This window comes from Pseudaeromonas sp. HNCC25DJ182, assembly GCF_055413365.1.
Window position 1 is genome coordinate 1 of sequence record NZ_JBVAYG010000004.1, and the last position, 57,452, is coordinate 57,452.

The following is a 57,452-nucleotide window of genomic DNA, read 5'->3' on the forward strand; positions in this document are numbered from 1 at the left end:
CGTGCATTGCACGGCCTTTTTGTTTTAGTGACCGGAGCTATTGCTTATTCATTAATGCTTTTGTGCAATTTGACCGCTGCTTGCGAGCTCTTGCGCAGACGGATGTTGAGCATCTCCACGGCCAGTGAGAATGCCATGGCAAAGTAGATGTAACCCTTCGGTATATGCAGATCGAAGCCTTCGGCGATCAAAGCCACACCGACCAGGATCAGGAAAGAGAGTGCCAGCATCTTGATGGTGGGGTGGTTGTCCACAAAATCACCAATGGCTTTGGCGGCAAACATCATGACACCGACAGCGATCATGATAGCCAACACCATCACAGGGACGTGGCTGGCCATGCCGACAGCCGTAATCACAGAGTCGAGGCTGAAGACGATATCCAGAATGGCGATCTGCACCAGCGTGGCCATGAATCCATGGGCTGCTCCTGTTTTAGCGCTGGACTCCTCTTCATCACCTTCCAGACTGCCATGGATTTCATGAGTACTCTTGGCCAGCAGAAATAGGCCCCCGATGATCAGGATCAGGTCCCGTCCGGATATGGCCTCGTCAAACATGCTGAACAGCGGCGAAGTCAGGCGCATGACCCATGCCAGCGAGAGCAGGAGCAGAACCCGAGTGACCATGGCGCCCGCCAGACCCAGTACACGAGCACGTTGTCGCTGGGCGGGGGGGAGCTTACCGACTAAAATTGAGATAAAAATAATGTTGTCGATACCGAGGACGATTTCGAGCAGGGTCAGCGTGGCCAGCGCCATCCAGGCGCTGGGATCCAATAACCATTCAAACATGAGCAGATCCTGTAGTGGTGGTATTTAACGGGCTGATGACATCGCATCCTAGAGCCCATAACAAAGATGCCAAGTCTACCAGTCTGGCTGAAGAGAACAACTGCCGTCAGGTGGCCGTTAGACGCAAAAAAATAATGCCGATAGGCGTTGGTAACTGGTAAAAAATGTATGACTGAGGCAGTATTTGCGCCTTCGGCCCGATTACCCTTCCGGCCGTGCTGATTCGCCTTATCCCTGGCGCTATACAAGTGATCGGAACCATGAACATATTTGAATTTGAACAGCTGTTGCTTGCGCAGATTGATAACTTGGTGGCCAATGGTTCTGATGATGAACTGTTTGCCAGCGGCTATCTGCGAGGTCATATTTCACTGGCGGTTGCCAACTGTGAAATGCATGGCCGGACTCATACCCGCGATGTGGAAATGAGCGTGTTGCGTGGATTGCAACAGGCCTGCCTCAATGGGGAATTGCAGGACGCAGATCAGAAGCTGGTTGAGGCGATGTGGCAACGTTTGTTGTCACAAGTTGCGCGCTGACCAAGCTTTCCTGACAAACAAAAAGCGGGCTTAAATGCCCGCTTTTTGTTTAGGCTGGAGTGGCCGTGAGTCGGGCGATGGCCTGATCGGTGACATCATAGATCAGAATGGCCAGATGCTGGATCTCGCCGGTGAAATCCGGCAACGGCATGATGGTGATGTTCTGATACATGTGTGTAGCGGTTCCCGTGATGGGGCGATAGTTGGAAAAATGAAACAGGAAGGGGCGCTGCTCCCAGCTGATAAATGCTTTATTGTTCAGGGTCTTGACCATATTCAATTTTCGTTCAAGCCAAACCCGGTCGAGTTCTGGGTAGAGCTCGAACAGATCCTTGTCTTTGACTTCATAGCTTAACCGGCTGCTATGACTCTCCATGAAGCCATTCCAGACCTGGATGCGATTGTCTGTATCCAGCACGACCAGTCCGACTTCAAGATTTTGGATGATATTCATCAACCAGTGAAACTCTCTGATTTCCATCGCTGTCGCCTCACATCAGATGCAGGATCTTGTTGTTCATGAATTGAATTGAATCTTCGGTGAAGAGCAGTAACAGATCACATTGCACCTGATGATCCCGGATCTTGTAGTTGATTTCGATGGCCAATGTTCGACGCCAGCGATGGCGGTTAGCCTGGATCAACTCTTCGATGGGCCTGTGCTGCCCGAGCACCACCGGGTGGCCCTGGCTGAAGGGTGTATCCAGCTGAGTGGCAAAACCGCGCAAAAAAGCGCCGATCAGCACGTTGGACATGTCCATCAATAGCTCTAATTCGACACTTTTGGTGACCGGGTTGGTATGTCCCATCAGTTTGGCTAGGTCGGTGAAGCTGGAGTCATGAAATAGAACCAGCGCTTCCCCCGCGATGCCTGCGCCGATAAAGCCCTGACATACCGCCGAGAGGGTGCCGGAGCCGGCGGCTGAATTCAGCGCCATATGCAATTCGCTGACTTCAAGGACATTGACGTTGGGGATCGGCAAGATCACGAAACCACCTAGCATACGAGCCAGCAGATTAGCCGCCTGACCCATGGCCACGTTCGCCAGCTCCTGATAGACATCCCGAGCCTCGACGGTGAGGTTGACGCCACCTTGGGTAGTGAGTTCGGTATGACCGGGCTGGTAGAGATCCAGTCGTAGCAACAGCGCCAGAATATCTTCGCCACTGCAAGGTTTTTTGATGAAATCCAGAGCCCCGAGCTCCAGCACCTGGCGACGGGCTTCGGGTTGAATATCGCCGGAAACGACAACCACTTTGGTGCGAACTTCTTGTTCCTTGAGCGCTTGCAGTACCTGATATCCATCCATGATGGGCATGGTCAGATCGAGGAAGACCAGATCGCCATGGCCGCTCAGGATTTGCTCCAGACCCTGCTGGCCATGTTCGGCAAAATGCAGGGTGACGGGCCAATCATTCGGTAGGGCGCGAGCCATTTGCTTGCGGGCAAATGCGGAGTCATCACAGATTAATACATTCAACGCCACTCTCCCGGCATGTTAGCAAGATGTTTCCAACAGAGTATAAGAGCTAGTTGGTGGAACGACTGTTTAAAGAATCTGCGGATCGTCATTCCACAGCGATTCTTTTTGCAAGCCTTGCTCTTGCTCACATTCGAAGGCGCTTGGGTGGATGGATGGCTTGCAGTACATTAGCGGTAGCTAAAGGAGATCCTATGACCATGAATAGTACTATCGAGTTGATCTGCCGCCATGCGTCGGTTCGCCACTTCACCGCACAGCCTATCGATCTGGAGCAACGCGAGGCCATACTGCAAGCTGCCCGAGCGGCTTCCAGCTCCAGCTTTTTGCAACTGGTATCGATCGTGCGCATGACGGACCCAGCCTTGCGACAACAGTTAGCACATCTGGCAGGCGAGCAAGCCTACGTTGCGACGGCTGCCGAGTTCTGGGTGTTTTGCGCCGATTTTCAGCGGAACTACCAGATTGCTCCAGACGCTAAACTTGGGTTTGCCGAACAGTTGTTGATGGGCTGTATCGATACCGGTTTGATGGCGCAAAACGCGTTGACGGCCGCTGAATCGTTGGGATTGGGTGGCGTCTTGATCGGCGGGTTGCGTAATCATCCCGTCGAGGTGACTGCTTTACTTGGATTGCCGCCCCACGTCATTCCTCTGTTTGGTCTATGCCTGGGGCATCCTGCCATCCCGAGCGAAATCAAACCCCGGTTACCGGTTTCCTTGATGTTCCATGAAAATCACTATCCGGTCGAACTGGATCGGGCGGCATTGGCTGAATACGATGCCACTATGCAACACTATTACGCCAGACGTAGTTCCCATGCCAAGCAGCAGAACTGGAGCGGACAAATTCGCGCCATTCTGGGTAAGGAGAGCCGTCCCTTCATGCTGGCGTATCTGCAAGGGCAAGGATTTATCACTCGCTAATTGCCACCGTTTGATCGCCTATTAGCTCTGTGATTGCTCTGACAGGGCGCGGGGTTTTTGCTATTCTGCCTCGCCTCTGTCTTGCGGGAGTTCTTCATGCGCCCTTTTTCCTGGCTATCGCTATTTCTGATTGCAATTTATTTTGTCTACGGCGCTTATGTGCCTTTTTGGTCCCTCTGGTTGGAATCAAAGGGGATCTCCGCGGAGCAGATCGGGCTGTTGATTGGCTTGGGTCTTGGCATCCGCTTTGCCGGTAACCTGCTGATTATGGGGCGGGCTAATCGTGCCACTTTATTGATCCCGACTTGTCGTTATCTGGCTGTTTTAAGCCTGCTCTGCTACCTGGGCTTTTACTGGGTCGATGGTTTCTGGGCTCTGTTGGCATTGATGCTGCTAGCAAACTTCATTTATCCCACCTTGCTACCGCTGAGCGAGGCACTGGCGGCGCGGATGATGCTGCAGGTCAAGCTGGATTACGGCAAGGTCAGACTGTGGGGCTCGGCGGCGTTTATCGTCGGGTCGACGCTGGTCGGTGCCTTGGTCCAGCATTACGGCGCTAGCTGGGTATTGCATGCCATGATCTTGGGCTTGCTGCTGCTGACCGGGTTAAGTTGGTTACCGATGACCCCGGCACCACAGGATGCGCCGTCTAGCGGCAACAAAATCGGCTTCCGCTCCTTGCTGACGGATAGGTCGTTTCTGATCTTTTTGTTGGTTGTCTCCTTGCTGCAGGGCAGTCATGCCGCGTACTACGGATTCAGTGCCTTGTACTGGAAAGCCCATGGTTATGCCGAAAATGTGATTGGTTACCTGTGGGCGCTGGGGGTCATGGCCGAGATCGGGATGTTTGCGCTCAGTCGCCGTCTGCTCAAAGGATTCAGTTATCAGCAACTGTTCTTCATCGGTGGGCTGGGGTGTGTGCTGCGTTGGACCTTATTGGCCAACACCACCGAATTGGCCTGGTTATTGGTCGCCCAGCTGCTGCATGCGGTGACCTTTTGCGTCAGCCACTTGGGTGCAATTCGATACATGACCCAGCAATTACCCGCCGAGCAGGTGATCCCGGCGCAGACGTTATATGCGGCATTTCCCGCCGGCGTCGTAATGGCTCTGTTGACGGCGGTAGCAGGTTTCGGCTACCAGCAGGTGCAAGGCGAGGTGTTCTGGTTAATGGCGATGCTGGTGGTGCCCGTGTTCTTTATCCGGGTGCCGAAGCGGTTCATGATCCAGGGCTGAGCACTGCGGAGATAAAAATTGGCCGCTTGCGGCGGCCAATGTTGAAAACTCAAGATGGCCACCCTCGGGTGGCCATTGGATTATTTGCTGTGTCGCTCGCGCAGACGGGTGACGACATCGGCCAGTTGCAGGCCTTCGTTTTGTAGCAAGACCGTCAGATGATAGAGCAGGTCCGCCGACTCGTTGATCAGCTCTTCCCGATCCTTCGCCATGGCGGCAAGTGCCACTTCCACACCTTCCTCGCCAACTTTCTGTGCGATGCGCTTAGTGCCCTTGGCGTACAGACGAGCTGTGTAGCTGGATTCCGGATCGGCACTCTTGCGAGCGGCCAGGATCTGCTCCAGCTCGGCGAGAAATCCGAGCGGTGGTAGCGGATGGCCATCGAAGCAGCTCACAGTTCCCTTATGACAGGTTGGGCCAATCGGCTCGGCGGCAATCAGCAGACAATCCTGATCACAATCTGTGGTGATAGCGCGCAGCTGCAAGAAATGGCCTGAACTCTCGCCTTTGGTCCACAACCGCTGTTTAGTGCGGCTGAAGAAGGTGACATGGCCGCTGGCCAGAGTTTGACTCAAGGCTTCAGCGTTGACAAACCCCTGCATCAGCACTTCACCACTGGCAACGTGTTGGACTATGACCGGCATCAGGCCGTCTACTTTGTTCCAGTCGAGGGTACTTGCATCAAATGGCACGGAATTAGTCACGGATCTGCACTCCTTGGTTACGCAGATAAGCTTTCAGCTCGGGGATAGGGATGATGCCCTTGTGGAACACAGAGGCCGCCAGAGCGCCATCCACATCGGCCTGCATGAAGGCATCGCGGAAATGCTCCATCTCGCCGGCGCCCCCCGAAGCAATCAATGGCACCCGGCACAGGCTGCGGATCAGTTTTAACTGTTCCAGATCATAGCCTTTACGCATGCCGTCCTGGTTCATCATATTCAGCACGATTTCACCGGCACCGCGCTTTTGTACCTCGGTCACCCATTCCGGGGTGGTCCACTGGGTGATGCGGGTGCGGCTCTCATCGCCGGTATACTGTTTGACCTGGTAGTGACCGGTGTCAGCATCGAAGTAGGAGTCAATCCCCACGACCACGCACTGTACACCGAAACGTTCAGCCAGCGCCGTGATGAGGTTGGGGTCTGCTAGTGCAGGGGAGTTGATAGATACTTTATCGGCTCCAAATTCCAGAATACGTCGTGCATCCTCGACACTCTTGATGCCGCCTGCGACGCAGAAGGGGATATCGATCACCTCGGCAACCCGGCTGACCCAACTCTTGTCGACCACCCGGGCATCGGAGGAGGCGGTGATATCATAAAACACCAGCTCGTCGGCACCCTCTTCGGCATAGCGTTTAGCCAGCGGGACTATATCACCCATCACCTCATGGTTGCGAAACTGTATCCCCTTGACGACGACGCCATCTTTCACGTCCAGGCAGGGAATTATGCGTCTTGCCAGCATGCGATAGCCTCCTCGGCAGTGAATTTGCCCTCCAGCAGGGAGCGCCCCAGGATCACCCCGCCGACGCCAGATCCCTTGAGCGCCTCGATATCGGCAATACCGCCGATGCCGCCGGACGCCTGGAAACTCACCTGCGGGTACTGTGCCGCCAGGGACTGATAGAGCGCGACATTGGACCCCTGCAGGGTGCCATCGCGGCTGATATCGGTGCACAGGACATGAGTGAGGCCGGCCGGTAAAAAGCGCTCGATCAGATCCTCGATGGTGACACCACTGTCTTGCTGCCAACCGGCTACCGCGATCTTGCGGCGGCCATCGGCGTCAATGTTGACATCCAGCGCCAGTACAATCTTGTCGGCCCCATATTTTGCCATCCAGCCCATCACCAGCTCGGGGCTCTTGACGGCAGTGGAGCCGACTACCACTCGATTGGCGCCAGCATCCAGCAGGTCTTTGACATCTTGCTCGCTACGGACACCACCGCCAATCTGCACGGGTGCACGGGTGTTTTTGAGCAACTCGCGGATCACCGTGAGCTGCCGCTGGGAGGCATCTTTAGCGCCATCCAGATCAACCAGATGCAGTTGGGTGGCGCCAGCCGCGACGTAGAGATCAAACCGCTCCTGAGCCGAGGCTGTGTATTCAGTTTTCTGGCCATAGTCGCCTTGATAGAGGCGCACCACCTTGCCGTTAATCAGATCAATTGCCGGAATAATCATGGCTACCTCTTAAAGCTCAAGGAAATTCTGGATCAAACGCGCGCCGCTCTTGCCGGAGCGCTCGGGATGGAACTGGGCTCCGAGGAAGTTATCCTTGCCCACCACAGCGGTAAAAGGCCCGCCATAGTTGCAAGTGGCCAGCGTCGCGGCTGTTACTTCCAGGGCATAGGAGTGCACAAAATAGAAGTAACTACCGCTGGGGATCCCCTTGAACAACGGATGAGAGCCATCGTGCTCGACCTGATTCCAGCCCATGTGCGGTAAGCGCAAATCGCCGACCTGCATTAGTTTGACCTTACCCGGCACGATCCCCAGACAATCGATATCGCTTTCGCCACCCATGTGCTCTTCCGAGGCCTGGGCCAGCATTTGCATTCCCAGACAGAAGCCGAGTAGCGGTTGCTTGGCATCGCGCACCAGCTCGACCAGGTCGCGCTCGTGCAGATTGTGCATGGCGGCGCGAGCCGTGCCGACACCGGGCAGGATCAGCTTGTCGGCGCTACGAATATCGGTGGCCTCCTTGCTGACCTTGGCGTTGACGCCCAGCCGTTCAATGGCCATTCGCACCGAGGAGAGGTTGGCGCAGCCAGTATCTATGATGATCAGTTTTTGCGGTGCCAGCATGATGTTACAAGACTCCCTTGCTGGAAGGCAGTTCGGTGCCCTCTACCCGGATAGCCTGCCGCAGGGCACGGCCAAAGCCTTTGAACAGCGCCTCGACCTGATGGTGGGTGTTGCCAGCACTCACCGACAGGTGCAGGGTGATCGCCATCGCATCGGAGAGAGAGCGGAAAAAATGTGGCACCATCTCGGTCGCCATTTCACCCACCATGTCACGGCCAAACTCGGCATCGCAACGGAACTGGAAGTAGGGACGACCGGAGAGATCCAGTGCGGCCGTGACTTCCTGCTCGACCAGTGACTCCGGGAAGGCGTCGACCCGGGCCTGGACTTCATCCATCGCCAGCACGAAACCGAAGCGGCCGATGCCACGCTTGTTGCCCAGAGCCTTCTTCAAGGCTTCGCCCAAGGCCAGACCGACATCCTCCACCGTGTGGTGATCGTCAATATGCAGATCACCCTTGACGGCCAGTTGCAGACGGAAACCGGCATGGGTCGCAATCTGATCCAGCATGTGATCGAAGAAGCCGATGCCGGTGCTGATTTGGTTGCCGCCGCTGTGGTCCAGATCGACGGTAGCCTGGATCTCGGTTTCCTTGGTGTTGCGGATCACGGTGGCGTTGCGGCCTTGGCCCAGTAGCCGATCCCGGATGTGATTCCAGTTACAACTCACTGGATTATATTGAATTCCAGTGATGCCCATGTTTTCGGCCAGTTGCACATCGGTGATGCGATCGCCGATCACGTAGCTGTTGGCGTGATCCAGCTTGCCGGCTTGTAACAGCGGTTTGACCAAGCCCAGTTTCGGCTTACGGCAGGTGCAATCCTCATGGGGAAAGTGCGGGCAGATCAGCACATCAGCCCAGTGCACGCCCTGGGATTCGAAGATGTGCATCATCAGATCCTGGGGCGGCTGGAAGTTCTCCAGCGGCAGGCTGGCAGTACCCAGACCATCCTGATTGGTGACCATGATGAGTTTGAAACCGGCGGCTTGCAGCTCGCGCAGCACCGGGATCACCATAGGCTCGAAGCGTAACTTGTCGAGACGGTCGACCTGCTTGTCGGTAATAGGCTCCTCAATCAGGGTGCCATCCCGGTCGATGAATAGAATGCGTTCCTTGTTCACCATCTTCTCCTTGCCGTTACAGGCTTTTTAGCACATCGAGCACGGCGGCCATTTCGGCTTCATCACCGATGGTGATGCGTACACTCTCTTCGAGCATGGGCTTGGTGCCAAAGTCCCGCAGTATGATCCCGGCATCGACCATGGCCTGGAACAACCGGGAGCCACTTTCGAAGCGCGCCAGCAGGAAGTTGCCGTGGTCATCGAAGACTTGTTTGACGCATGGTTGTTTGAGCAGTTCGGCCTTCAGTTCAGCCTTGAGACGGTTCAACCACAGCACCCGTTGGCGCATGGCGTCGAGTCCGCGATCCGACAATGCCTGGGCGGCAATCTGGGCTACCGGCTCCGGGATCGGGTAGGGTGCTATCACCTTGAGCAGCAAGCTGATCACTTCCGGATGGGCGATGGTAAAACCACAGCGCAGCCCGGCCAGGGCAAAGCCCTTGGACAAGGTTCGCGTGATCACCAGATTGGGATAGCTCTTGATCAAGTCAACCATAGTAAATTGCGGACAGAACTCGATATAGGCTTCATCCACCACCACGATACTCTTGCCGACGGTGGCATCGAGAATGGCCAACAGCTTATCCCGTTGCAGTACCGTGCCGGTCGGATTATTGGGTGAGCAGAAGAACAGCACCTTGATAGGCTTTCCCTGCTGCAGAGTATCGAGGATCGCGGTTACATCGGGTTGAAAATCAGGCAGCGGTGGCAGAGTCCGCATGCCGACGCCACAGGTCTCGGCGCTGATGCTGTACATGCCATAGGTCGGCGGGCAGAACAGGATCTCTTCTTGCCCCGGTTCACAGAAGGTGCGGATCAGCAGTTCAATCGCTTCATCCGAACCCCGGCTGATCAGCACCTGGTTTGGCTCGACGCCGGCATAGGCAGCATAGCGGCTCAATACTTCCGGTGGTTGGCATTCCGGATAGCGATTCAGGCGACTGCAATCGAGTTGGTACTCTTCACTCTTCGGAGATTCGTTGGCATTGAGGAAGATATGTCCTTTACCACCGATCCGACGAGCCGACAGGTAGGGGGTCAGATCCTGAACGCGCTGGCAGGCCAGCTGGGTCAGATAGGTTGGAGCTGGAGTTTGGGTCTTGGTGCTCATGCCTGTTGCTCCTGACGGATCACATCCATCCGAATGGTGACGGCGCGCTTGTGGGCGTCCAGGCCCTCGGCATCGGCCATGGTGGTGACGGTATTTGCCAAGCCTTGCAACCCTGTGGCGCTGAGCTCCTGTACCGTGTAACGGCGCTGGTAATCGGCCAAACCGAGACTCGAGGCCGTACGAGCATACCCGTAGGTTGGCAAGGTGTGGTTGGTACCACTGGCATAATCACCAACGGACTCCGGAGTCCAGGCTCCCAGGAAGATAGAGCCAGCGTTTTCCAGACGTCGCAAGAGTTGTCGTGGCTCCCGGGTCTGGACGATCAAATGCTCGGGCGCATAGTCATTGGAGATGATGCATGCTTGGGGCAAATCATCACAGATGATGGTCAAGCTGGAGGCCAGTGCCTTGCTGGCGATCCCGGCGCGGCTCAGTTGCTTGAGTTGCTGCTGCAATTGGATCTCCACCTGTTCTGCCAGGGTGACACTCGGGGTGACCAGGACGACTTGGGAATCCGGGCCATGCTCGGCCTGAGAGAGCAGATCGGCGGCGACAAACGCCGGATTGGCGGTCTCATCGGCAATGACCAGCACTTCGGAAGGACCAGCCGGCATATCGATGGCGGCCCCGCGAAAATCCATGCTGACCTGACGCTTGGCTTCCGTGACCCAGGCGTTGCCCGGGCCGAAGATTTTATCGACCTTGCTGACCGTATCTGTGCCATAGGCCATAGCGGCGATGGCCTGGGCTCCACCCATGGTGTAGATTTCGCTGACGCCACACAGGTGAGCGGCATAGACGATTTCATCGGCAATCGGCGGTGGTGAACAGAGCACCACTTTGCGGCAACCGGCGATCTTGGCCGGTATAGCCAGCATCAGGACTGTGCTGACCAGGGGGGCGCTGCCGCCGGGAACATATAGGCCGACCCGACTGATGGCGTGAGTGTGCAATTCACAGCGCACACCCGGCTGTGTATCCAGAGCCAGAGACACACTCTGTTGTGCCTCATGAAAGGTGGCAATGTTGCGATAGGCATGGCCGATGGCGTCTTTCATCGGCGGCGTCACCCGCTCGCAGGCCTCGGCAATAGCCGCGGCACTGAGCAGTATGTTGCCATCGACAACCCGGTCGAACGCGGCCGTGTACTCCTTGAGTGCCTTATCGCCTTCACAACGAATACGACAGATGATGTCGCTGACGGTGCTGCTGATATCATCGGCGCCACTCATGGCCGGACGCGTCAGCAGCTGACGCCGTTCGGCTGGGTTCAGATCATTCCAGTTCACAGTACGCATCGAACAGCCCCTTATTCCATCATCTTTTCAATCGGCAGAACCAGAATGGAGCTGGCACCGAGGGCCTTGATCTTCTCCATGGTTTCCCAGAACAAGGTTTCGCTAGAAACCACATGCAGGGCAACATGATTGGTATCACCAGCCAGATTCATGATGGTGGGGTTTTCGGCGCCCGGCAGCAGGGCGCTGATTTCAGCCAGCTTGTCTTTGGGCGCGTGCAGCATGATGTATTTGCTTTCACGGGCTTGCAGCATGCCTTGCAGACGCGGCATCAGCTTGTCGATGACAGCCTGTTTTTGCGCATCCAGGGAATCAGAAGCCTGGATCAGGGTCGCTTTGGAGCGATAGATCACCTGAACTTCTTTCAGACCATTGGCTTCGAGGGTGGCACCGGAGCTGACCAGATCGCAAATGGCATCAGCCAATCCGGCACGGGGGGCTACCTCGACCGAGCCTGTGAGCATGACGGGCTTGAATTTGATGCCCTGTTCATCAAAAAAGCGCTTGAGCAAGTTAGGGTAAGTGGTCGCGATACGAGCTCCAGCCAGACTGGCCGGGCCATCCCAGACCTGTTCCTGGGGGATCGCCAATGACAGCCGGCAGTCGCCATAATCCAGGCGTTTGAGCTCTTTATAGCCAACGGGCAGTCCCAGCGCCTGACGTTCCAGCATGGTCTCTTCGAGGACGTTCTCGCCGACGATGCCTAGGTCCACGACGCCATCCATCACCAGACCGGGAATATCGTCGTCGCGGACGCGCAGAATATCGATCGGCATATTTTCAACGTGGGCAATCAGGCGATCTTCGCGCAGATTGATCTTCAGACCACAACTCTTGAATAGGGCTTGGGAGTCCTGGCTCAGACGACCGGACTTTTGCATGGCAATGCGTAGACGTTTGGTTTCCATGTATTCCTTTCCTTCTTAAAACAAAAAACCCTCGGAGGTGGTGACCTTCCGAGGGTTTTGCAACTGTGCTCTGGGCCGCTGCTTTGTGGAAGTTCACCTTGTCAGTGTCTTCCAGCAGTCACCCTCCTGAAAGACTATTCCGGATGATGGTGGTGATGGTGATGAATAGTGATCAGAAGTTGACGAATCATAACGGCGATCCAGTTTCCTTGTTCGGCTGGAGCTTCAACATACCGACCCTGTTAAAAATTGCAAGAGGAGAGTGCAGCGGCTATCGGATTATTTGCGGCTTGTTCTGCTGGTTATTTTAAATATGGCAACATCACTACGGGTATACATGGAAATGGCGCTGAGAATAAACTGCATTCACCGCCAGTAGCAGTGAATAAGACTATTCATATTCCTGTGGTCGAGCATGGCTTCATTCTGAATCACGGGTGGAATACTCGTTGCTCCAGCGAGTCATCGGCGCAGAGTGCAATCCGATTTCGCCCCGCTCGCTTGGCCTGATAAAGTGCAGAGTCTGCGCGATGGATCAGTTGCTGCGACGAGTCGCCAGCCTGAAAGCCTGCAATACCGATACTCAGCCCGGTGCCGAGTGCTCGACCGACACCGTGATGGATCCGCTCCATCAGTTGGTGGGATTCCTGGAGTGTCCGGTCGCGGAATATCAGCAAGAATTCATCGCCTCCGTAGCGGCCAAAATGATCCTCGCTGCCCAACTGCTGGCGAATGAAGGCGCAGAGATCACGCAACAGCTGGTCGCCAGCTTGGTGGCCCTGACTATCATTGAGTTGTTTGAAATGATCGATATCAAACATGGCGACACTCAGGGTGTCTGCGGTGTGCCGGAGCTGTGCCATGGACTGCTCCAACTGCTCCAGTATCATCCGGCGATTGTAGATCTGGGTCAGACCATCATATTCCGCCTGAATTTGTAGTTGGGTCAGCAATCGCTGGCGGTCGGTGATATCGCGCAAGATCAGGGCATAACCGATGCAGCGTTGCTGGTTGCCGAGCACGTCATGACGCTGTATTTCAAACCAACGACCGGCCATGACCAGAGTCTGTGGCTCCTGTACGCTCAGAGAGCTGGTCAGTGATGCAAGCTCTATATGTAACTGCTGCAGCGAATCACCATAACTTTGTGTGGAGAGAGCGGGAAATAGTTGCCGGGCCATACGGTTGAAGTCCACCAGACGATGGTAGATATCCAGCACCAGAACCGCGTCCGAGATGTCATCGAATACCTGTCCCCGAGCGATCGGCGTCAAATCGACGAAGCTGTAGCGAAATAGTCCGTAAGCGTAGAGTGGGCCCGTGATCACAAAGCCAAACGGGCTCAGATCAATACCCATGGGGGCCGCGCCAGAGAGATAGATGAGGTAACTGAGCCAGGGGGTCAATGATCCCATCAGAATGACACCGGCCTGGCGGCGATAATAATCGGGTGCCGTATGCCAACTCCGGAAGAAAATCAGGCTGCTGAGCAGTAATGCCAAATTCAGGTACACCACATGTACATAGTACCAGGGACCAAAACCGAGCTGGGTGATGGTCATCTCCAGATGATGAGTGATGGCCATGTGGGCATAGAACAGTTGATGGCTATCATTACTGAAGTGCAGAGCCAGGGTCAGCGCAGAAATACCCAGCAATACGCCAAGCAGAACCAGGGGCGGGTGTCGATGCTGTCGATAACTCAGAGCGGTCGCCATGATGAGCGCCGGAATAAAGGCAATGCCCAGGTATTGCACCCGAAGCCAGTATTTGACCGTTGCCAGGGTGGCGGAGGCCAGCTCCATGCCGTAGCCAAAACTATAAAAACTGACGGCCAGCATCAGCCAACTGAACCAGTAGGCAACCGGATTTCGATGTTGACGGGCGGCCGAGACGCTTAAAACCAGGGTGATCAACGTCGAGACAAAGAGTAACCAGGAACAGGTCGCGAATTCGTTCATGAAACACCTACAGGTCTGTCTATGTCGTGATGCCGGATGAATGTTGCTCTGGAGGCGAGTCGGCCTGGAAGAGAGTGAGAAAAGGTATCATGTATCGCATTAATGACTCCAGTACGGATAGTTCCAGCCGATAATAGAAGTAGGCCCTCTGTTCCCTTTTGCTGGCGCATCGTTGAGGAGGCTGTATGGCTAATCAAGATTTGCTGTTTAGTATCCTTCCTCGGCCCCCGTTAGCACCGGGATCGGGCGACTTTCATCGCGATATCCCGGCCATTCAGAAAGAGCCGGTGACTCCGAAAACCGAAATCCATAAAGATCCGGCGGAGCATTCGCCGCAGGACGAATATCATCCCCGCCATCACCAGCCACCTGCTGAGGATGAGGTCGACGAAGAGGTGGATAACCCGGAAAAGCCAGCCAGTGACGCGCCTCCGGGAACTGGAAACGAACACGTTGATCTCTTTGTCTGATCCGGCTTGGTATTTCGCTTCGTCTTATCCAGACTTTTTCCTATAATCGCCGCCTCGTTTCTCGCTGGATAACACTGTGGGTCATCACTCGACTGTCTCTGACTATTTTGCTGCCGATGGCTTACTGGCGCGGACTCTTTCCGGATTTGCGCCTCGGACATCGCAACGTTTGATGGCGGAGGCGGTGGCAGACACCATTACCGGGGCCGGACAATTGATGGTGGAAGCGGGGACAGGGACCGGCAAGACGTTCGCCTACCTGGTTCCAGCGCTGGCCTCTGGCAAACGGGTCATCATCAGTACCGGATCCAAGGCGCTGCAAGAACAGTTGTATAACCGCGATCTGCCAACCTTGCTGGCGGCCATGGATTATAACCATCCCGTCGCGCTGCTGAAGGGACGAGCCAACTATCTGTGTTTGCATCGCCTGGATCAGCTGCTGGCGACCTCCCATCTGCAGGAGGCCGAAGTGTTGGCCGATCTGGTGCGCGTCAAAACGTACTCGATCAACGCCACCAGTGGGGATGTCGCCGAGATCCCCGAGTTGTTGGAACAAGCCCCCATACTGCCCTATGTCACCAGTACTAATGACAACTGCCTGGGCCGTGAATGTCCGCGTTATGACAACTGCTATTTAGTGCGTGCCCGCCGCAAAGCTATGGATGCCCAGTTAGTGGTGATCAATCACCACCTGTTTTTTGCGGATATGGTGGTCAAGAACACCGGCTTCGCCGAACTGATCCCCGATGCCGATGTTTATATTTTTGATGAGGCCCATCAATTACCGGATATCGCCAGCGGCTATTTCGGCGAGAGTTTGTCCAGTCGTCAGTTGCTGGATGTTGCGCATGAGATACTGTTAGCCCAGCGTGCCGAAGCCGCTGACATGGCCCAGTTGGCGCGTTCGGCCGATGCACTGGAGCTGGCCTGTCGCGAGCAGCGATTGGCGTTCGGCATCGAGCCATCACGGGGTAATTTGCGAGATTGGGTTGGTAATCCGCTGTTTGATCGAACCTTGCAACGTCTCAAGGATGCGCTACGTCTCTGCTACGATGTCCTTAAATTGGCATTAGGGCGGGGAGAACGGCTCGATCACTGTTTCGAGCGTCTGGTTGAGTATCAAGGCAAACTTGAACGACTGTTGCAGACCGAACAATCCGGTGCTGCCTACTGGTTTGATACCACTCGCATCCATTTTTCTTTCAATGTGACGCCATTGTCGATTGCTGACCGCTTCAATAGCGAAGTGATGCGCGCCGGTTGCAGCTGGGTGTTCACCTCGGCCACCTTGACGGTGGGGCATGAGTTTGGTCACTTCAGCCAGCAACTGGGGATCGCACAGGCGCGGCAACTGGTGCTGGACAGTCCCTTTGCCTATGCCGAGCAATCCTTGCTCTGTGTTCCTCGCGGCTTGCCGGATACCGGCTTTGCCCGTCGAGCCACCGAGCTAGCGCAGTTGCTGACGCCGGTGATCAACAAGGTGCCTGGCGGTGTGTTTTTCCTCTGTACCAGTTATCAGAGCATGCGGCAGATTGCCGAGGTGTTGCGCCGGGATGTTGGCCGCCTGGTGTTGCTGCAAGGGGAGGACAACAAGCAACGGTTGTTGTCCCAGTTTGTGGATAACGGCCGAGCCATCCTGGTGGCGACGGCCTCGTTCTGGGAAGGGGTGGATGTGCGCGGGGCAGCGCTGTCGTGCGTGATCATCGATAAACTTCCGTTCACCGCGCCGGATGAGCCCTTGTTGAAGGCGCGGATGGAAGATTGTCGCTTGCAGGGAGGAGATCCCTTTACCCAGTTACAACTTCCGGATGCGGTCATCACCTTGAAGCAGGGCGTCGGACGTTTGATCCGTGATTTTCAGGATCGAGGCGTTCTGGTGCTGTGTGACCCTCGTCTGGTCAATCGTCCCTATGGGGCGACATTTTTGCAAAGTCTTCCTCCCATGCCGCGTTGTCGGGATCTGGCCGCGATCAATCGCTTCTGGCACTACGGCAACGTCGCAGAGAATGGCTCCACGAGCAGCACTGATGCTGCTACCGATAGAGAATCAATGATATGACCAACATTCTGGTATTGGATACCGCGACCGAGGCTTGTTCAGCCGCACTCCTGCATGATGGACAGTCCAGCTTTCAGTATGAGTTAGCGCCACAGGCGCATACACGCAAGATCCTGCCCATGTGCAGCGAGTTGTTGCTGGAGGCCGGATTAGAACTGACGGCACTGGATGCCATCGCCTTTGGCCAGGGGCCAGGCTCCTTTACCGGCGTGCGGATCGGGATCGGCGTGGCGCAAGGCTTGGCATTTGGCGCCCAACGCCTCTTGATCGGGATCTCCAACCTGGCTGCTCTGGCGCAGGGTTGTTGGCGAAGACAAGAGGCTCGCTACGTGGTGGCAGCCATAGACGCGCGCATGGATGAGATCTATTTTGGCGCTTTTGTCGAACAACATGGGGTGATGATGCCATTGTGCGACGAAGAGGTCTTGGCCCCGGAAGTTGCACAGCAAAAAATCAAGGCCCTGCTGGAGCAAAAGCCCGGTCGCTGGTGGGCCTGTGGTACCGGCTTTGCAGCCTATCCGCAGCTACTCGATGCCGAACCAGAGCAGCTTGCACTGGATACGGAGCATTTACCCGATGCCCGGGACATGTTGCCGTTAGCTGTCGCTGCGTGGCAGGAAGGTAAAGGCTGTGCGCCTGAGTTGGCGACTCCCGTCTATCTTCGCGATAAAGTAACCTGGAAAAAATTGCCGGGTCGCGAATAATTAGGTGTAATACCCGGGTGCCTTGAGAGCAGTAGGCGGGAGTTGTCGATGAGCATTGGTGCGCTGGATACCAGTTTACAGCAACTAACTTCGGTTGGTCGGACGGCTGTTGCTCCGGCACGCCCGCCACAAGCTGACGAGGTGGATGAGCAAGCGGCTGGCCGCCAAAGTGCGGCGGGTATTGTCCGGCTTGATGAAGGTGCCGAGCAGGCTGCCGAGCGCCTGAGTTACGATCAACCCTCCGGTTGGCAGGGCAAGGCGACCTTTGCTTACCAGAGTGTGTCCCGCCAGGAAAAACGCGAGCAACTACAGCAAATGCTGCGCGTCGATCTCTACGCCTGATGGTGGCGATTTATGGGGTATCAATGATGCCGTTTCCTGCTGTCAGTCGCGTTGTCCGTCCTAAGAGATTCGTTGCCTTGGCGGTCATCTTCGTCTCTGCCTGTTCTTCGGTGCCGGAGAAGTTAGCTTATCAACCGGAATCTGCCCTGATCGATTATCCGCAAGCGTTGGCTGAGCCAGCAGCGTATCTGGGCAAACCGGTGCGCTGGAGTGGTCTGATTGTCCAGACTCAGGTACAGAAGACAGACAGCGATATCGAAGTGGTTTACTTGCCCCTAAAGGCTAATGGTCAGCCGGTACAACAAGAAGACTCCCCTGGTCGGTTTATCATCCGTGTTCACGGCTTGCTGGATCCCGAGCTCTATGCCAAGGGACGGTCTATTTCTGTCGTGGGTGAGCTTGCGGCAAGTGCCGAAGGACACATTGGTCAGCAGAGCTATCGGTACCCGGTGGTTCAGGCGAAAGAACACCTGCTATGGCCCAAAGTCAAAGAGGTGGAAGTGCGCTACGTGCGCGATCCCTTCGATGGCTTCGGGCTGCATCCTATTCCCTGAGCGGCGTCTCTCGGTTTAACGGCTATCTAGCGGTTCAATAACAGCTCAATATCGGCAACCAAGGCTTCTGGGTCCGTCTGCGGCGCATAACGGCTGAACACTTGCCCCTCTTTATCCAGCAGGAATTTCGTGAAATTCCACTTGATGGCTTCGATACCTAGAAGTCCCGGCTTCTGCTGCTTCAACCATTGATAGAGTGGGTGAGCGTTCGCGCTATTGACATCACATTTGGCCATGATGGGGAAGGTGACATCATAATTCAGAGTACAGAAGGCGCTGATTTCATCGGCCGAGCCCGGCTCCTGGTTGCCGAATTGATTGCACGGAAATCCCAAAATGAGCAACCGGTCGGTATAACGACGAGATAATGTTTCCAGACCTGCATACTGTTTTGTGAAGCCACACTGACTGGCAACATTCACAATCAACACCACCTTGCCGCGCAATTCTGCGCTGTCCAATAAGGTTCCATCGAGTTTAGCGAGTTGAAATTCATAGAATTTGCTCATCGGTTCTCCTTTTTATCCAGCAATGTCTCAAAAACAGTCCGTTATTACTTCTACTCTTTTAACCAGCAGTAACACAATGATGTTGTATTGGGGAGCTTAAACCTTGTCATGTCCACTGCTGGTTAAAAAATGCGCTAGCACAGGGTGTTTGAATTTCCCAGTTAAATTAACTCGAATTTAACGCAAAAATTACAATTCGAGAAAAGACTCACAAAAAATACAAGTTTAGTCGCCTATAGTGGCAGGGCGGAGATTGAGGCGTTATTTGTTGGCCCATCTCCTTTATTTTTGTCTGATTCTCAAGGGTTAAGGAAGCGCTATGTCAACAGCGGTCGTTGCTCAGCACTGGGCATTTGGCGTTTACATGTTGGCCGGCATCACGATTTGCCTGGTCATGATCGGATTGGCAGCATTGCTGGGTGGTAAAGCATACGGACGCGCCAAGAATAAACCGTTCGAATCTGGCGTGGACTCTGTTGGCTCGGCTCGTCTGCGTTTCTCCGCCAAGTTTTATCTGGTAGCCATGTTTTTCGTTATTTTCGACGTCGAGGCCCTCTATCTGTTCGCCTGGTCGGTTTCCGTGCGGGAAAGCGGTTGGGTCGGATTTGTAGAGGCCGCCATTTTTATCATCTTGCTGCTGGTGGGGCTGATTTATCTGTGGCGTATCGGAGCTCTGGACTGGGCTCCAGTGCGCTCCCGGCGCGCTGCAGTAACGGACCATTCACAACCGCCATCGGCCTGAGGTCATCCTATGAAGTATTCACTTACCCGAATTGATCCCGATGGTCAGCACGACCGCTACCCCCTGGAACAACCCCGAACCGTGGAGGATCCGTTAGCCGCTCAGGCCGAGCGTGGCATCCTGATGGGACGTGTCGAGGATGTGCTGCACGATGCCGTGAACTGGGGGCGTAAAAACTCGCTGTGGCCCTATAACTTCGGTATTTCTTGCTGTTATGTCGAGATGACTACCGCATTTACCGCGCCTCATGATGTGGCGCGTTTTGGTGCCGAAGTCATTCGGGCATCACCGCGCCAAGCCGATTTCATGGTGATCGCCGGGACCCCGTTCATCAAGATGGCGCCCGTAATCCAACGGCTGTACGAGCAAATGCTGGAGCCCAAATGGGTCATCTCCATGGGGGCCTGTGCCAATTCAGGTGGTATGTACGATATCTATTCTGTGGTTCAGGGGGTCGACAAGTTTCTGCCGGTGGACGTGTATATCCCGGGTTGTCCGCCGCGTCCTGAGGCCTTCTTGCAAGCCTTGATGTTATTGCAAGACTCGATTGGCAAGGAAAGACGCCCCTTATCCTGGGTGGTGGGGGATCAGGGGATCTATCGGCCGCAGATGGATTCTGAACGTGAGCGTAAACGGGGCGAACGAATCGCCGTGACGACTCTGCGTACTCCGGATGAGATTTAGGACGCTGCGATGAAACTGAGCAACCAATTTCCAGTGAATGCCAGCATGCAAGCTTGGCAGCCAAATGATCACATCAATAGTGAAGTGGTGATTGAGCTGCAAGCCCGGTTTGGCAGTGAGAGTTTTGTGGTGCAACCGACCCGTACCGGGATCCCGGTCGTATGGGTGCCTCGGGATAAAATTATTGAGGTACTCCGTTTTCTGCACACTCTGCCCCGGCCATTTGTCATGCTTTATGACTTGCATGGCATCGACGAGCGTCTGCGTACCCACCGCGACGGCTTGCCGCCGGCCGATTACACAGTCTTCTATCACCTGTTATCGATTGATCGGAACAGTGATGTGATGCTCAAGGTGCCGTTGCAAGAGCATGATCTGAAAATGCCGACTGCCACCGATATCTTTGCCAATGCCAACTGGTATGAGCGGGAAGTCTGGGATCTGTTCGGCATCCATTTTGATGGCCACCCCCACCTGACACGGATCATGATGCCCAAGAGCTGGCAGGGGCATCCGCTACGCAAGGATTATCCGGCCCGGGCGACCGAGTTTGATCCCTTCATGCTGGATATCGCCAAGCAGGATATGGAGCAGGAGTCGCTGCGCTTTAAACCCGAAGAGTGGGGGATGCGCCGCAGCAGCGAACATGAGGATTATATGTTCCTCAACTTGGGACCCAACCACCCCTCGGCACACGGCGCATTTCGGATTGTGCTGCAATTGGACGGTGAAGAGGTTCTCGATTGCGTACCTGATATCGGTTATCACCACCGAGGGGCGGAAAAGATGGGCGAGCGCCAGTCCTGGCACAGCTACATCCCCTTTACCGATCGGGTGGAGTATCTCGGTGGGGTCATGAACAATCTGCCCTATGTCTTGTCGGTCGAAAAGCTGGCCGGGATCGAGGTACCTGATCGGGTCAAATTTATCCGGGTGATGCTGGCGGAAATGTTCCGCATCAACAGTCACCTACTGTTTCTCGGGACTTATATCCAGGACGTCGGTGCCATGACGCCGGTGTTCTTCGCCTTCACCGATCGGCAGAAGATTTACACCATCATCGAGGCCATTACCGGGGCGCGCATGCACCCGGCCTGGTTCCGTATCGGTGGGGTGGCGCATGATTTGCCGAAAGGTTGGCAGAAGCTCATCAAAGACAATCTGCTCGACTGGCTGCCCAAGCGCTTGAATGAGTATGTCAAAGCCGCATTGCAAAACAGCATTCTAAAGGGGCGGACGATCGGTGTGGCGGCTTACACCACAGCTGAGGCTTTGAACTGGGGCGTGACCGGTGCTGGATTACGAGCGACCGGGCTGAATTTCGATTTACGAAAATGGCGGCCCTATTCCGGTTATGAGAATTTTGAGTTTGAGGTCCCGGTAGGGGTCAACGGCGATGCCTATGATAGAGCCATGGTTCGGGTTGAAGAGATCCGCCAGAGCCTGCGCATCATAGAGCAGTGCATGAATAACATGCCTGAGGGGCCGTTTAAGGCGGACCATCCCTTGACCACTCCGCCGCCGAAAGAGCGGACCCTGCAGCACATTGATACCCTGATCAATCACTTCCTCCAGGTTTCCTGGGGCCCGGTGATGCCTGCCGCCGAGTCATTCCAGATGATTGAGGCGACCAAGGGCGCCAATAGTTACTACCTCACCAGTGACGGTAGCACCATGAGCTACCGGACCCGGATCCGGACGCCCAGTTTTGCACATTTGCAGCAGATCCCGTCGGTGATCCGCGGCAGTATGGTTTCGGACTTGATTGTGTATCTGGGTAGTATCGATTTTGTCATGTCGGATGTGGACCGCTAATTATGACTCAGCATTGTCAGTGTCACTCACCTTCAGGGAAAGCAAGCCAATGTGGCAGCTCGACCACCCCTACAACGGATTTTGTTCTGAGCAACAGTGAACGCTCAGCGATTGAACATGAAATCCACCATTACGAAGATGCCCGGGCCGCGACCATAGAGGCACTTAAAATCGTGCAGAAAGAGCGGGGCTGGGTACCCGATGGTGCTATCCCGGCGATTGCCGCACAACTGGGTATTCCAGCCAGTGATGTCGAGGGCGTCGCTACCTTTTATAGCCAGATTTTCCGTCAGCCGGTGGGGCGGCACATCATCCGTTTATGCGACAGCGTGGTCTGTTTTATCACCGGTTATCAATCGGTCTTGCAGGCGTTGGAGAGTCAGCTGGGGATAGGGCTTGGGCAAACCACGCCGGATGGGCGTTTTACCCTGCTGCCGGTGTGTTGTCTGGGTAATTGCGACAAGGGGCCGACTCTGATGATTGATGACGATACCCATGCTTTTGGTCATGGTGAGCAGTTGTCGGCTGCGGATCTGGCTCTGTTACTGGAGGCCTATCCATGATTCTGACCGCAGAGAACCACCCACTGACCTGGCGTTTGCGCTCCGACGCGGCGCCGGTCTGGCTCGACGAATATAAAGCCAAGCAGGGCTATGCTGCTGTGGAGAAGGCCTATCGGGGGATGGCTCCCCAAGAGGTGACTCAGGTGGTGAAAGACGCCGGGTTACGGGGGCGCGGCGGCGCTGGTTTTCCGACCGGGGTGAAGTGGAGTTTGATGCCCATGGATCCCAAGTTTGACCGCAAATATCTGCTTTGCAATGCCGATGAAATGGAGCCGGGCACTTATAAAGATCGGCTCTTGATGGAGCAACTTCCTCATCAACTGATTGAAGGGATGATCCTGTCGGCTTGGGCCTTGCAAACCTATCGCGGCTACATCTTCTTGCGGGGCGAGTATGTGGTGGCAGCGGAACGCCTGCGTCAAGCTATTCGCGAGGCTGAAGCGGCCGGGTACCTGGGGAAGAATATACTGGGCTCCGGCTTCAGCTTCGAGCTGTTCGTGCACACCGGAGCGGGCCGCTATATCTGTGGCGAAGAAACCGCCCTCATCAGCTCACTGGAAGGTCGTCGCGCGAATCCAAGGGCCAAACCACCGTTTCCTGCGGTAGTCGGGGCCTGGGGCAAGCCGACCTGCGTTAATAACGTCGAGACCCTGAACAATATTCCTTGCATCGTGCTGAATGGTTCGGACTGGTACAAAGGATTGAACCAGGGCAAGAGCACCGATAACGGCACCAAGCTGATGGGCTTCTCCGGCCGGGTAAAACGTCCTGGTTTATGGGAGCTGCCATTTGGTACCACGGCGCGAGAAATCCTCGAGGATTATGCCGGTGGGATGGTGGATGGCTTGACCCTGAAGGCCTGGCAACCAGGTGGCGCCGGAACCGATTTTCTAACCGAACAACATCTGGATTTACCGATGGATTTTGATTCGATCGGTAAAGCGGGTAGTCGGTTGGGCACCGCGCTGGCAATGGCCGTGGATCACACCGTCAATATGGTGGCGCTGACCCGGAATCTGGAAGAGTTTTTTGCTCGCGAATCCTGTGGCTGGTGTACGCCTTGCCGGGACGGTCTGCCCTGGAGTGTGAAAATACTGCGCGCATTGGAGCGGGGCGAGGGCCAGCCGGGTGATATCGAAACCTTGGAACAGCTGTGCCGGGCTCTGGGGCCGGGCAAAACTTTCTGTGCCCACGCACCAGGTGCCGTGGAGCCACTGCAGAGTGCAATCAAGTATTTTCGCAGTGAGTTTGAGGCCGGAATATCGCCTACGTTTTCCGATAACAAGCATGCAATCGCAGGGATCCAGCCCAATTTGCTGCAACAGCGTTGGTAATGGGGATGTTTCTGGTCGGGTGATTGCATCCGGAATATTGAACAAGGAATCAAAGTTGCTATGGCCACGATTCATGTAGACGGCAAAGAATTTGAAGTGAATGGGGCAGATAACCTGTTACAGGCCTGCCTCTCGTTAGGATTGGATGTGCCTTATTTCTGCTGGCATCCGGCGTTGGGGAGTGTCGGTGCCTGTCGGCAATGTGCAGTCAAACAGTACCAGAATGCGGATGACAAGCGCGGACGCTTGGTCATGTCCTGCATGACCCCTGCAAGTGACGGCACTTATATCTCGATCGAAGACGAAGAGGCGATCGCCTTTCGTAAGGGGGTTGTCGAGTGGCTGATGACCAACCACCCCCACGATTGTCCGGTGTGCGAGGAGGGGGGCGCCTGTCATCTGCAAGATATGACGGTGATGGCCGGACAAAATAGTCGGCGTTATCGCTTCACCAAGCGTACCCATAGGAACCAGGATCTGGGTCCGTTTATATCCCACGAAATGAACCGCTGCATCGCCTGTTACCGCTGCGTGCGTTATTACAAGGATTATGCGGACGGTGGCGATCTGGGGGTCTATGGTGCCCATGATAATGTCTACTTTGGTCGCATCGAGGACGGGACCTTGCAGAGCGAGTTCTCGGGCAACCTGGTCGAAGTCTGCCCCACTGGTGTGTTCACCGACAAGACTCATTCCGAGCGTTTCAATCGCAAGTGGGACATGCAGTTTGCCCCCAGCATTTGTCAGCAATGCAGCATGGGCTGCAATATCAGTCCCGGCGAACGGTATGGTGAATTGCGTCGCATCGAAAACCGCTTCAATGGTGCTGTGAATCGCTACTTCCTGTGTGACCGGGGCCGGTTCGGTTACGGTTATGTCAATAATCCGGATCGTCCCAAACAGCCACTCTGGCGGGAAGGGAATACGGCGCAGAGCCGGATCAGCCTATCGGTCAATGGTGCACTGGATCGGGTTGCCGATGCCTTGCGCAGCAGCGAGCAGGTGATAGGCATCGGCTCCCCCCGCGCCAGCCTCGAGAGCAACTTCGCACTGCGGGAGCTGGTCGGGGAAGATAATTTCTACAGCGGCATCGAGTTGCGCGAGTGGGCTTGTCTGCATCGTCTGCAGCATATCCAGCGCGAAAGCGGGATACCGCTGGCAACCTTGCGCGAAGTGGAAGAGCACGATGCGGTGGTGATCCTCGGGGAAGATATTACCCAGACGGCTGCCCGGTTGGCTCTGGCTGTTCGCCAAGCGGTGAAGGGCAAAGCCCGGCAAATGGCGACCGAACTCAAGGTGGATACGTGGCAGGCGGCGGCGATCCAGACCATTGGTCAGAACGCCCGCCATCCATTGCTCATCACCAGCGTGGACGCGACACGGCTGGATGATGTGGCCGAGGTGACTTTCAGTGGTGCCTACGAGGATCAGGCGCGCATTGGTTTTGCTCTCGCTCATCTGCTGGACTCCTCGGCGCCGGCAGTTGCCGATCTTCGAGCTAGCGAACAAGTGGCCGCGCAAGCCATGTATGAACAATTGATCGCGGCCAAACGACCGCTCGTGATCGCTGGTACCAGCGCCGGTTCACTGCCGCTGCTGGATGCCGCCGCGAATGTTGCCAAGGCGCTACAACAACGCCAGCAAGCCGTTTCATTGTTCTTGGTGGCGCAAGAGGTGAACAGCATGGGTCTGGCGCTCCTCGGTGGTCAGCCGTTGGAGTCGGCCCTGAACCGCCTGCAAGAGCAGGCCGGTCGAACCGCCGTTGTAGTGTTGGAAAATGATCTCTACCGTCGAGCCAGCAAGGCCCGTGTCGATGCCGCGTTCGCTCAGGCAAGCAGTGTGGTGGTACTCGATCACCAGGATACAGCTACCGCCCAAGGAGCTGATTTTGTGCTGCCAGTCGCCAGCTTTGCCGAGGGCGACGGCACTGTGGTGAGTAGTGAGGGCCGCGTTCAGCGCTACTTCCAGGTCTATGATCCGGCCTACTATGACGACACCGTCAGTATCAAAGAGGGTTGGCGTTGGTTACGGGCTATTGCCGGAGTGCTCAGTCACCGTCACTTGGCCTGGAACCAGTTTGAAGACGTGACAACGGCATGCGCCGAGGCGATCCCGGCATTGAGCCCGATCATTCATGCCGCCCCCAATGCCCGTTTCCGGATCAAGGGACTGAAACTGGCACGGGAGCCTCATCGTTACAGTGGTCGCACCGCGATGCGGGCGGATATCGATGTGCATGAGCCGCGAGCCTCACAAGACCCTGATTCGCCATTTGCTTTCTCGATGGAAGGTTATTCCGGTACCCAGGAGCCATTCCAGCAAGTGCCTTTTGCCTGGGCTCCGGGTTGGAACTCACCGTCAGCCTGGAATAAATTTCAGGACGAGGTTGGTGGTCATCTGCGGGCTGGCGATCCTGGCTTGCGGTTATTCGAGGTCAGTGACACGCCAGTATGGAGTTATGCCTCTCATATTCCGGCTCCGTTTCAGTCTCACCCTACCGAGTTGTGTGTGGTGGATTGCCCGCAGCTATTCGGATCGGAAGAACTGTCACAGAAATCACCAGTTTTCCAGCAACGCATGGTGCCAGCGGCCGTGTATCTGAATCCGGATGATGCGGCCCGTTTGGCCGTCAATGCAGATACTCGGGTGCAATTCACATGGGAAGGCAGTCACTGGCGTCTGCCGGTGGTGCTGAGTGAGCGTCTGGCTCCAGGCTTATTGGGGCTGCCGCTGGGAGTAAGCGGTATTCCCACCGCTTTGCATCATCAGCAGATCCGTGATCTGCAGGAGGCCATTCTATGATTCTGTCGGATGCAACCTGGGACATCATCATTGCCGTGGCCAAAGCGCTGCTGATCCTGGTGGTGATGATAGGGGCCGGGGCCTTCATGAGTTTCATCGAACGCCGGCTGTTAGGGCTATGGCAAGATCGGTATGGACCAAACCGGGTCGGTCCCTTCGGTATTTTTCAGTTGGTCGCCGATATGCTGAAAATGTTCTTCAAGGAGGACTGGATCCCGCCATTTGCCGACCGACGCATCTTCATTCTGGCGCCGATCATTGCATTCACCGCGTTTTTGATGGCGTTTGTGATAGTCCCTATCACACCCACCTGGGGCATTGCCGATTTGAACATCGGTATCCTCTATTTCTTTGCCATTGCCGGTTTGGCGGTTTACGCCGTGCTGTTCGCCGGTTGGTCGAGCAATAACAAATACGCCTTGTTGGGTAGCCTGCGGGCCTCGGCCCAGACGCTGAGCTATGAGGTCTTTTTGGGGCTGTCCCTGATGGGGATCGTGATCCAGACCGGCACTTTCAATCTCCGGGAGATTGTCGAGGCCCAAGCGGATTTGTGGAACATCATTCCCCAGTTCTTTGGTTTTGCGACCTTCGTGATCGCCGGGATCGCGGTCACTCACCGTCATCCCTTTGACCAGCCGGAGGCGGAGCAAGAGCTGGCGGATGGTTATCACATTGAGTACGCCGGTATGAAATGGGGGCTGTTCTTTGTCGGTGAATACATCGGCATAGTACTGGTTTCCGCTATGTTGGTCAGCCTGTTCTTCGGCGGCTGGCAGGGGCCCTGGTTACCGCCGATTGTCTGGTTTGCGCTTAAAACCGGCTTTTTCATGATGTTTTTTATCCTGCTGCGCGCTTCGCTACCGCGTCCTCGCTTTGATCAGGTGATGGCGTTTGGCTGGAAGGTGTGTTTGCCGTTGACTTTGCTCAATATGCTGGCAACGGCTGCTTGGGTACTGATCCGTTCAAACTGAGGCTAGCTGTATGATTATCAATGAAATTATTAAAGGTGTTGGCACTCAGATCCGCAGTATCGCCATGATTTTTTCGCATTCCTGGCGGAAACGAGACACCCTGTGTTATCCGGAGGAGAGTGTCTATACAGCACCGCGTTACCGTGGGCGAATCGTGTTAACTCGGGATCCGGACGGTGATGAACGCTGCGTGGCGTGCAACTTATGTGCGGTTGCTTGTCCGGTCTCCTGCATCTCCTTGCAAAAATCCGAGCGGGAAGATGGCCGTTGGTATCCGGAGTTTTTCCGCATCAATTTTTCACGGTGCATTTTCTGTGGCATGTGTGAAGAGGCATGTCCCACCACCGCCATCCAGTTGACTCCTGATTTTGAGATGGGTGAGTACCGCCGGCAGGACCTGGTGTACGAGAAGGAGGATCTCTTGATCAGTGGGCCCGGCAAGTATCCCGATTACAACTTTTACCGGGTGAGTGGCATGGCCATAGCGGGTAAAGCCAAAGGCGAGGCCGAACACGAAGCCAAGCCGATTGATGTCAAAAGTCTGCTGCCCTGAGGAGTTCACCATGGAATTGGCTTTTTATGTCTCGGCACTGGTCGCCATAGTGGCGACCTTGCGGGTCATCAGTAACAGTAATCCGATGCATGCGTTACTGAATCTCATCATTTCACTGATCGCGGTGGCGATGATTTTTTTCTGTTTGGGAGCCGGTTTCGCTGGTGCCATGCAGGTCATCGTGTATGCCGGTGCCATCATGGTGCTGTTTGTGTTCGTGGTCATGATGCTCAACCTGGGTAGTGCCCAAGTCCAGGAAAAGCTGTGGCTAACACCGGGGAGTGTGGTCTTCCCGGCTGTGCTGGCGTTTATCCTGCTGATCTTTTTGGCTAATGCCATCTTCTCCACCACAGGTGGGGCGCTGGGGACTACAGATGTGACGGCCAAGGCAGTCGGTATCGCCCTGTTTGGTCCCTATGTCATTGCCGTGGAGCTGGCATCCATCCTGTTGCTGGCCGGTTTAGTCACTGCCTATCACCTGGGACGCGAAGATAAGCAGGGCGAAGTACTTTCCCATCGGGATGAAGGAGGTAAGCGATGAGTGGATTACCCATGGAGCATGGCCTGCTGGTCGCGGCCGTTCTTTTCTGCTTGGGACTGTGTGGCCTCATCATGCGGCGAAATCTGCTGTTTATCCTGATGAGCATTGAAATCATGATGAATGCTGCCGCATTGGCCTTCGTGGTGGCGGGGAGCCGCTGGGGACAGGCTGATGGGCAGATCATGTACATTCTGGTGATTTCACTGGCAGCGGCTGAGGCCAGTATCGGGTTGGCGCTATTGCTGATGCTGTATCGCCGTCATCACACACTGGATGTGGATATTGTGAGCGAGATGCGCGGATGATGAATCTACTGTTTCTAACCTGCTTGTTTCCTTTGCTCAGCGCACTGCTCCTGGCTTTTTCGGCGGGTCGCTGGAGTGAACAAAGAGCCGCTCTTATCGGGGTTGGCAGTATCGGCTTGTCCGCGCTGACTGCCTTGGTGGTAGGAGTGGATTTCCTCGGCTCTGTGCCGACGGGGGGCGTTTTCTCGCAAACTCTGTGGCAGTGGATGAGCATCGGCTCCTTCCAGCCAGCGTTGCGATTGCACCTGGATGGTTTGTCGCTGACCATGCTGGGTGTGGTCACCGGGGTCGGCTTTTTCATCCATCTGTTCGCTTCCTGGTATATGCGCGGTGAAGAAGGCTATTCACGCTTTTTCGCCTACACCAATCTCTTCATCGCCAGCATGTTGTTCCTGATCCTGGCCGATGACTTGCTGTTCGTGTACCTGGGCTGGGAAGGCGTCGGTCTGTGCAGCTACCTGCTGATCGGATTTTACTATAAGCATCCAGCCAATGGTGCAGCGGCACTCAAAGCCTTTATCGTGACTCGAGTGGGTGATGTCTTCCTGGCGATTGGCATGTTCATTCTGTATCGCGAATTGGGCACCTTGAACATTCAGGAGCTGGTGATCCGTGGTCAGCAGCTCTGGCAGGTCGGTGACCCGACAATCCGGCTGGCCTGTCTGATGCTGTTGGGGGGTGCCGTGGGTAAATCGGCGCAATTACCATTGCAGACCTGGCTGGCAGATGCCATGGCCGGTCCAACACCGGTGTCGGCGCTGATCCATGCTGCGACCATGGTGACCGCAGGTGTCTATCTGATTGCTCGCACCCATGGGCTGTTCTTGTTGGCACCGGATATCTTGCTGCTGGTCGCTATTGTTGGCGCTGTCACCTTGCTGCTTTCCGGTTTTGCCGCACTGGTGCAGACCGACATCAAGCGCATTCTGGCGTATTCCACGATGAGCCAGATCGGCTATATGTTTTTGGCGCTGGGCGTTGGGGCCTGGGATGGCGCTATTTTCCATCTGATGACCCACGCCTTCTTCAAGGCGTTATTGTTCCTCTCCGCAGGCTCCGTCATTGTGGCCTGTCACCATGAACAGAACATTTTCAAGATGGGTGGCCTGCGCCGTTCGTTACCTTTGGTCTATGCCTGCTTCCTGGTCGGGGGCTCCGCGCTTGCGGCATTACCGCTGGTGACCGCCGGCTTTTACAGTAAGGATGCCATTCTGTGGCAAGTGCAGGCTGCCGGTCAGCAGCCGTTGCTGATTGCCGGGCTGGTGGGGGCGTTGTTGACCTCGCTCTATACCTTCCGTCTGATTTTTATTGTTTTTCACGGCAAAGCGCACACCAGCGCTCACGCCGGTCAGGGCTTGTCGCACCATATTCCGCTTGTGGTGCTGATGACGCTTTCGACCGTGGTTGGGGCCTGGATTGTGCCTCCGTTGGCTGGTGTGTTACCCGATGGGCCAGGGGATCATCTCGAAGAGGGTAAGCATCTGCTGGAGTTCGTCTCGGCGGGTGTGGCGTTATCCGGTATTGCGCTGGCTGCTTGGTTGTTTCTCGGTGAGCGTAGATTCATCACCCGTGTTGCCAATTCGGCGCTGGGCCGTGGGCTTGGCAAACTTTGGTTTCACGCCTGGGGCTTTGACTGGCTCTATGATCGACTGTTTGTCCGACCTTACCTGTTCCTCGCCCGCGTCTTGGCTCGTGATCCCTGTGATCGGCTGATGGAGCTGCCGGGTGGGCTGGCACAATTGGGGAACAAACTGCTGGTGACAACCGTTACGGGTAAGCTGCGCTGGTATGCAGCCTCGATGGGCTTGGGGGCGCTGATGGTACTGGCGCTGTTGCTGTTGGTCTGAAGAGAGAGTACGGATCGTGACGCTATTATGGATACTTTTGACCCCGTTTGTAGGGGGATTACTCTGCTGGCAGACCGAGCGACAAGGCAGCCAATTGCCGCGCTGGATTGCGCTCCTGTCTATGTTAACCGTGTTACTGCTGAGCATAGGGCTCTGGTGGCAAGGGGATTTCTCGCTCAGTGCGCAAGGCGTTCCGGGGTGGACGGCCGAGTACCTGGTGCCCTGGATCCCGCGCTTTGGCATCAGCATTCATCTGGCTATCGATGGCTTGTCGCTGTTGATGGTGATGCTGACCGGCTTCCTCGGAGTGATGGCGGTGTTGTGCTCCTGGAGTGAAATCGCGCAACGGATTGGTTTCTTCCATCTCAATCTGCTGTGGATCCTGGGGGGGGTCATCGGCGTGTTCATGGCGATGGATCTGTTCCTGTTCTTCTTCTTCTGGGAGATGATGCTGGTGCCGATGTATTTCCTGATTGCGCTGTGGGGGCATGCCGCCTCCGATGGCCGCTCACGGATCAACGCCGCTACCAAGTTCTTCATCTATACCCAGGTCAGCGGTCTGATCATGCTGGTGGCGATCCTCGGGCTGGTGTTTGTTCACTATCAGGCAACCAATATCCTGACGTTTAGCTACGAAGAGCTACTCAATACCCCCATGTCGGCCGGGGTTGAATATGTGTTGATGCTCGGGTTCTTCATTGCTTTTGCCGTCAAGATGCCGGTGGTGCCATTACATGGCTGGTTGCCGGATGCCCACAGTCAGGCTCCGACTGCCGGTTCTGTGGATTTGGCTGGGATCTTGTTGAAGACCGCGGCCTATGGCTTGCTACGCTTCAGCTTGCCACTGTTTCCCCATGCCTCCGCCGAATTTGCACCGATTGCCATGTGGCTGGGTATTGGTGGCATTATCTATGGTGCAGTGCTGGCGTTTAGCCAGACCGATATCAAGCGCCTGATTGCCTACACCAGTATCTCGCATATGGGCTTTGTGTTGATTGCCATCTATGCCGGTACCGAGCTGGCGCTGCAGGGGGCAGTGATCCAGATGATCGCCCATGGCCTCTCGGCGGCGGCCCTGTTTATCCTGTGTGGTCAGCTGTATGAGCGTCTGCATACGCGAGATCTGCGGCAAATGGGTGGGCTGTGGGGACGCATTCGTTATCTCCCGGGCGTCATGCTGTTCTTCTCGGTCGCCTCGTTGGGGCTGCCCGGTACCGGTAACTTCGTGGGTGAGTTTCTCATTCTGATGGGCAGTTTCTCCCGTGTCCCGGTAGTGACCGTGGTGGCTACCACCGGACTGGTGCTGGCCTCCGTCTATTCTCTCATCATGTTGCAGCGTGCCTGCTTCGGGCCGAGTAAGAGCGATAGCCTGTTGTTGGCCATGCGCCCGCGGGAGCTGGGCATGATGTTGCTGCTGGCCGGGTTGTTGATCCTGTTGGGCTTGTACCCGCAGCCGGTGATCGATACCGCCAATGGAACCGTCGGAGCTGTGCAGCACTGGTTCGTCTCTCTTCCCGCCGTCAGTGAAGGAGTGCTTTGATGACGTTTTCCCTAGAACAATTGATGGCGGGTTTACCGCTGGCTCTGACTGCTGCAACTATGGTGGTGTTGATGCTGGCGATTGCCTGGCGTCGCAGCATTGATGTGGCCTTCTTTGTCACCATTGGTGGCCTGAATCTCGCGTTGCTTTCCCTGTTGCTGCTGGTGCGCTTACCTACCCAGGAGTTGACGCCGCTGTTGCGGCTGGATCATTACGCGATTTTTTACATGGCGCTGGTGCTGATTGCCTCACTGGCTAGCTGCACCTTCGCCCGTGCCTGGTTACGTCTCTACCCGGATAACCGCGAAGAGTTCTATTTACTGCTGCTGATTGCGACCTGCGGTGGTTTGGTCCTGGCGATGACCCAGCATCTCGCATCTTTGTTCATCGGTATCGAGCTCATCTCGCTGCCGATGTTTGGTCTGGTTGGTTACGCCTATCGCGAGCGGCGCTCACTGGAGGCCGGGGTCAAATACATGGTGCTGTCGGCGACGGCAACCGGATTCTTGCTGTTTGGCATGGCACTCTTGTATGCCCAGTCCGGCAGCTTGAGTTTTGCCCAATTGGGCACGGCACTGGCGGCCAGTCCCGAATTCCAGCCTCTGTTCCTGGCTGGGCTTGGCATGATGCTGGTGGGGTTTGCCTTCAAGTTGTCGATGGCGCCGTTTCATCTGTGGACTCCCGATGTGTATGAAGGCGCCCCCGCACCCGTGGCCTCTTTTCTGGCAACCGCCAGCAAGGTGGCCATCTTCTGTGCCTTGTTACGCTTTTATCTGGCCATACCGGCCGCTGAAGCCCAGATGATGCACCTTCTGCTCTCGGTGATCGCCATCCTGTCGATCCTGCTCGGTAACCTGCTGGCTTTGGTTCAGAGCAACATCAAACGGATGCTGGGTTACTCTTCAATTGCCCACTTTGGCTATCTGCTGGCGGTGGTGATCGCCAGCCGTCAGCAGCTGATCCCCCTAGAAGCCGCTGGCGTCTATCTGTTGATGTACCTGTTTACCAGCCTGGGAGCATTCGGGGTCGTGAGTCTGATGTCCAGCCCTTACCGGGGCAAAGATGCGGACTCCCTGCACAGTTACCGGGGCCTGTTCTGGCACCGACCTTACCTGACTGCGGTGTTGACGGTGATGATGTTGTCCTTGGCCGGTATCCCGACCACGTTAGGTTTTATCGGCAAGTTTTATATCATCGCTGTCGGCGTGACATCCGGTTTGTGGTGGGTGACGGCAGCGGTGATCCTGGGCTCTGGTCTGGGCTTGTTCTATTACCTGCGGGTAATGGTGACCCTGTACTTGCGTGAGCCTGGCATGCAGGCGCGGGATGCCGAGCGGGATTGGGCGCTGTCCGCCGGTGGAGTCGTGGTGCTGTTGTCTGCGTTGATCGTCTTGCTGTTGGGACTGTTTCCACAGCCGTTGCTGGAGTTGGTACAGCAGACCCAGCTGGTAACGCTGCAATAAAATCGGCTCACGCCGATCTTCGAAGGCTGCCTGTGGGCAGCCTTCTTATTTTCTACCCACCAAAAAACCAGTCTGACATCAGCAAAGCCGATCAGGGCCGTTCTTTCTGAATACAGGTGCGTTAGATGTGGTGCTAACCGGTTGGGCTGAGTAGATCAATCAACTGGGTTCGGGAATGAAGGAGCAGAGCGCCGGATATGTCCGTACAGTCGGCGACGAAAAAGGCCGCAATGCGGCCTTGTGTCGGAGTGGGCTGTTACCACTTACGTTTAGGTTGAAACAACACATCCAGATCGTCTTTTTTCTCGTTGAGTTGATCGAGCTCTTTCTGGTTGGCTTGCTCCAATTGTTCGGCCATTTCCCGCAGAGCCATCCGCATCTCTTCTTCACGAGTGATGAGCCAGGCATCTTTGTCGTGGATGGCGGCGAGGGTGGTGATCCCTTTGGTTAACATCTGCTTGGCACTACCGAATTGGCGTTGCACTCGGGCATCCAGTGCCCGCTGGATCAGGTTGGCGATGTTGATCTTCAGCAACAGGAGCTCGAGTCGACGATCTTCGGCAACAAAGGCTTGCGGATCGATCTTGCCCTTGTTTTGCTCAACCCGCATCACGGCCCGGATTTTCTTCACCAGTTGCAACATTTGCAAAGCCTGACGATCCGAATCCGGAGCGCGAAACGGACTCTCTTCGTTGGCCTGATAGTGCTCTTGTACATAGTTGATCTGTGCGGTGACATCCTGGATCCGTTGCCGCACAGAATTCAATGCCGGATTTGCTTGGGAGATGGCGCGCAGGGCATCCAGAATACGGTTTTGCAGCAACAGAACCAGTACTTTGGTATATGGCAGACGGCTGGCATTGAGCAGTAGCTCATCGGACTCATCAATGATGAGCTTTTGTTTGGTCATCAGGATCCGGCGATCGGTTTCTTGCTTCTGCTTGTATTGCTGCATGATGTTGTAAGCAATCACCAGGAACAACAGGGCCCCGATGGATAATAGCACCAGTGTTAATACCATAGTGGTTCCGGACCTCTCCTGGTCATCTCGAGCTCTAATCTGTTGATACTACTATAACTCAGTTGGGTGAACGAGTGACACAGGGCAAAGACTGTACTTTGAGCGCTATCGCAAGCTCGGAGGGCCACCGCCAGAGGGATGCGGGCGGTCATTGGTGTGCCATTGAGGAAAACAGAGATATTCATCTAATATTTGTTAGTATGAATAAACAGTCTCTTATTCTGGAACGCTATGAAACTTCAGCAATTGCGCTATATCGTCGAGGTGGCGAACCACAGTCTGAATGTCTCCGCAACCGCCGAAAGCCTCTATACCTCACAACCGGGTATCAGCAAGCAAGTCCGGATGCTGGAAGATGAACTGGGGGTGCAAATCTTCGAACGCAGCGGTAAACACCTGACCCAGGTTACCCCGGCGGGGCGCGACATACTGCGGATTTCCCAAGAGATCCTGGCCAAGGTTGAAAGTATCAAATCAGTAGCGGGTCAGTTCACCAATCCGGACCAGGGGACTTTGAATATTTCGACCACCCATACCCAGGCTCGCTATGCCTTGCCCGAGGTGATCCGGGCCTTTATCAAGCGCTACCCCAAGGTCTCCCTGCATATGCACCAGGGATCGCCAGCCCAGCTGAGCGAATCAGTGGCCAAGGGCACGACCGACTTTGCCATTGCCACCGAAGCTCTGCACCTGTATCAGGATCTGGTGATGCTGCCCTGCTACCACTGGACTCGCTGCCTGCTGGTGCCCAAGGGGCATCCCCTGGCCGAGCTCTCGCGGGTGGAAATTGAAGATTTGGCGCGTTTTCCGCTGGTGACCTACACCTTCGGCTTTACCGGCCGCTCGGAGCTGGATTCGGCATTTGGACGTGCTGGACTTGAGCCGCGGATTGTTTTCACCGCCACCGATGCCGATGTGATCAAGACCTACGTCAAGATGGGGTTGGGCGTTGGCGTGATTGCCAGCATGGCCATAGATCCTGCGGTGGATACCGATCTGGTCAAACTCGATGCGACTCACCTGTTCCAGTCCAGTACCACCAAGATCTGTTTCCGTCGCGGCATCTTCCTGCGCAGCTATATGTATGACTTCATGGAGCGTTTTGCTCCCCATTTGACCCGGGATCTGGTCGACAAGGCCCTGGCCCTCAAGACCCCCTACGAAGTCGAGCAGTTATTCGAGAACGTGGTGCTGCCGGTGCGATAACCCGGTGCCGAATGCAGGCCAAAAAGAAGGCTACCTGCGGTTAATTCTTGTCAGTTAAGGGTTTCAGGAGAGACAACCTCTCTTGCCAACTCGCCGTAAACCCTTCCCTGGGGGCTCGATGGCGGCATCCCTGCCGCCAACGGTTGGCTCAAAAGGCTATCTCTCCTTCGCTAACTGACTGGCATTGCTGCCTTGCGGTAGCCTTTTTCATTCTGTAGTCAGGCGATTAGTCACAAAACGAAACTTTAATGGCCAGACCGCCCAGCGAGGTTTCGCGGTATTTGGCGTTCATATCCTTGCCGGTGGCATACATGGTGGCGATGACTTTATCCAGCGATACACAGGCTTTGCTGGTACGACGTAGCGCCATGCGCGAAGCGTTGATCGCCTTGACCGCGGCAATCGCGTTGCGCTCGATACAGGGCACCTGCACCTGACCTGCGACCGGATCACAGGTCAGCCCCAGATTATGCTCCATGGCAATCTCCGCCGCCTGGCACACCTGCTCCGGACTGCCGCCCATCAGCTCTGTCAACCCGGCCGCCGCCATCGAGCAGGCAACGCCCACTTCTCCCTGGCATCCCACCTCGGCACCGGAGAGCGATGCGTTCATCTTGTACAACAGGCCGATACCGCCAGCAGCCAGCAGGAATTTGCGGGCATCATCGGCGGCCAGCGGCTGGATGAATTTATCGTAATAGGCCATGACGGCCGGGATGATCCCGGCAGCACCATTGGTCGGGGCCGTGACCATGCGCCCGCCGGCGGCATTTTCTTCACTGACGGCCATGGCAAACATGTTGACCCAATCGATCACCGCCATCGGATCGGTTGATAAGTGGGTATTGGTGACCAGTTGCCGCCTGAGCGCCGCCGCTCGGCGCGGCACCCGCAATGGACCGGCCAATACCCCTTCGGTCTGGCAGCCTTGAGTGATGGAGTGCTGCATGATCTGCCACAACTGCTGGCAGCGCTGCTGAGTCTCAGCCTCCGACTGAAAACTCAACTCGTTCTGCTGCATCAGATAGGAGATAGAGAAACCCTGGCGATGACAGTGAGTGAGCAGTTGTTCCGCGCTGTCAAAGGGCCAAGCCACCGTGGTCTGGAGGACATCGGGGTTTTGCAATTGATCGGCGGCGACAATAAAGCCACCACCTGGAGAAAACCAGGTTTGGCGAAGCAGCGAGTGCTCGCCAGAAAAGGCTTCAAATATCATGCCGTTTTCATGCTCCGGCAGTGCTGTGCTATGAAACTCCAAATCCTGATCGCAAAAGGCGACACCTGGCAGGCCGCCCGCCAACGGCAAGTTTCCTGAATCACGGATTGTTTGCAGCAGCTCCGGGATCCGCTCGATAGGGACGGTTTCGGGCAGATAACCACAGAGTCCCAGCATGATCGCCATATCGGTGTTGTGGCCGCGTCCGGTCAGCGCCAGCGAGCCATAGACGCCGACTCGTAGCCGGGTGACTTGGCCCGATAGTTGTTGGTGCTGCAACGATTGCACAAAGCGATGGGCCGCCTTCATGGGACCCACGGTATGGGACGAGGAGGGGCCAATGCCGATCTTGAACAGATCGAAAATAGAGATCATGAATACGCCACCGGTTCGAAAAGAGGTGAAGGTTGAAACAACAAGAGATGAATGCCACAGGACTGGCTGATTATAAAATATGATCTGGTAATTACCGCTATCTATTAGCGATATATTTTGGAAAATCCGGTTAAGCAATCGTTTTTCAATGCTGTGTTCTTTATGTGCTGCTTTGATTATCTCGTGCCGCTGACTTGCCGCGCCAACTGCCACAAGATCCGCGCCGTTGCGCCCCATACCAGACGTTGTTGCAGCGTGATACCCAACACAGTATGCCGCTGTGATCCCCGCTGCACCTGCCAGCGGCCATAGTTGGCCGGATCCAGTAACGGCGCCAGCGGCAGCTCGAACGCCTCGGCTACTTCATCGGCTGCCGGGATCAGCGGATAGTCGGGTGCGAGCAATCCGATAAACGGCACCATACGGTAGTGGCTGACGGTGGTGTGGGCCGGTAACTCGCCCAGCAGCTGGATATAGTGAGCAGGAATACCCAGCTCTTCACGGGTTTCACGCAGGGCTGTGGTCGCCAGATCGCCATCGTCCGGATCTTGCCGTCCCCCGGGGAAACTGATCTGGCCCGGGTGGTGACGCAGTTGCACACTGCGGCGAGTGAACAGCACCGACAGCTTAGCGTCACGGACAATCACCGGGATCAGCACCGCCGCCGGTTTAAGCGAGATGCCGGCAACCTGGCGCCAGGCCGGTTCGCCCGCGCCCGGGGTCAACAGATTAAACGCGGTCAGCAGTCGCGGCAGGGTCCAGGCCGCGCTTGGGCCCGAGGACGTCAATTTGGAGGCCATCGACTCCTTGGGCGAGCCTATGGGCCAGGTTTTCCCCAGGCTCCACTCACCGGGCAAGTGGCCTAGCATGGTGCTTCCGCCGCCAGGATCGGCAGGATCTTTGCCAGCTTGTGGAAGGTCTCTGCATATTCATCGACCACATTGGAGTCCGCAACCAAGCCGCCACCGGCCCAGACATACAGCTGACCGCCTTCGGCGATCAGGGTGCGGATGGTGATGCTGGTATCCATCTGTCCATGCTGGCTGATATAGCCGATGCTGCCGCAATAGGCGTTGCGTCGATGGGGCTCCAGCTCTTCAATAATTTCCATGGCGCGGATCTTCGGCGCCCCCGTGATGGAACCGCCGGGAAAGCAGGCGCGTAGCAGATCCGTGGCTCTGAGTTCGGGCAACAGATCGCCCTCGATGGTCGAGACCAGGTGATGGACAGCGGGAAAGGATTCGATGGCAAAGAGGCTGGGCACACGCACCGAGCCGGGCTGGCAAACCCGGCCGATATCGTTGCGCAGCAGATCGACAATCATCAGATTCTCGGCCCGATCCTTGGGGGCTTGCCGCAGTTCATCAGCGGCTGCGGCATCGTCAACCAGGTCGTGGCGGCGGGGGCGAGTGCCCTTGATCGGCTTGGTGCTGACTGCGCGACCGGCCAATGCCAGGAAGCGTTCCGGCGACAGGCTGAGCACGCAGGCATCCGGAAGGCGAATAAACGCCGAGAACGGCGCCTGATTGTGCGCACTGAGCTGAGAGTAGGCTGACCACTCATCGCCCTGATAGGGAGCGCTAAAGCGCTGGGTCAGATTGATCTGGTAGCAATCGCCGGCGGCCAGGTAGGCTTGCACCTGCTCGAAGCGCTGGCGGTAACCGGCCTCATCCATATTGCTCAACCAGGGGGCAGTCAGCCTGAGTGGTGTAGTCGACAGTGGCTGTGCGTGCTGGTGCATAAACCAGTCATAGCGACGCTGCCAGGCCGCCTCATCCCCGAGCACCACCAAGGACGCGATGTGCCGCTGGTTATCCAGTACCCAGGCCCAGTCGTAGATACCGATGGCCATATCGGCCAGCTGGATATCCGCCTGGCACTGGCTGGGCAGGCGCTCGAAGCGACGGCCCAGATCATACCCCCAAAGGCCTAATGCCCCGCCGATAAAGGGCAGCTCGCCTTGGTAGTCCGCGAGCTCGCCCAGCAATTTTCGCTGCCACTGTGCCAGCAGGCTCAGCGGGTCGTCACGACTGATAGTGCGCTGTTCGCCATGGATGATGTGGGTCTCGGCGCCACGGGTTTGCAGGGTAGCCAGCGGCTCGGCACACAGAATGTGGTAGCGGCTATCGGGATGTTCCGGGCTGGCGGATTCGAGCAGCATGGCCCATGGCTGATGGGCGAGGGGAGCGAACAGTTGGCGGCCAGCTCCCGGGTTACTCAGTGATAACTCATTGAAAGAAAACTGCTTGATGGTGAGCACATTCAACATTTTTTAACCTGACGAGCGGGATTAGCGGCGCATAAATGGCGCCGGATCGAGCTGCAGCGTATCATAAGCCGGTGATGGGGCAAAAACTGCCTCTCGACCTGAGGAATGGCACGGCCATCGCGCTGCTTGCTGTCCATTTCGCCCCGCATTCGGAGACCCACATGGCTGTGATCAAACAACAGGATTTTATTGACTCCATTTTCGATGCTCTGCAATTCATCTCCTATTACCACCCCCTGGATTTTGTCGAGGCGATGAAGCAGGCCTACGACCGGGAGCAGAGCCCGGCGGCCAAAGATGCCATCGCCCAGATCCTGATCAACTCCCGCATGTCCGCCGAAGGTCATCGGCCTCTGTGCCAGGACACCGGCATCGTCACCTGCTTTGTCAAAGTCGGGATGCAAACCCAGTGGGATGGTGAGCTGACGGTGCAGGAGATGGTGGATATCGGCACCCGTCGTGCCTATACCCATCCCGATAATCCGCTGCGGCTGTCCGTTCTGGCCGACCCTGCCGGTAAGCGTCTGAATACCAAGGACAATACCCCGGCCGTGGTGCATATCGAGCTGGTGCGTGGCAACCAGGTCGAGGTGATGATCGCGGCCAAGGGTGGCGGCTCCGAGAATAAATCCAAGGTGGTGATGCTCAACCCGTCAGATTCGGTGGTGGATTGGGTGCTCAAGACCATTCCGACCCTCGGTGCCGGTTGGTGCCCGCCGGGCATGCTCGGCATCGGTATCGGCGGCACGGTCGAAAAAGCGGCGCTGATGGCTAAAGAGTCCCTGATGGAGGTCATCGATATGACCGAGTTGCAGGCGCGGGGAGCCCAGAATCGGGAAGAAGAGCTGCGGCTGGAGCTGTATGAGAAGATCAACCAGCTAGGGATAGGCGCGCAGGGGCTCGGTGGCCTGACAACCGTGCTGGATGTCAAAATCAAATCCTGCCCGACCCATGCCGTGTCGCTGCCGGTCGCACTGATCCCCAACTGTGCCGCGACCCGACATATTCACTTCATTCTGGATGGCTCGGGTCCTGCCGAGTTGATTCCGCCGCCCATTTCTGCCTGGCCTGAGATCCAGTGGGAAGGTGCCAAGAGCGCCCGTCGCGTGCAACTCGATGGCATCACCAAGGCCGAGATCGCCAGCTGGAAAGTGGGTGAGACCCTGCTGCTCAATGGCACCATATTGACTGGCCGCGATGCCGCCCATAAGCGTATCCAGGATCTGCTCAAGGCCGGTGAACCGCTACCGGATGGCGTCAATTTCGAAGGACGCTTTATCTATTACGTCGGTCCCGTGGATCCGGTGCGTGACGAGGTGGTCGGCCCCGCCGGTCCCACCACATCGACCCGCATGGATAAATTCAGCGAAACCATGTTGGGTGAGGCGGGTCTGTTCGGCATGATTGGCAAGTCCGAACGTGGCCCGGTGGCGATTGCCGCGATCAAACAGCACCAGGCGGCCTATCTGATGGCCGTTGGCGGCGCTGCCTACCTGGTGTCCAAGGCCATCAAAAAGGCGCGCAAGGTAGCGTTTGAAGACTTGGGGATGGAAGCCATCTACGAATTCGAGGTGGTGGATATGCCGGTGACGGTCGCGGTCGACAGCCAGGGCAACAATATTCACGAGATGGGCCCGGCCCACTGGAAGGCGATTCTGCAACCGGTCGATGTAAAAACCGTCGATTAGGCACCAAGGAGGGAGGCGATGCGCCTCCCTTGTCGCATTAATAGCCAAACGCATTGTTTTATCAGAAATTTCTATTGTAATCGTCGCCTGGTTTCCCTATTATGCCGCCCGTCGTCAGCCAACGCTGATGGGCAAGGTGATGAGCTCACACCTAAATAAGAGTTCGACAACGGTGAGGTGTCCGAGTGGCTGCCCAGTCTGCGCAGCAGACGATGAAAAAGAGCACGCATGGCGTGCGACGCAGCCACCTCACAGCACGGTTAGAAGGTGATGAACTCACGCCTAAACAAGAGTTCGACAACGGTGAGGTGTCCGAGTGGCTGAAGGAGCACGCCTGGAAAGTGTGTATACGGCAACGTATCGAGGGTTCGAATCCCTCCCTCACCGCCATCTTCAAAGAAGAGCTGCAGCAATGCGGCTCTTTTTGTATCTGCAATTCCCGCGGAGGGAGGGTGAGGGCCCTCGTGGGTTCGAGCCGAGCGTAGCGAGACAACATCGCGTAGCGATGGCCCCGCAGGGGGGCGCGATAGCGCATCATCCCTCCCTCATCGCCATATCAATGAAAAGAGCCCTATCGAAAGATAGGGCTCTTTTCATTTATCCGGTGATGGGAGGATTGGGTTCGAACCCTGGTTCGACAAAATGGCAGGATAGCCATTTTGGACTGCCAACTGCAGCCCGCAGGGCGAGCGCCATGGACGGTGCGAGTCAATCCCGACCGGGGGCTGCAGATGATGCCCTATAACAGTCATCATCTTGGAACGATGTTCCACTCTATCCCCTCGGTTTAGGCTGATCCGGTCCCGCCTGGCAGACGCTTGCTATCTGTTCACCTCCGGTGAGCGGCGGCGGGCCAAGGGGGCAAAAGGCTTGCCCCCTTGACCCCTGGCCTTGAGCTTATGCCGACTGCCGGGACAACTCCGAGCTGCCGGGCTGCTCTCCATCGGCCGGGAGCCACACGCCATCCATGGCGTGACGCTCCCTTTTGCGGTCATCCTGACCGCGCACCGATTCCAATCAACCCTGCACTCGGCCCGGCAGACGACTTCTGGTTTTGGCGTATAAGATCAAGAGCCTGTCATAGATAGTATCGGGATATCGGCCTTCTCATCTGCAAATTATCGCTAGGTGGCTTCACGCTCATATTTCTAGGCACCAAGGGCTCTGTGTAATCGTATGCATAATTTGACATATAAATGCCGTTGCTATTATTTCAGCATCAATGAAGCTCCGAACCCTGGATATTTGATACATAGCACATATAAACCGGATTAATGGACGTACGCTAGGGCCCTCTTTATGAAAACAGCGCTGGCTGTGTTATATCGGTTCGGCTCATTAGTATGCTCAATTCTATTGCGGGTCAGCCTATCCTAAATATCCAAGCTATAGGGGGGATTTATGTCCGAGATCCAACACTTGGCTACACCATTTAGTTACTCCTCCGCGGTGGTCGCCGGTGATTATGCATTTATTGCCTTACACCGCGGGTTCGGGGATGATTTTGAAACCCAGTGCAAAGGCGCCCTGGATGGGATACGGCAAACCCTGGAGCGGATCGAGGTCCCCTTATCCTCCCTGGTCAAGGTCACGGTATGGATTAAACATATTCAGGACTTGCCAGTGATGGAAAAATTATTTACCGGGTACTTTGCAGCGGGTAAATATCCGGCACGCATGACGGCGACGACGCAATTTTTTGACCCGGATTGTCTGGTGATGATCGAGGGCATTGCATTTTGTCGCTGATGAAGGTGACGAATGCATATAACATAAGTGTTTATTTATTGCTTCAGTCAGTCGCGGTAATATTCGGCATGGCCAATGGAATTTCTGCAGGACTCTTTATCGTGATGGGGGATATAGAGTCCTGAAACAGATTGTCATTGCAGTATGCGATCTATTGACTGTCTGTTGTCACTATTCGGCCTCGACTATATATTTGAGGCTATCTCCATGGATCTGTGGCAATCCGATATTATCCATTCGCCAGGTCCATTTGTTGGTCGATGGCTTTTAAAAAATCTTTCATCGGTACCGGTCGGCCAAATAGGTAGCCTTGTAAGGATCCCACGCCTCTATCACGTAGATAATCGGCTTGTTCTCGGGTTTCAACGCCCTCCGCGACCAATGAAATACCAAGCCGAAGCCCGAGATCAATGACATTATCGACGATATGCTGGGAGAGTGGCTCGGTGCCAATGCGACGCACGAAGGATTGGTCGATTTTGAGGGTATCCACTTTGAAGTTTTGTAAATAGGCCAGACTGGAGTGACCGGTACCGAAGTCATCAATCGCCAGACGAACACCCATATTACTGATATCCTCAATCAGCTGTATGGTGCTGCCATCGGTGATCAGCGTTTCCCGCTCGGTAATCTCGAGTCCCAGTTGAATATTCTTGGCATGGGTGCGGGCCAGAAATTTCCAACACTCACCCAGTAACCGATTGTTTCTACAGCATGCTCCGCTAATATTGAAGCTTAAATGGAAATTTTTGGGAAACTCACCAGCATACTCTTCGAGTTGCTCGGCCACGCTACGCATCAATTGCCAGGTCATAGGGGCAATGAGTCCACTGGCTTCGGCCTGGGGAATAAACAGATCCGGATTAATGATTCCGACCGAAGGATGTTTCCAGCGCATTAATACTTCGGCACCACAGATTTTATGACTTTTGGCATCCACCAGGGGCTGAACAAAGGGAATAAATTCATGAGCCCGAATTGCGCGAGCTATTTCGCCAATCGGTGAACGGGGCCGCCCCAATAACCACCAGGTCACCACAGAGACCAACAGGGAGAATAGCGTTAAAAAGCCAACACTCACTTTATTGTTGCTTAACACATCGGCAAGGCGGTTGACCGGGGACAAGAGAATATGAATGGACAGAGGGAACTTTGTCGAGCTCAATGATTCATGGCGATAGTGATCTGAAAAGGTAACGTTATGCCTGAATTCGCCTTGACCATCCAGCCAATAATAGCCGACGTTTAATAGGGCATTTGAATTTTCCCGCCGCGTTGATAGGACGTATCTGAGTGTGTCGGAATCAATGGTACTGACGACCTCTCCATCGGGAAATGCCGAGCGTAAGGATAAAAATGGATGTTCTGGCGTGACAAAATTGCCCGGAAATAGCTGTAATCGACCCGCTTGATAGTCGGGATTTTTTTCTCGCCAGGAGCGAACACCAAAGATAGAGGAACAATAAAACTGACCATCATGGGCCAGACTGCTGGAGCGAATCACGGGGGATAAGGCCGCAATTTTACTCAGGGCAATGGTGACATTCGCACAGGGGGCCGTTAATAACTCGGCCGCTTGATGATTGCTCTTATCCGCTTCAAGGAGTAACGCCTCGACATCCGTCAAGATGCGCCTGGCATCGCGCAGAGAAGCTTCTTCTTGCTGGGTTTTATAATTCTTTTGCAGTAACAACATGCCGACGCAGAGGAATAAAAGAAAACACAGCAGGGCATAACACAATCTCAGCCAAGGGCGGGAGATATCCAGAAAAGGTAGGGTCATAGTAGCCTATACCGGGTGGCGAAATGATCTAAATGACTTGTGAAAAGCCCGTCTAAACAATGAAAACAGACGTCAACTTACAATCGAAATTAGTTACTTTTGAATTTTAAGTTTCGAATAAGTCCAGCATGATACATCCATCAATTAGATGATTCCATAACAAATCTTCCGTGTAAACACAGGAATGCAAGCGGTTACATGATTTTTATTTCAATATGGGTGCACTGCGAATGGATCCCTTTGTCGATGCGAATTCACCACGCATGCTTATATTGAGACCCTTATGGATCCATTTATTGGCATATGAAAGATCATCAGAGATAGGATTATTCGGCTGCGGCAATCAGGTCGCTGTTGCTCGCCGGGTCCGCGACATCAGAATCTGGCCCCTAAACTCAATAGGTGACGCCACTCCTTATTATCATCGGGCACCAACTTCTGGCCTGCCCATTGCAGCCAGACATCATCCCACTCAATTTCGCTGCGCCAGGAGAGACTCAGAAAATCGTTCAGGTAGTAGCGTAAGCCCAGTGACGCCTCGATGCTCTGGTTGAGCGTGACATGAGGCGAAACCTGATCCAGGTAGCGGGTATAGGAGCCATCGGAGAAGAGTTCGGTACTGCCTTCCCAGAACGGTTGTCGATATTCCCAGCCCATAGACGCGAACGGATAACTGGCATGGTGAGCATTGAAGATCACATTCAGGCCATTATTTCCTTCCTGCCAATAGCTTTGACTGAGGCCACCTTGCAGCACCGCCTCGAGGCGCCGTCGTTTATCATTCCAGAAGCGATAACCAGGGCCGGTTCCGTAGTCGACGCTCAGGTAGCTGATGGCCAACATGTCATATTGGTAATAGATGGAGCTGCGCCAGAACCATTGCTGATCCTGAAAATAATCGGCCATGGGTTTGAGTCGATATTTATGACTCTTGGTGACGCCATCTACGGTTTCGTAGAGGTATTTGCCTTCCAGGGTATAACGCCAGTCGAGATCGGCCAGCTCGACTTGCCCAGTGAAGTCGATGTTATCGGTTCGTTTGTCGTTGCGTTTGAGCTTGACGCTGAGATCCCCTTGTCCAGCCCAGAACCAATGAGGCTCGGTGCTCGAGGTACTAGCGGTGAGAGCCCCTGGTTTGACCGGCTGAGGGCGGGTAGAGGCGAGTTTACTCAAGCGCCAGCGTTTGACGGCATCGCGGCGCACCGTCAGGGGCGCACCATAGGGCAGAGCGATACGGATCTGCTGCTCTTCGATCGCCTCGATATGACCACTGAGGCGATCACCATTGCGCATCCATAAGGTATCGGCCTGCGCGGCCAGACAGCCAGTTACTCCCGCCAATACGATCCATGCCCGCATATCCCGACTCCTTGCTGCGCGGAGGCTGACCCGGTTGCCAAGGCGTCAATGGCCCTGGCGCCATGGTGGCCGTGTTTATTCGGCTATACGGATAGTTTCAGCCGCTCCAGGGTGTAGGCTCTGACCTGGGCCGCCAGTTCGGCATCCGTGATCAGGGAGCGGCCGAAGGAGGGGATCATCGCCTTGAGCTTGTCCTGCCAGGCGGCCGTTTGCATCTGCTGCGGGAAGCAACGCGCCAACACATCCAACATGGTTTTGACACTCACAGAGGCGCCGGGAGAGGCGCCCAGTAACGCCGCCAGGCTACCATCCTCGGCGGCAACGATTTCGGTACCAAACTCGAGTTTGCCCCATTTCTGGTGACAGCCCTTGATGATCTGCACCCGTTTGCCGGCGTGCGCCAGTTTCCAGTCTTCCGGACGGGCCAGTGGCATAAACTCCATCAGTGATTCCATGCGTTGGCCGTGATTCTTGAGGGCCTCTTTGACCAGATATTTCGTCAGCTCCAGGTTATAGGTACCCGCGCCAATCAGGCTCTTCAGATTGTTGGGCTTCACTGATTTGACCAAATCCAGCCGGGAGCCATGTTTCAAGAAACGGGTGGTAAAACCGGCGTAGGGACCGAACAGCAGACTGGGTTTGCCATCGATGATCCGGGTGTCCAGATGGGGCACCGACATGGGGGGCGCTCCCACTGGAGCCAGGCTGTACACCTTGGCATGATGCTGCTGAACGATGGCTGGATCCTGGCAAATCAACCACTGACCACTCACCGGAAATCCGCCATAACCTGCGGCTTCCTTGATGCCCGATTTTTGCAGCAAGTGCAGCGCGCTGCCGCCAGCCCCTAAAAAGACGAACGGGCTTTCGATGGTCAGGGTTTCGCTGCCCGGCAGTTTTCTCGCCTTCAGGGTCCAGCGTTTTTTCCCGCCATGGCTTTGGTGTAGCCCCATCACCTTGGTGTTGGTCAGCAATTCGAAACGGCCCTGCTGCTGCAAGGCGTGGATCAGGGTTCGGGTCAGGGCACCGAAATTGACATCGGAGCCATGCTCAACGCGCGTAGCCGCCAGCTTGGGCTCGGCGGCGCGGCCTGCCAGCATCAGGGGCATCCAGTGTTGCAAGGTGTGCGGATCCTCTGCCCACTGCATCGGTGCGAACAGATGATGGGAGCTCAGCGCCGCATAACGGGATTTGAGAAACGCAATATTCTGCTCGCCCCACACCGCACTCAGGTGCGGAACCCGGTTGATAAAGGTTGATGGATCGAGTGCGGGATCGGACTCCACCAGATGGGACCAGAACTGCAGCGAAACTTCGAACGCGGCATTGATGTCCAGTGCTCGTTGAATGCCGACGTGACCCTGCGCATCGGGCGGTGTGTAGTTAAGTTCGCAATAACCGGCATGGCCGGTTCCGGCGTTGTGTAGCGCTTGCGAGCTTTCCTGAGCCACATCCGGGAGCTGTTCAATCATACAGATATGCCATGCCGGGTTCAGGCGGTGCAGCAACATGGCGAGTGTTGCGCTCATAATACCGCCGCCAACCAAAGTAACATCTGCCTGAATCGAAGCCATGGAACCCACTCGCTACTAATGCCAAAGGACTAAATTATATATATTTTATCCGGCCCATGTCGCACTTTTCTAACGACCGGAAGCAGACGGGATGGGCGCAGTTTGGCCGCCAGTTGGGGAGAATGGTGCTGTCACGGGGAATACCGGCTTAGTCGCTCACGGAGTGAGCAATATTCTTCGCCATATTAAAGCCGGTGATGGCAAATCCGAGCTCTTGATAGAGTTTGCAAGCGCGTTGATTGTGATAGGCCACTCGTAGTTTGAGCTGTTGAATGCCGAGCGGTTGCAGTTGTTGCTCCAACGCAACCATAGCCTGCTTGCCAAAACCCTGACTTCGATAGGGCGCTTCCACATACAAGTCATAGATAAATGTCGAGTGATCGGAACTATTGATGGCGTGCCATAAATAGCCAACCCGGCAGATCTGGCCGGCAATCTCGGCATCCAGACACAGCAGAGAATGGTCCTGGCTCGTTGGACCGGCAGGGAAATAACGCAGCAGGTCACGCTTGGCTAATTCAATAGCCAGCGCTTTGGAGTGACCATAATTTTCGACCAGCTCCTCGCTATAGTCGGCGATAAAATAATCACAATAAGCAGGAAACTCTTCCGGCAACATGGGTCTGAGTCTAAGCATGAATATCTCCTACGACACTTGTCGCGTGAATGGGTCGAACGGCGCTACCGCTATGGACGGAGTTGGGAGGGACAGATCATGCTAATGATTTTTTCCACAATCGAATCCGCCGTTTGATCATCGATATTGAAATTATGGTCAGTCTCGAAAAATGAAAGTTCAACCCGCGGACTCAGCATATAACGCTTCGGGACATCCAGGCCACCATATTCATCCTGGGCGCCCTGAATAATAAGCATGGGCGTATTGATCGCGGACAAATGCAAATACCGTTCTGGCTCATCCGGTTGTTCAGGATGTTTAAATGGATAACCCAAACAGATAATCTGTTTTAGTGCCATCTTGTCCGCGATAAGGGATGAGACCCGTCCACCGGATGAGCGCGATAAAACGGTCACGCAGTCGGCTATGCCGAGTTCCCGAATGCGCTGTTCCAGATAGTTACAGCGGCTCTCGATAGCTTGTTTTTTGCGGCGAAAAAGATAGCTGAAATAAGATGGGTGAAGCAGTGCATAGAATAACTGTACGATTCGTAAATTAAAGGTTTTAATCCATGCAGGGAGTGTGGATATTTTTTGTTCGAGCCGTCGCAGTTGATAAATGACGGCTCCTGCCGGATCCTCCCAATAGATCTCGATAGGTGTCTTGCGGAGCCTGGTCAGTAGTTTCTGGTTCAAGGCTTCGTCTTTCTGCCAATTATCACGGCCAACCAACAGCAGTGCGAGTGTTTTGCGGGGCATGATATCCCAGAAGAGGCGTTATCAATCGATACGGCGCATTGTAATGGAGAGCTGAAGCAAGTGCGATGGTTAGAGGGGCTGTTTTAGTATTCAATCATTAGAATTTCCAATGAATGGCGCATCAATATATGCGCCATCCACGAGTTTGAAATTGTTATTGGCTAACAATCAACTTGGATTCCTGAACACCTTTTTTCCTTGAAAATCACTCACCACGGATAATTTTGTTCTGGCATATAACACACCCATTTTAACTTCTTGCCATACATATGTGAGTGTGCCTGGCTTGGCATCGACTTCGATGGTGTCAGTATTTTCAGACTTTGATGTGATACTGTGTTTTCCGGGAGTCACTTCTTTGTAAATAAAGGTATGCGCTGCAGTTTGCCCTACCAGCGCACCATCAATCAATACATCCATCTTCACTCCAGCACCCATACCTTCATTACGGAAGATATAAAGTACTGCTTTATCTTGGGCCACGGTAAAATATTTGAATGATATTGGATTTGAATTTAACGGGATCCATGCTGTGCCATTAAAAGCGAGACTTCGTATATCGTGTTACATGAAAAAAGCCCGCGAAGAGTCGCGGGCTTTTAAGCTGAATCACGGCGGGGTTACAGCACGCGGACGACCAGGCCCTTGAGGTAGAAACCTTCCGGGTAGGCGACTGAAATCGGATGATCGGCCGCCTGGCCCATGCGCTCGATGATCTGCGCTTCGCGGCCGGCATCCAGTGCAGCATCGGCGACCACTTTCTGGAACAGATCCGAAGTCATCAGGCCGGAGCAGGAGAAGGTCAGCAAGATGCCGTTCGGATTCAACAGCTGGCAGGCCAGCAGGTTGATGTCCTTGTAGCCACGGCAGGCGCCTTCGAGTTGGGTTTTGCTCTCGGCAAACTTCGGCGGATCCAGCACTATCATGTCGAACTTGTCGCCTCGCTCGCGGCACTCGCGCAGCATTTTGAACACGTCCTGCTTAAGGAACTGGGCCTTGCCCAGATCCAGCTGGTTGAGCTCGGCATTGCGACGGGCCAACGCCAGGGCGGGGTCTGACACATCGACGTTGACCACTTCGCTGGCGCCACCTTGCAGGGCATAGACACCGAAACCACCGGTATAGCAGAAGCAGTTCAGAACCTTGCGGCCCTTGGCATAGCGGCCGGCAATGGCGCGGTTATCCCGTTGGTCCAGATAAAAGCCGGTCTTGTGGCCGGTCTTGATATCGATGGCAATTTTGACGCCATTGTTCTCTTCGATCACCAGCTCATCCGGTGGCGTTTCGCCATACACCACGCCTTGGCGCTCGCTCAGGCCTTCTTTTTTACGCACCGGCACATCGGAGCGTTCGTACAGGCTGCACTCGGGGAACAGTTGCTTGAGGGCATCAAACAGCTGTTTCTTGTGGAATTCAGCACCTGCGGAGAGCAGTTGGCAGACCAGAAAATCGTTGTAGCGGTCGATGATGATGCCGGGCAGGCCGTCGGACTCCGCGGCGACCAGACGGTAAGCCGACAGTCCTTGCTGCTCGATCAGGCTCTGACGACCGGCTTGGGCGGCAGCCAGACGACGGACGAAGAAATCGGTATCGATCTGCTCGCTACGGGTAAAAGTCCAGACCCGGATGCGGATCTGGGATTCCGGAGACCAGGCACCACGCGCTAACCAGCGGCCATCATTGCTGAAGACTTCGACCGGGGCGCCGTTGTTCGGTTTGCCTTTGACATTCTCGATGGCCTTGGAAAAAACCCAAGGATGACGGCGTAAAAGGGACCGCTCCCGCTCTTTTTGCAGGTAAACGAAGGTGCTCATGGGATTCTCTCAGGACAAATGCAGATTAAGGGCGCACATTTTAGTGCTGCCGACGACAAAAGGGAAATGGCTGCGCCAATAACTCTACTGAATATTGCAGATTCCATACAATTTGTTGAATTGCTTGCACTATGCAAAATCTTGTAAGGTTCCTTAGAGGTCCGACCGCGGCTATTTATCATGCACGGCGTTGAAATTTACGCCGTATGGGCGGTTAGCAATGATGAGTGAGGAGAGGGGATGAAATCCTGGGTACGGCGTTATCGTGGTCGCTTGGTGCTGTTGGTCATGGCCGCCGGTTTAGTGTTCTGGTGGGGCATGCCGCTGGTGTTTCCACCACCGGTCGAATACATGACGGTGCCGGTCAGCCGTCAGGATATCCGCGAAACGGTACTGGCGACCGGCTCCCTGGAAGGGCGTAAACAGGTCAACGTCGGCGCCCAGGTTTCTGGTCAGCTCAAGCAGCTCAAGGTCCAGCTGGGTGATACTGTGATTCAGGGACAACTGCTGGCCGAGATTGATCCGGTGATCCAGCAAAATGATCTGCGTGATGCCCAGGCCGCGCTGGATAATGTGCTGGCGCAAAAACAGGCCAAACAGGCGCTGCTGAAACAATATACCGCCAACCTGCACCGCCAGCAGACGATGCGCCATCAGGATGCCAGTGCGGAAGCGGATCTGGAACAAGCTATCGCGAATGAAGCCCAGACCCGGGCTGAACTGCGGGCGTTGGATGCCCAGATCCGTCAGGCCCATATCAAGGTCGATACCGCCACGGCGAATCTCGGATATACCCGCATCAGCGCGCCCATGGATGGCGTTGTGATTGCCATTGTCACCGAAGAGGGGCAGACAGTCGTCTCTTCTCAATCGGCACCGACTATTTTGAAACTCGCCGATCTGGATACCATGACGGTCAAGGCGCAGATCTCGGAAGCCGATGTGATCCGGGTGCAACCGGGGCAGGCCACCAGTTTCACCATTCTCGGGGATCCGGATACCCGTTATCAGGCCACCATGCGCGCCATTGAACCGGCGCCAGAATCGGAAAGCTCGGACTCCAGCAGTACCACTACCAGTTCCACAACGACTTCGGCCATCTATTACAACGGCTTGTTTGATGTGCCCAATCCGGATCACAAGTTGCGCGTCTCCATGACGGCCCAGGTGGAAATCACTCTGGGCGAGAGCAAGCAGGTACTGGCGATCCCGCTGTCGGTGCTCGGTACTCGCCAAGCGAGCGGCCAATACGAGGTGCTGGTACTCGAAAAGGGGCAACCCCAACGCCGTCTGGTGACCCTGGGGCGTAAAGACAGCGTGAATGTAGAAATTCGTGCCGGCTTGCAAGAAGGGGATCGGGTCGTCATGGGCGACAGCATGAGTGCCGCCGCCGCGCAAGCCAGCTCATCCGAACGGCGTGGCCCGCCACCCCGGGGGTAACTGATGACACAGCCGTTACTCCAGCTGGAAAATCTGGAACGCTGCTTCCTCAGCGGTGAAGAGGAAGTGAGTGTGCTCAAGGCCATTAACCTGAGCATCTATCCGGGCGAACTGGTGGCCATTATCGGTGCCTCCGGCTCCGGCAAATCCACCTTGATGAATATTCTCGGGTGTCTGGATCGGCCCACCCGGGGCGATTACCGGGTGCGAGGGCAATCGACTCGTGACCTGTCGGTGGACGATCTGGCGGCGCTGCGGCGTCATCACTTCGGCTTTATTTTTCAGCGTTACCATCTATTGCCCCATCTGGATGCGGTGGGCAATGTGGAGATCCCGGCTATTTATGCCGGTGACGACAAGCCGCAACGCCATGAACGAGCCAGCCAGTTGCTGAGCCGATTGGGATTGGCAGATCGGCTCGGGCATACCCCGGGGCAGCTCTCCGGTGGTCAGCAGCAGCGGGTCAGTATTGCCCGGGCACTGATGAATGGTGGCGATGTGATCCTGGCGGATGAACCGACCGGGGCGCTGGATAGTCGCAGCGGACAGGAGGTGATATCCATCCTGCGCGAACTGCATGCCCAGGGACATACGGTGATCCTGGTGACCCATGATCCGCAGGTGGCAGCCCATGCTGAGCGGATCATCGAAATCCATGATGGCGAGATCATTGCCGATCGCCGTCATCAACCCGAGCAGGCGCAGCAACCACAGAAACCTCAGGCGGAGTCGACGCCCGGCAGTGCCAGCAAGCGGGATGCGGTCGGCACCTCACAGCCACACCGTCAGCACTGGCGAGCCCGCTGGGGACAGTTCAGCGAAGCCTTCAAGATGGCCGGAATTGCCATGGCATCCCATCGCATGCGTACCTTGCTGACCATGCTGGGGATCATCATCGGCATTATGGCGGTGGTCAGCGTGGTGGCATTGGGGCAGGGAGCTCAGCAAAAAGTGGTCAATGACATAAGCTCCATCGGCACCAACACCATCGATATCTATCCGGGCAAAAGCTGGGGTGACGAGCGGGCGGCGGCCATCGAGACCCTGGTGCCCGCCGATCTGGTGGCTTTGCAAGCCCAAGTCTACACCGATAGCGTGACCCCGAGTCTGAGCAGCAATCAGATCCTGCGCTATGGCAATATCACGGCGAACGGCTCGATTGGCGGTGTCGGCGAGCAATATTTCCGCGTGCGCGGCTATACCGCAGCCCAGGGAGTGCTGTTTAGCCGCGAGGATGTTCAGCAACAAGCCCAGGTGGTGGTCATTGACCACAACACCTGGAAGAAATTCTTCCCCCATGGCGAAAATCCGCTGGGGCAGGTGATGCTGCTCGGGAGTTTGCCCTGCCGCATTATCGGTGTCACAGCAGAGAAAGAGAGCCCGTTTGGCAACTCCGATAGCCTGAATGTGTGGATCCCCTATACCTCGGCCATGAGTCGTCTGTTGGGGCAGAGTTATTTCAGCTCGATTACGGTGCGGGTTAAAGAGGGGATGTCGAATGCGATTGCCGAGCAGGGGATCCTCAAGCTCCTGACCCAACGGCATGGGGTGCAGGATGTGTTTACCAACAGCAGTGACAGCATCTTGAAGACGGTGCAGAAAACCACCGGCACCCTGACGCTGCTGATTTCGGCCATCGCCGTCATTTCCCTGATCGTGGGCGGGATAGGGGTGATGAATATCATGCTGGTATCCGTCACCGAGCGGACCCAGGAGATCGGCATCCGCATGGCGGTAGGGGCGCGACAGAGCGATATCCTGCAGCAGTTCCTGATCGAGGCGGTGCTGGTCTGCTTGTGTGGCGGCGCCCTCGGCGTGCTGTTGTCGCTGGGGATCGGCGTTGTCTTCTCCTGGTTTGTCCAAGTCATGAGCATGGTGTTCTCGTTTTCCTCCATTCTGGTCGCCGTATTCTGCTCGACGCTGATTGGTGTGCTGTTTGGCTATCTCCCGGCGCGCAATGCGGCGCAACTTGATCCGATTGAGGCGTTAGCTCGTGAATAAATCAACATTGACCCGACATGTGTGCCGGCATCCGCTGGCGCGGCTGATCCCGATCTGTCTGGGACTACCTCTGCTACTGAGCGGTTGCACGGCGCTGCGTTCTGATTATCAGCGCCCCGCCATGTCGATGCCTGCGCAGTGGCAGCAGCAGACCACCGCCACTAGCAGCTCTATCCGGCAGAGTGAACCCTGGTGGCAGGCGTTTGCCGACCCGACCCTCAATCATCTGATTACCGAGGTACTGGCTCGGAATAATGATCTGGCGGTCGCCGGTATCAAACTGCGCAAGGCCCGCCTGCAGGCCGATTTGACGGCCACGAACCGCACACCGGATCTGGCCGTCAGCGCCAGCTCCCAGAGCTCGCGCCCCTTAAGCTCGGGCGGTAACTCGACGCAAAGCCATACGGTCCAGGCCTCGGTCAGCTATGAGCTAGATCTCTGGGGGCGCCTGGCCAGTAGCCGCGATGCTGCCCGCTGGGAGGCCGAGGCGACGGCGCAAGATAAGGCGGCCACCGAGTTGAGCCTGATTGGCACCACAGCCCAGCTCTATTGGCAAATTGCTTATCTGCACCAAAGCCTGACCCTGGGGGAAGCCAGCCTGCTCGATACCCGTCGGGCACTGGAACTGGCGCAGCTAAAACATCAAGCCGGTGCGACCGACGGTCTGGATCTGCTGCAAGCCGAGCAGGATCTGGCCACTCAGGAGGCCAGTCTGACTCAGACACGGCAACAACTCACGGCTCAGCGCCATGCATTAGCCATCTTGTTTGATGCGCCTCCTGAGCAGCGGCAGGCCGAGCGTACCAGCCTGAATGGCGTTGTGCTGCCGCAGCCCCAGGCGGGAGTCCCGGCACAACTGCTAGCGCGTCGACCCGACTTGCAGGCCAGTGAATATCGGCTGCGATCCACTCTGGCCAGTGGTGATAACACCCGTCTGAGCTTGTATCCGGTGTTGTCATTGACCGGCAGTGCCGGCGGGCAAAGTACCGATTTGAGCCAGGTTCTTCAGGATCCGGTCGGTACACTGGGTGCCGGATTGAGTTTGCCCTTCGTCAACTGGAACCAGCAGCAGTTGAATGTGCAATTGGCCAATGAGGAGTACGCCCAGGCGGTGGTGGAATTCCGACAGTCGCTGTATCAGGCACTCTCCGATGTTGAAACCGCGTTGGCGGCTCGTGAGCACTATCAACAACAACAAGGCTATCTGGCTCGGGCCCTGACGCTGGCGGAGCGCAGCGAGCAACTGGCCGAGGTGCGTTATCGGCAGGGCGCCACCGGGGTGCAGGAGTGGCTCGACGAGCAGGAGAAACGCCGCACCGCCGAGCTGGCATTGGCGGGCAATCTGCGGGATCAGTTAAATAACCAGATGACCTTGTTCCAGGCCTTGGGCGGCGCCGAGCAGCCCGCGTCGACTACCTCCGGCTCCTAGCCCCGGACGTCCGGTTTCTTCTGCTGGTTATCGGTAGAAATAAAAACGCCTGGCTCATACCAGGCGTTTTCATGGGTTGTTACCGACGATTAGGCGGCGGACTCTTCCGGCTCGAGGGGCTCCGGCGTCAGATGATGACAGAACAGGGCATCCAGCAGCTCCAGGCCCCGCTCTAGCGCCTCCTCATCGAAATCGAAGAGGTTGGCATGATGGCCAGCACTGAGTGTTGCCCCCAAGACCAGATACGCGGCCTGACCACCATTCTTTTGTACCCGCTCCAGCAGAAAACCGGCGTCATCACTGGCACCAAACGGCCGGTTATGGATGACGTTGAATCCCAACTCACTGGCCACCAAGGTCACGGTATGGACCAGGGCGGGGGAGTTGTGGATGGAGATCGCTTCTCCCTGACGGCGAATACGGTAATCGACCTCATGGGCGAGGGCGGTTCCCTGGACGATGCGCTGCACGGCCGAAAACATATAGTCATTCAGTTGTGCGGTAGCACCTCGTGTTTCCCCTTGCAGCAACGCGTAGGCAGGAACCACATTGCGCTCGCCATTACTGGTCAGTTGTCCAATGTTCAACCGTGTCATGCCATCGCGATGGCGCGGAATGGCCAGCATCTGGCCTACGGCTTGGCAGGCTGCGGCGAGGGCATTGGCTCCGGCGTTGGGCTCCAGTCCGGCATGGGCGGCACGGCCAATAAACTCCACATCAAATTTGGTGGAGCTCAAGAATCCATCAGGGCAGACCACCAATTCGCCGCTATCAGCATGGATCCCCAGATGGATGGCATAGAGTTGATCCACATCGTCCAGCTCGCCACCGGAAGCCAGGGCCTTACCGCCACGGCAGCCTTCTTCAGCCGGTTGGAAAATCAGCTTGATGCGACCACAGAGCTGATCTTTTTTCTCGGCCAGGAGCAACCCGAGCACCACGCCAAGCGCTGCATGACCATCATGCCCACAGGCATGCATCGAGCCTGGATTTTGCGAGACAAATCCGGCTTGGACCGGGTAATGGTTGGCCTGATCCGACTCCTGGAGATGGACCGCATCCAGATCAACCCGCAGTGCAACACAGGGGCCAGGGCGACCGGTATCCAGTTCGGCGATCAGACCGGTCAGGCTGATTTTATCCAGCCATACCGGATCCGCCCC

At 55.7% G+C, this 57,452-nt stretch carries 52 protein-coding genes, 1 tRNA gene, 1 other RNA gene and 1 other annotated feature (1 of these 55 running past the window's edge); of the genes, 29 read left to right on the forward strand and 25 right to left on the reverse strand.

Annotated features, from left to right (window positions below):
• Window positions 1-44: 44 nt before the first annotated feature.
• On the reverse strand, window positions 45-794 hold the full coding sequence (locus tag ACZYUB_RS04615; protein ID WP_463945933.1) for a TerC family protein: 750 nt from the start codon (window positions 792-794) through the stop codon (window positions 45-47).
• Window positions 795-1,054: 260 nt separating this feature from the next.
• Between ACZYUB_RS04615 and ACZYUB_RS04620 the strand changes: the two genes are divergently transcribed.
• On the forward strand, window positions 1,055-1,333 hold the full coding sequence (locus ACZYUB_RS04620; RefSeq protein WP_460884743.1) for a YfcL family protein: 279 nt from the start codon (window positions 1,055-1,057) through the stop codon (window positions 1,331-1,333).
• Window positions 1,334-1,382: 49 nt separating this feature from the next.
• On the opposite strand, the gene ACZYUB_RS04625 is transcribed toward ACZYUB_RS04620, so the two are convergent.
• The gene (locus ACZYUB_RS04625) at window positions 1,383-1,814 is read right to left on the reverse strand and encodes a PAS domain-containing protein (RefSeq protein ID WP_463945935.1); all 432 of its coding nucleotides are present in this window, start codon (window positions 1,812-1,814) and stop codon (window positions 1,383-1,385) included.
• Window positions 1,815-1,824: 10 nt separating this feature from the next.
• Window positions 1,825-2,814, reverse strand: coding sequence for a response regulator (locus ACZYUB_RS04630; RefSeq protein WP_463945937.1), 990 nt, complete (start codon window positions 2,812-2,814; stop codon window positions 1,825-1,827).
• A gap of 200 nt (window positions 2,815-3,014) precedes the next feature.
• On the opposite strand from ACZYUB_RS04630, the gene nfsA reads away from it, so the two are divergent.
• Both nfsA and ACZYUB_RS04640 read left to right on the forward strand, forming a co-directional pair.
• Window positions 3,015-3,740 carry an oxygen-insensitive NADPH nitroreductase gene (nfsA, locus tag ACZYUB_RS04635; protein ID WP_463945939.1) on the forward strand — a complete coding sequence of 242 codons (726 nt, stop codon included), beginning with the start codon at window positions 3,015-3,017 and terminating at the stop codon, window positions 3,738-3,740.
• Window positions 3,741-3,836: 96 nt separating this feature from the next.
• Complete coding sequence (locus ACZYUB_RS04640; RefSeq protein WP_463945941.1) at window positions 3,837-4,976, forward strand: 3-phenylpropionate MFS transporter; 1,140 nt, start codon at window positions 3,837-3,839, stop codon at window positions 4,974-4,976.
• Between the two features lie 80 nt (window positions 4,977-5,056).
• Here ACZYUB_RS04640 and hisIE read toward each other — a convergent pair whose 3' ends face one another.
• From hisIE to ACZYUB_RS04685, 9 genes are all read right to left on the reverse strand, one after another.
• Window positions 5,057-5,680 (reverse strand): bifunctional phosphoribosyl-AMP cyclohydrolase/phosphoribosyl-ATP diphosphatase HisIE, encoded by a 624-nt coding sequence (hisIE, locus tag ACZYUB_RS04645; RefSeq protein WP_460884747.1) that lies wholly within the window; start codon window positions 5,678-5,680, stop codon window positions 5,057-5,059.
• Window positions 5,673-6,446, reverse strand: a complete 774-nt coding sequence (gene hisF / locus ACZYUB_RS04650) for an imidazole glycerol phosphate synthase subunit HisF (protein ID WP_463945943.1) — start codon at window positions 6,444-6,446, stop codon at window positions 5,673-5,675. The genes hisIE and hisF overlap by 8 nt, the downstream gene beginning before the upstream one ends.
• Entirely contained in the window at window positions 6,428-7,165 is a 738-nt protein-coding gene (gene hisA / locus ACZYUB_RS04655; RefSeq protein ID WP_463945945.1) for a 1-(5-phosphoribosyl)-5-[(5-phosphoribosylamino)methylideneamino]imidazole-4-carboxamide isomerase, read from the reverse strand. Before hisA ends, hisF begins: the two co-directional genes overlap by 19 nt.
• A gap of 9 nt (window positions 7,166-7,174) precedes the next feature.
• Window positions 7,175-7,789 carry an imidazole glycerol phosphate synthase subunit HisH gene (gene hisH, locus ACZYUB_RS04660; protein WP_463945947.1) on the reverse strand — a complete coding sequence of 205 codons (615 nt, stop codon included), beginning with the start codon at window positions 7,787-7,789 and terminating at the stop codon, window positions 7,175-7,177.
• 4 nt (window positions 7,790-7,793) lie between these two features.
• Complete coding sequence (hisB, locus tag ACZYUB_RS04665) at window positions 7,794-8,915, reverse strand: bifunctional histidinol-phosphatase/imidazoleglycerol-phosphate dehydratase HisB (protein ID WP_463945948.1); 1,122 nt, start codon at window positions 8,913-8,915, stop codon at window positions 7,794-7,796.
• A 13-nt stretch (window positions 8,916-8,928) separates the two neighbouring features.
• Window positions 8,929-10,023, reverse strand: a complete 1,095-nt coding sequence (gene hisC, locus ACZYUB_RS04670; RefSeq protein WP_463945949.1) for a histidinol-phosphate transaminase — start codon at window positions 10,021-10,023, stop codon at window positions 8,929-8,931.
• Window positions 10,020-11,321, reverse strand: a complete 1,302-nt coding sequence (gene hisD / locus ACZYUB_RS04675; RefSeq protein ID WP_463945951.1) for a histidinol dehydrogenase — start codon at window positions 11,319-11,321, stop codon at window positions 10,020-10,022. The genes hisC and hisD overlap by 4 nt, the downstream gene beginning before the upstream one ends.
• An 11-nt stretch (window positions 11,322-11,332) precedes the next feature.
• Window positions 11,333-12,229: an ATP phosphoribosyltransferase gene (gene hisG, locus ACZYUB_RS04680; protein ID WP_463945952.1), complete on the reverse strand. Its 897-nt coding sequence runs from the start codon at window positions 12,227-12,229 to the stop codon at window positions 11,333-11,335.
• 19 nt (window positions 12,230-12,248) lie between these two features.
• Window positions 12,249-12,388, reverse strand: a sequence feature (His leader region).
• A 272-nt stretch (window positions 12,389-12,660) separates the two neighbouring features.
• Window positions 12,661-14,190 (reverse strand): histidine kinase N-terminal 7TM domain-containing diguanylate cyclase, encoded by a 1,530-nt coding sequence (locus tag ACZYUB_RS04685; RefSeq protein WP_463945954.1) that lies wholly within the window; start codon window positions 14,188-14,190, stop codon window positions 12,661-12,663.
• 185 nt (window positions 14,191-14,375) lie between these two features.
• Between ACZYUB_RS04685 and ACZYUB_RS04690 the strand changes: the two genes are divergently transcribed.
• From ACZYUB_RS04690 to ACZYUB_RS04710, 5 genes are all read left to right on the forward strand, one after another.
• A complete protein-coding gene (locus ACZYUB_RS04690) occupies window positions 14,376-14,660 on the forward strand; it encodes a hypothetical protein (protein ID WP_463945955.1) in 285 nt (94 codons plus the stop codon).
• A 76-nt stretch (window positions 14,661-14,736) separates the two neighbouring features.
• Entirely contained in the window at window positions 14,737-16,719 is a 1,983-nt protein-coding gene (locus tag ACZYUB_RS04695) for an ATP-dependent DNA helicase (protein ID WP_463945956.1), read from the forward strand.
• A complete protein-coding gene (gene tsaB, locus ACZYUB_RS04700; RefSeq protein ID WP_463946191.1) occupies window positions 16,707-17,423 on the forward strand; it encodes a tRNA (adenosine(37)-N6)-threonylcarbamoyltransferase complex dimerization subunit type 1 TsaB in 717 nt (238 codons plus the stop codon). Before ACZYUB_RS04695 ends, tsaB begins: the two co-directional genes overlap by 13 nt.
• A gap of 48 nt (window positions 17,424-17,471) precedes the next feature.
• A complete protein-coding gene (locus ACZYUB_RS04705; RefSeq protein WP_463945958.1) occupies window positions 17,472-17,765 on the forward strand; it encodes a hypothetical protein in 294 nt (97 codons plus the stop codon).
• 77 nt (window positions 17,766-17,842) lie between these two features.
• Entirely contained in the window at window positions 17,843-18,319 is a 477-nt protein-coding gene (locus tag ACZYUB_RS04710; RefSeq protein WP_463945960.1) for a Slp family lipoprotein, read from the forward strand.
• Between the two features lie 26 nt (window positions 18,320-18,345).
• Here ACZYUB_RS04710 and ACZYUB_RS04715 read toward each other — a convergent pair whose 3' ends face one another.
• Window positions 18,346-18,828 carry a glutathione peroxidase gene (locus ACZYUB_RS04715; RefSeq protein WP_463945962.1) on the reverse strand — a complete coding sequence of 161 codons (483 nt, stop codon included), beginning with the start codon at window positions 18,826-18,828 and terminating at the stop codon, window positions 18,346-18,348.
• A gap of 319 nt (window positions 18,829-19,147) precedes the next feature.
• Between ACZYUB_RS04715 and ACZYUB_RS04720 the strand changes: the two genes are divergently transcribed.
• From ACZYUB_RS04720 to nuoN, 13 genes are read left to right on the forward strand one after another with little or no spacing between them, the layout of a single operon-like run.
• Window positions 19,148-19,570, forward strand: a complete 423-nt coding sequence (locus ACZYUB_RS04720; RefSeq protein WP_463945963.1) for an NADH-quinone oxidoreductase subunit A — start codon at window positions 19,148-19,150, stop codon at window positions 19,568-19,570.
• A gap of 9 nt (window positions 19,571-19,579) precedes the next feature.
• Complete coding sequence (locus ACZYUB_RS04725; RefSeq protein WP_460884763.1) at window positions 19,580-20,254, forward strand: NuoB/complex I 20 kDa subunit family protein; 675 nt, start codon at window positions 19,580-19,582, stop codon at window positions 20,252-20,254.
• 9 nt (window positions 20,255-20,263) lie between these two features.
• Window positions 20,264-22,069 carry an NADH-quinone oxidoreductase subunit C/D gene (gene nuoC / locus ACZYUB_RS04730; protein ID WP_463945966.1) on the forward strand — a complete coding sequence of 602 codons (1,806 nt, stop codon included), beginning with the start codon at window positions 20,264-20,266 and terminating at the stop codon, window positions 22,067-22,069.
• Window positions 22,070-22,071: 2 nt separating this feature from the next.
• Complete coding sequence (gene nuoE / locus ACZYUB_RS04735; RefSeq protein WP_463945967.1) at window positions 22,072-22,632, forward strand: NADH-quinone oxidoreductase subunit NuoE; 561 nt, start codon at window positions 22,072-22,074, stop codon at window positions 22,630-22,632.
• Window positions 22,629-23,966 carry an NADH-quinone oxidoreductase subunit NuoF gene (nuoF, locus tag ACZYUB_RS04740; protein ID WP_463945969.1) on the forward strand — a complete coding sequence of 446 codons (1,338 nt, stop codon included), beginning with the start codon at window positions 22,629-22,631 and terminating at the stop codon, window positions 23,964-23,966. The genes nuoE and nuoF overlap by 4 nt, the downstream gene beginning before the upstream one ends.
• Window positions 23,967-24,026: 60 nt before the next feature.
• A complete protein-coding gene (nuoG, locus tag ACZYUB_RS04745) occupies window positions 24,027-26,768 on the forward strand; it encodes an NADH-quinone oxidoreductase subunit NuoG (RefSeq protein ID WP_463945970.1) in 2,742 nt (913 codons plus the stop codon).
• Window positions 26,765-27,739, forward strand: coding sequence for an NADH-quinone oxidoreductase subunit NuoH (gene nuoH / locus ACZYUB_RS04750; RefSeq protein ID WP_460884768.1), 975 nt, complete (start codon window positions 26,765-26,767; stop codon window positions 27,737-27,739). Before nuoG ends, nuoH begins: the two co-directional genes overlap by 4 nt.
• Before the next feature lie 10 nt (window positions 27,740-27,749).
• Entirely contained in the window at window positions 27,750-28,292 is a 543-nt protein-coding gene (gene nuoI / locus ACZYUB_RS04755; RefSeq protein ID WP_463945972.1) for an NADH-quinone oxidoreductase subunit NuoI, read from the forward strand.
• 10 nt (window positions 28,293-28,302) lie between these two features.
• Window positions 28,303-28,833 carry an NADH-quinone oxidoreductase subunit J gene (nuoJ, locus tag ACZYUB_RS04760; RefSeq protein WP_463945974.1) on the forward strand — a complete coding sequence of 177 codons (531 nt, stop codon included), beginning with the start codon at window positions 28,303-28,305 and terminating at the stop codon, window positions 28,831-28,833.
• A complete protein-coding gene (gene nuoK / locus ACZYUB_RS04765; protein ID WP_463945976.1) occupies window positions 28,830-29,138 on the forward strand; it encodes an NADH-quinone oxidoreductase subunit NuoK in 309 nt (102 codons plus the stop codon). Before nuoJ ends, nuoK begins: the two co-directional genes overlap by 4 nt.
• On the forward strand, window positions 29,138-30,985 hold the full coding sequence (nuoL, locus tag ACZYUB_RS04770; RefSeq protein ID WP_463946193.1) for an NADH-quinone oxidoreductase subunit L: 1,848 nt from the start codon (window positions 29,138-29,140) through the stop codon (window positions 30,983-30,985). The genes nuoK and nuoL overlap by 1 nt, the downstream gene beginning before the upstream one ends.
• A gap of 16 nt (window positions 30,986-31,001) precedes the next feature.
• Window positions 31,002-32,525 carry an NADH-quinone oxidoreductase subunit M gene (gene nuoM / locus ACZYUB_RS04775; protein ID WP_463945977.1) on the forward strand — a complete coding sequence of 508 codons (1,524 nt, stop codon included), beginning with the start codon at window positions 31,002-31,004 and terminating at the stop codon, window positions 32,523-32,525.
• Window positions 32,525-33,988 carry an NADH-quinone oxidoreductase subunit NuoN gene (gene nuoN, locus ACZYUB_RS04780; RefSeq protein ID WP_463945978.1) on the forward strand — a complete coding sequence of 488 codons (1,464 nt, stop codon included), beginning with the start codon at window positions 32,525-32,527 and terminating at the stop codon, window positions 33,986-33,988. The genes nuoM and nuoN overlap by 1 nt, the downstream gene beginning before the upstream one ends.
• Window positions 33,989-34,244: 256 nt before the next feature.
• Here the strand turns inward: nuoN and ACZYUB_RS04785 are convergent, their stop codons facing one another.
• Complete coding sequence (locus ACZYUB_RS04785) at window positions 34,245-35,009, reverse strand: DNA repair protein (protein ID WP_463945979.1); 765 nt, start codon at window positions 35,007-35,009, stop codon at window positions 34,245-34,247.
• A gap of 231 nt (window positions 35,010-35,240) precedes the next feature.
• On the opposite strand from ACZYUB_RS04785, the gene cysB reads away from it, so the two are divergent.
• Window positions 35,241-36,215 carry an HTH-type transcriptional regulator CysB gene (cysB, locus tag ACZYUB_RS04790; RefSeq protein WP_463945981.1) on the forward strand — a complete coding sequence of 325 codons (975 nt, stop codon included), beginning with the start codon at window positions 35,241-35,243 and terminating at the stop codon, window positions 36,213-36,215.
• A gap of 226 nt (window positions 36,216-36,441) precedes the next feature.
• On the opposite strand, the gene ACZYUB_RS04795 is transcribed toward cysB, so the two are convergent.
• The 3 genes from ACZYUB_RS04795 to pabB all read right to left on the reverse strand — a co-directional run bounded on the left by ACZYUB_RS04795 (window position 36,442) and on the right by pabB (window position 40,075).
• Window positions 36,442-37,806 carry an L-serine ammonia-lyase gene (locus ACZYUB_RS04795; RefSeq protein ID WP_463945982.1) on the reverse strand — a complete coding sequence of 455 codons (1,365 nt, stop codon included), beginning with the start codon at window positions 37,804-37,806 and terminating at the stop codon, window positions 36,442-36,444.
• Window positions 37,807-37,982: 176 nt separating this feature from the next.
• A complete protein-coding gene (locus tag ACZYUB_RS04800) occupies window positions 37,983-38,606 on the reverse strand; it encodes a CoA pyrophosphatase (protein WP_463946194.1) in 624 nt (207 codons plus the stop codon).
• Window positions 38,607-38,668: 62 nt separating this feature from the next.
• The gene (gene pabB, locus ACZYUB_RS04805) at window positions 38,669-40,075 is read right to left on the reverse strand and encodes an aminodeoxychorismate synthase component I (RefSeq protein ID WP_463945983.1); all 1,407 of its coding nucleotides are present in this window, start codon (window positions 40,073-40,075) and stop codon (window positions 38,669-38,671) included.
• Window positions 40,076-40,236: 161 nt separating this feature from the next.
• Between pabB and ACZYUB_RS04810 the strand changes: the two genes are divergently transcribed.
• From ACZYUB_RS04810 to ACZYUB_RS04825, 4 genes are all read left to right on the forward strand, one after another.
• Window positions 40,237-41,763, forward strand: a complete 1,527-nt coding sequence (locus tag ACZYUB_RS04810; RefSeq protein WP_463945985.1) for a fumarate hydratase — start codon at window positions 40,237-40,239, stop codon at window positions 41,761-41,763.
• 302 nt (window positions 41,764-42,065) lie between these two features.
• Window positions 42,066-42,153, forward strand: a tRNA-Ser gene (locus ACZYUB_RS04815).
• 42 nt (window positions 42,154-42,195) lie between these two features.
• Window positions 42,196-42,317: non-coding RNA, RtT sRNA (locus tag ACZYUB_RS04820), on the forward strand.
• An 847-nt stretch (window positions 42,318-43,164) separates the two neighbouring features.
• A complete protein-coding gene (locus tag ACZYUB_RS04825; protein WP_463945986.1) occupies window positions 43,165-43,512 on the forward strand; it encodes a RidA family protein in 348 nt (115 codons plus the stop codon).
• A gap of 229 nt (window positions 43,513-43,741) precedes the next feature.
• Here ACZYUB_RS04825 and ACZYUB_RS04830 read toward each other — a convergent pair whose 3' ends face one another.
• The 7 genes from ACZYUB_RS04830 to ACZYUB_RS04860 all read right to left on the reverse strand — a co-directional run bounded on the left by ACZYUB_RS04830 (window position 43,742) and on the right by ACZYUB_RS04860 (window position 51,419).
• On the reverse strand, window positions 43,742-45,208 hold the full coding sequence (locus ACZYUB_RS04830) for an EAL domain-containing protein (protein ID WP_463945987.1): 1,467 nt from the start codon (window positions 45,206-45,208) through the stop codon (window positions 43,742-43,744).
• Between the two features lie 462 nt (window positions 45,209-45,670).
• Window positions 45,671-46,654 (reverse strand): DUF481 domain-containing protein, encoded by a 984-nt coding sequence (locus tag ACZYUB_RS04835; protein ID WP_463945989.1) that lies wholly within the window; start codon window positions 46,652-46,654, stop codon window positions 45,671-45,673.
• A gap of 83 nt (window positions 46,655-46,737) precedes the next feature.
• Window positions 46,738-48,228: a malate dehydrogenase (quinone) gene (mqo, locus tag ACZYUB_RS04840; protein ID WP_463945990.1), complete on the reverse strand. Its 1,491-nt coding sequence runs from the start codon at window positions 48,226-48,228 to the stop codon at window positions 46,738-46,740.
• 148 nt (window positions 48,229-48,376) lie between these two features.
• A complete protein-coding gene (locus tag ACZYUB_RS04845; RefSeq protein ID WP_463945992.1) occupies window positions 48,377-48,865 on the reverse strand; it encodes a GNAT family N-acetyltransferase in 489 nt (162 codons plus the stop codon).
• 50 nt (window positions 48,866-48,915) lie between these two features.
• Entirely contained in the window at window positions 48,916-49,605 is a 690-nt protein-coding gene (locus tag ACZYUB_RS04850) for an alpha/beta family hydrolase (protein WP_463945993.1), read from the reverse strand.
• A gap of 168 nt (window positions 49,606-49,773) precedes the next feature.
• Window positions 49,774-50,088: a DUF2846 domain-containing protein gene (locus ACZYUB_RS04855; protein ID WP_463945995.1), complete on the reverse strand. Its 315-nt coding sequence runs from the start codon at window positions 50,086-50,088 to the stop codon at window positions 49,774-49,776.
• A 137-nt stretch (window positions 50,089-50,225) separates the two neighbouring features.
• Window positions 50,226-51,419, reverse strand: a complete 1,194-nt coding sequence (locus tag ACZYUB_RS04860; protein WP_463945997.1) for a class I SAM-dependent methyltransferase — start codon at window positions 51,417-51,419, stop codon at window positions 50,226-50,228.
• A 240-nt stretch (window positions 51,420-51,659) separates the two neighbouring features.
• On the opposite strand from ACZYUB_RS04860, the gene macA reads away from it, so the two are divergent.
• Genes macA through ACZYUB_RS04875 form a run of 3 tightly spaced genes read left to right on the forward strand, consistent with a single transcriptional unit; the run spans window position 51,660 to window position 56,289 of the window.
• Complete coding sequence (macA, locus tag ACZYUB_RS04865; RefSeq protein ID WP_463945999.1) at window positions 51,660-52,859, forward strand: macrolide transporter subunit MacA; 1,200 nt, start codon at window positions 51,660-51,662, stop codon at window positions 52,857-52,859.
• Window positions 52,860-52,862: 3 nt separating this feature from the next.
• The gene (locus ACZYUB_RS04870; protein ID WP_463946001.1) at window positions 52,863-54,860 is read left to right on the forward strand and encodes a MacB family efflux pump subunit; all 1,998 of its coding nucleotides are present in this window, start codon (window positions 52,863-52,865) and stop codon (window positions 54,858-54,860) included.
• Entirely contained in the window at window positions 54,853-56,289 is a 1,437-nt protein-coding gene (locus ACZYUB_RS04875) for an efflux transporter outer membrane subunit (RefSeq protein ID WP_463946003.1), read from the forward strand. Before ACZYUB_RS04870 ends, ACZYUB_RS04875 begins: the two co-directional genes overlap by 8 nt.
• Window positions 56,290-56,378: 89 nt before the next feature.
• On the opposite strand, the gene ACZYUB_RS04880 is transcribed toward ACZYUB_RS04875, so the two are convergent.
• A protein-coding gene (locus ACZYUB_RS04880; protein WP_463946005.1) for an amidohydrolase crosses the window boundary here: on the reverse strand, window positions 56,379-57,452 show its 3' portion. The gene runs 207 nt beyond the window's last position; the window shows 1,074 of its 1,281 coding nt (coding positions 208-1,281); the start codon falls outside the window, past its right edge; it ends in the stop codon at window positions 56,379-56,381.

What these genes read in the sequence shown, in the direction of transcription:
- ACZYUB_RS04725 (WP_460884763.1), top strand. Translation starts at nt 19,580, where the DNA reads ATGAAGTATTCACTTACCCGAATTGATCCCGATGGTCAGCACGACCGC.
- ACZYUB_RS04705 (WP_463945958.1), top strand. Translation starts at nt 17,472, where the DNA reads ATGAGCATTGGTGCGCTGGATACCAGTTTACAGCAACTAACTTCGGTT.
- ACZYUB_RS04870 (WP_463946001.1), top strand. Translation starts at nt 52,863, where the DNA reads ATGACACAGCCGTTACTCCAGCTGGAAAATCTGGAACGCTGCTTCCTC.
- ACZYUB_RS04800 (WP_463946194.1), bottom strand. Translation starts at nt 38,606, where the DNA reads ATGGCCTCCAAATTGACGTCCTCGGGCCCAAGCGCGGCCTGGACCCTG.
- ACZYUB_RS04620 (WP_460884743.1), top strand. Translation starts at nt 1,055, where the DNA reads ATGAACATATTTGAATTTGAACAGCTGTTGCTTGCGCAGATTGATAAC.
- ACZYUB_RS04690 (WP_463945955.1), top strand. Translation starts at nt 14,376, where the DNA reads ATGGCTAATCAAGATTTGCTGTTTAGTATCCTTCCTCGGCCCCCGTTA.
- ACZYUB_RS04860 (WP_463945997.1), bottom strand. Translation starts at nt 51,419, where the DNA reads ATGAGCACCTTCGTTTACCTGCAAAAAGAGCGGGAGCGGTCCCTTTTA.
- ACZYUB_RS04810 (WP_463945985.1), top strand. Translation starts at nt 40,237, where the DNA reads ATGGCTGTGATCAAACAACAGGATTTTATTGACTCCATTTTCGATGCT.
- hisG (WP_463945952.1), bottom strand. Translation starts at nt 12,229, where the DNA reads ATGGAAACCAAACGTCTACGCATTGCCATGCAAAAGTCCGGTCGTCTG.
- nuoG (WP_463945970.1), top strand. Translation starts at nt 24,027, where the DNA reads ATGGCCACGATTCATGTAGACGGCAAAGAATTTGAAGTGAATGGGGCA.
- ACZYUB_RS04615 (WP_463945933.1), bottom strand. Translation starts at nt 794, where the DNA reads ATGTTTGAATGGTTATTGGATCCCAGCGCCTGGATGGCGCTGGCCACG.
- nuoE (WP_463945967.1), top strand. Translation starts at nt 22,072, where the DNA reads ATGACTCAGCATTGTCAGTGTCACTCACCTTCAGGGAAAGCAAGCCAA.
- ACZYUB_RS04825 (WP_463945986.1), top strand. Translation starts at nt 43,165, where the DNA reads ATGTCCGAGATCCAACACTTGGCTACACCATTTAGTTACTCCTCCGCG.
- hisH (WP_463945947.1), bottom strand. Translation starts at nt 7,789, where the DNA reads ATGCTGGCACCGCAAAAACTGATCATCATAGATACTGGCTGCGCCAAC.
- hisD (WP_463945951.1), bottom strand. Translation starts at nt 11,321, where the DNA reads ATGCGTACTGTGAACTGGAATGATCTGAACCCAGCCGAACGGCGTCAG.
- ACZYUB_RS04715 (WP_463945962.1), bottom strand. Translation starts at nt 18,828, where the DNA reads ATGAGCAAATTCTATGAATTTCAACTCGCTAAACTCGATGGAACCTTA.
- mqo (WP_463945990.1), bottom strand. Translation starts at nt 48,228, where the DNA reads ATGGCTTCGATTCAGGCAGATGTTACTTTGGTTGGCGGCGGTATTATG.
- nuoI (WP_463945972.1), top strand. Translation starts at nt 27,750, where the DNA reads ATGATTATCAATGAAATTATTAAAGGTGTTGGCACTCAGATCCGCAGT.
- hisF (WP_463945943.1), bottom strand. Translation starts at nt 6,446, where the DNA reads ATGCTGGCAAGACGCATAATTCCCTGCCTGGACGTGAAAGATGGCGTC.
- cysB (WP_463945981.1), top strand. Translation starts at nt 35,241, where the DNA reads ATGAAACTTCAGCAATTGCGCTATATCGTCGAGGTGGCGAACCACAGT.
- ACZYUB_RS04835 (WP_463945989.1), bottom strand. Translation starts at nt 46,654, where the DNA reads ATGCGGGCATGGATCGTATTGGCGGGAGTAACTGGCTGTCTGGCCGCG.
- pabB (WP_463945983.1), bottom strand. Translation starts at nt 40,075, where the DNA reads ATGTTGAATGTGCTCACCATCAAGCAGTTTTCTTTCAATGAGTTATCA.
- ACZYUB_RS04685 (WP_463945954.1), bottom strand. Translation starts at nt 14,190, where the DNA reads ATGAACGAATTCGCGACCTGTTCCTGGTTACTCTTTGTCTCGACGTTG.
- ACZYUB_RS04625 (WP_463945935.1), bottom strand. Translation starts at nt 1,814, where the DNA reads ATGGAAATCAGAGAGTTTCACTGGTTGATGAATATCATCCAAAATCTT.
- hisA (WP_463945945.1), bottom strand. Translation starts at nt 7,165, where the DNA reads ATGATTATTCCGGCAATTGATCTGATTAACGGCAAGGTGGTGCGCCTC.
- hisB (WP_463945948.1), bottom strand. Translation starts at nt 8,915, where the DNA reads ATGGTGAACAAGGAACGCATTCTATTCATCGACCGGGATGGCACCCTG.
- nuoN (WP_463945978.1), top strand. Translation starts at nt 32,525, where the DNA reads ATGACGTTTTCCCTAGAACAATTGATGGCGGGTTTACCGCTGGCTCTG.
- nuoH (WP_460884768.1), top strand. Translation starts at nt 26,765, where the DNA reads ATGATTCTGTCGGATGCAACCTGGGACATCATCATTGCCGTGGCCAAA.
- nuoC (WP_463945966.1), top strand. Translation starts at nt 20,264, where the DNA reads ATGAAACTGAGCAACCAATTTCCAGTGAATGCCAGCATGCAAGCTTGG.
- ACZYUB_RS04845 (WP_463945992.1), bottom strand. Translation starts at nt 48,865, where the DNA reads ATGCTTAGACTCAGACCCATGTTGCCGGAAGAGTTTCCTGCTTATTGT.
- macA (WP_463945999.1), top strand. Translation starts at nt 51,660, where the DNA reads ATGAAATCCTGGGTACGGCGTTATCGTGGTCGCTTGGTGCTGTTGGTC.
- nuoF (WP_463945969.1), top strand. Translation starts at nt 22,629, where the DNA reads ATGATTCTGACCGCAGAGAACCACCCACTGACCTGGCGTTTGCGCTCC.
- hisC (WP_463945949.1), bottom strand. Translation starts at nt 10,023, where the DNA reads ATGAGCACCAAGACCCAAACTCCAGCTCCAACCTATCTGACCCAGCTG.
- ACZYUB_RS04830 (WP_463945987.1), bottom strand. Translation starts at nt 45,208, where the DNA reads ATGTTGTTACTGCAAAAGAATTATAAAACCCAGCAAGAAGAAGCTTCT.
- nuoL (WP_463946193.1), top strand. Translation starts at nt 29,138, where the DNA reads ATGAATCTACTGTTTCTAACCTGCTTGTTTCCTTTGCTCAGCGCACTG.
- nuoJ (WP_463945974.1), top strand. Translation starts at nt 28,303, where the DNA reads ATGGAATTGGCTTTTTATGTCTCGGCACTGGTCGCCATAGTGGCGACC.
- ACZYUB_RS04720 (WP_463945963.1), top strand. Translation starts at nt 19,148, where the DNA reads ATGTCAACAGCGGTCGTTGCTCAGCACTGGGCATTTGGCGTTTACATG.
- ACZYUB_RS04850 (WP_463945993.1), bottom strand. Translation starts at nt 49,605, where the DNA reads ATGCCCCGCAAAACACTCGCACTGCTGTTGGTTGGCCGTGATAATTGG.
- nfsA (WP_463945939.1), top strand. Translation starts at nt 3,015, where the DNA reads ATGAATAGTACTATCGAGTTGATCTGCCGCCATGCGTCGGTTCGCCAC.
- ACZYUB_RS04640 (WP_463945941.1), top strand. Translation starts at nt 3,837, where the DNA reads ATGCGCCCTTTTTCCTGGCTATCGCTATTTCTGATTGCAATTTATTTT.
- nuoK (WP_463945976.1), top strand. Translation starts at nt 28,830, where the DNA reads ATGAGTGGATTACCCATGGAGCATGGCCTGCTGGTCGCGGCCGTTCTT.
- ACZYUB_RS04785 (WP_463945979.1), bottom strand. Translation starts at nt 35,009, where the DNA reads ATGGTATTAACACTGGTGCTATTATCCATCGGGGCCCTGTTGTTCCTG.
- ACZYUB_RS04795 (WP_463945982.1), bottom strand. Translation starts at nt 37,806, where the DNA reads ATGATCTCTATTTTCGATCTGTTCAAGATCGGCATTGGCCCCTCCTCG.